The following is a 57,671-nucleotide window of genomic DNA, read 5'->3' on the forward strand; positions in this document are numbered from 1 at the left end:
AAGAATATAAACCCCGAAAGATATAAGGAATATATAGAAGGTATTGCATTTGAATATGACATTATTAAAAAGACACATATGGCAGATTATTTTCTTTTGAATGAAAGGATTATAGATAAAGCAGTAAATGAATATAATGGTATTCTCACTAGAACTGGTAGGGGGTCAGCAGTAAGTTTCTATATCAATAAATTATTAGGTTTTACTGAAATTGATAGATTTGAAGCAGAAGTACCATTATATCCAACCAGATTCATGAGTATTGCAAGAATCTTAGAGTCAAAATCCTTACCTGATATTGATTTCAATTGGGCTAATGTTGATGCACCTATTAAAGCATCAAAAGATATTCTTGGAGAAGATAATGTATATTATATGTATGCTATTGGATTTATGAAAGAATCATCTGCTTTTAGAAATCTATGTAGAGCATATGATTTGCCGATGGAACAATATAATGAAGTTGGTAAAGAACTAGATAAATATAAAAATGATTCACAGTGGAAAGATTTAATTGAAGAATCTAAAATGTTTCAAGGAGTCATAGAAAGTATATCTCCTAGTCCTTGTAGTTTTGTTATGTTAAATAAACCAATATCTAAAGAATTAGGATTAATCAAAGTAGGAGATGAAATTTGTGCATGTATAGATGGTTATACTTCAGATGTTTGGAAATATCTTAAAAATGACTTTCTTACTGTTAGAGTTTGGAAAATTATATCTGATACTTTTAAGTTGTTGAATAAACCAATCCCAACAATTAGAGAATTAAAACCTATGCTTGATAATAAGGTTTGGAAATTATATAAAAATGGGTTAACTGCAACCCTTAATCAAGTTGATACTGATTTAAGCACAGCATTAATGAAAAGATATTGTGCTAATAGTGTAGCAGAGACTAGTGCTTTTGTAGCAGCTATTCGACCAGGATTTGCAAGTCTTTTGAATACATTTTTAAATAGGCAAAAATATTCAACAGGTGTAGGAGAAATTGATAATATATTAGAACCTTCATATCATTTTATGCTTTATCAAGAATCTATTATGGCATTTCTTGTTTGGTGTGGATTAAAAGAAGATCATACTTATGATATTATTAAAAAGATTGCTAAAAAGAAATTTAAAGAAGAAGAATTAATTGAATTAAAAGAAGAATTGCGTAATGGATTTATTAATAATGTAGGCAATGATGAAAAATTTGAAGAAGTATGGCAAGTAGTAGAAGATGCTTCACGATACAGTTTTAATGCTAGTCATAGTTTAAGTGTGGCATGGGATAGTATTTATGGAGCATATTTAAAAGCAAATTATCCACTTGAATATTATACTGTAGTGCTTAATGAATATGAATCGGACTCTGAAAGAACGCGTAAAATACAATCAGAATTACCTTATTTTAATATTAAACTTTCAGATATTAAATTTGGTAAATCTACAGATACATATTCATTTGATAGAGAAACAAATACAATATATAAATCTATTACATCAATTAAATTTCTTAATGCTCAAATTGCACAAGAACTTTATCAACTGGCACAAAAACATACTTACACGAATTATATAGATTTGATTAAAGATATTAAAGAAAAAACTTCTACGGATGCAAGACAATGTAAAATACTTACAGGTTTAAATTTCTTTAGTCAATTTGGTAAGAATAAAAAACTATTAGGACTATTAGATTTATATGAATCAATTGGTGATGCTAAACAAATTAATAAGGATAAAGCGGATAAATTAGGATTAAATATAGATATTTTATTAAAACATACCCAAAAAATAACTGATAAATTGTATAAAGATATAGATATTATTTCGTATATAAAAGAAGTTTCAGAGTTAATAGAAGATAAGCCTTTATCAGTTAAAGAACAAGTAAAATTTGAATACACCTATCTTGAATATACGACAGTTAAATATGAAAAAGCCGATAAAAGTCTATATATCATTACTGAATATAAAACATACAAAGACAAAAGTAAGCCTTATTTGATTTTAAGAAATTTAAAAACAGGTAACGATTTAAAAACCAAAGTTAAAAACAGCAAAACTTTTACTGAAAATCCATTTAAATTATATGATGTTTTACAAGTTCTAAACTTTAAAACACAAAAGAAAATGAAGAATGTCGGTGGTAAATGGGAGAGAACAGACGAAAATGAAGATATACTTGATGAATGGGTGGTGTATTAATATACATACTTATGAATATGTAAAAAATTTCATAGAAGTAGAAAGTAATAGTGGATGTGAATTGTTAAGTAAAGAATATATTTCATCCATAAAACCACTTGATATAAAATGTAAATGTGGAAATATATTTTCAACTGTTTTTAATGAATTTAAAAGTCATAATAAAAGAAGATGTCATGAATGTAATGGTATGACAAAATGGAATTATAATTCAGTGAAAGAAAAATTAAATAATTTAGGATATATTTTATTAGATAAAGAATATATAAATGCAGTTTCAAAAATAACTTTAAAAGATTATGAAGGATATTATTATTTAACAGAATTCAGGATTGTCTTACAATCAAAACAAATACAAAAATTTCATCCATCTAATCCTTATACAATTCAAAACATAAAATTATGGTGCAAAATTAACAATAAACCTTTTGAATTATTAAGCGAAGAATATAAAGGAGTTTATGAAAAACTTCAATGGAAATGTTTAAAAGATGGTTGCGAAGAAATATTTGAGTCTGCTTGGACTGATATTAAAAGAGGTAATGGTTGTGGTTATTGCAAAGGTAGGCAAGTAGGATTATCTAATTGTTTAGCGATCCAAAATTCTGAACTTGCAAAAGAGTGGCATCCAACTAAAAATGGTGATTTGACTCCTTATGATATTCATTATGGATGCAAACAAAAAGTTTGGTGGATATGTGGAGAATGTGATTATGAATGGCCTGCAACTATATCAAATAGAAATAAAATAAACGGTAGCGGTTGCCCTATTTGTTCAAAATCTAAAGGAGAAAAGAGAATTAAAAAATGGCTGAAAGAAAATAAATATATAAATATAACGCAAGAAGAATATGAAAAATTGAATAATTTTGACAAAACAAAAAATAAATATTATATATTTCAAAAAGAGTTTAACGGACTTTTGGGATTAGGTAATGGTTTATTATCATATGATTTTTACTTGCCACAATATAATCTATTAATTGAATATCAAGGAGAATTTCATGATAATAGGGGAGGTAAAGGTAAAGGATATACAAAACAAAATTTAAAACAACAGCAAGAACATGACAGACGTAAAAAGGAGTATGCTAATAATCATAATATAAAATTATTAGAGATATGGTATTGGGATTTTGACAATATTGAAGAAATATTAAAGGAGAAGATAATTATTGGATAAAATAATTAAAGAATTTACTTGTACTCCTTTTATATGCTCTTATGATACAGATAAATTTAAAATATATGCGGTAGACGTTAATGAAGAAAAATTTCCTGATATCAAAAAGAATAAGTATGATAATTATACCATTATGGGCAATACACATAATCTTGCTTTGGGTAATATTCCTTATCACGTTAAGGCAGAAGAACAAAAATCTCAAAACGGATACGGATATCAATATAAGATTATCCATATCCAACGTGATAGACCAACAAATGAAATTACCACTCAAATGTTTTTATCTGAAATACTAACACCAGATCAAGTTAAAACTATCATGGAAAATTATCCAGATATAATTGATAGAGTAATTAATAATAGACTTGATGATATTGATTTAAACAAATTATATAATATTGGTCAATATAGACTTAATGTTATTAAACGAAAAATTGAAGAAAATTTTGTCTTTGCTGAATTGATTGAAATGTTCCAGGGTTTAATTGATATGAATACCATCAGAAAATTATATGATAAGTATCCTTCAACATTGAAAATCAAACAAGAAATACAGAATGAACCTTATAAATGCTTGTGTTCGTTATCTAAAATAGGTTTCAAAACGGCAGATAGTATTATTATTGAATTAGACAAAGAATCAAAAAAGCAAAAAGAAAAAGGTAAAAATCCTTCGGTATATTTTGATTTTGATATTAAAACTTCTGTTCAAAGAGCAATTGCTTCGGTTGAATATTTATTAGAACAAAATGAAAACGATGGTCATACTAGAATATTAATTACTGAGTTAAGAAAATTATTTGATAAACTTACACCAGAATGCAAAGATAAGTTTGTTAATGCTATTAAAAATTCAGAAGATTTTTATGTAGATAAAGATAGTAAAACAGTTTCATTTTTAGAAACATATAATACAGAATTATACATAGCAGAGAAACTTATTGAAGGATTAAAAGTAGAAAATAAATGGGAAGAAATAGATATTGAAGAATTTAGAAAGATTGATGATAATGAATTAACCGATGAGCAATTTGAAGCAGTTAAGATGTTTTATAATAATAACATTTCTATGTTAATAGGAGGAGGAGGCGTAGGAAAATCTTATACAACAAAAGTTAAAATACTTATAATGAAAACTTTAAAAAAATTATTTGATCTCTTTGCTCCTACAGGTAGAGCCAGTAAAGTATTATCTGGATACACTAAAGAAAACGCTTCAACAATTCATAGAGGTTTATATTATAATCCTTCTGCTGAAGTACAATGGGGATATAATGAAAATAATAAAATTCCATATGATGTTGTAATAGTAGATGAAATGTCTATGACAGATATTTTCTTAATGAAAAGACTAATTGAGGCAATAGATTTTACTAGAACTAAATTACTATTTATTGGAGATGATTTCCAGATACCATCAGTGGGAGCAGGAAATGTATTATATGATTTGATTAATAGTGAAGTAATACCAACTACTATTTTAACAAAAGTATTTAGATTTGGTATTGGTGGAATATCAACTATATCTACTAAGACAAGGTTTGGCGAACAATGGATAGAAGATAGAAATAATATTAATATCTTTGGTGAAGATAAAGGTTATATTTATATGCCGATGCAACAAAAACAAATTATGCCTACTATAAAAAGTTTGTATACTAAGTTAATGAATAATGGTGTTTCACCTGAAGATATTTTAATTTTATCATCTTATAATATCGGTGATTACGGTACTGAAAAAATCAATGAAATGATTCAACAAATAGCAAATAAGAATTATGATTCGGATTTAAAATTTAAATGTGGAAATACTACATATTATTTGGATGATATAGTAATTCAAACAAAAAATAATTATAAAGCAATTATTTATAATCCAGAAGATTTTAATCCGTTTGATGATGAAATGGCAATGCAAACTTTTATTAGTAATGGTGATATTGGAAAAGTAATTTTAATTGACAGTGAATATATGGTAGTACAATTTGATAATGAAAAAATTATCTATGATAGAGATATGGGGCTAAATTTAAAATTAGCATATAGTATTTCTATGCATAAGAGTCAAGGAGGTAGCTGTAAAAATATTATTATGATTACTCCTAAAGCACATACTTTTATGTTAAATGCGAACTTGATTTATGTTGGTCAAACCAGGGCAGAGCAAAGATGTTATCATTTGGGTGATCCAGATACTATTAATAGAGCATTAAAGAAAAAAGCAAATTTAAATAGAAAGACTCATCTAAAAGATATGTTAATTAAACTGCACAATAATTAACAAAACTATAAAATAAATATATTGACAAACAACACAAAGTAATCTATACTATTATTAAGGAGCGAGGGGCTGAAAAACAGTGACCACACCCGATAAAAACTGAACCCGTACAGAGGGAGAATGTGGCAGGTTGCTCCTTTAAAAATGTTATTTTTGTGAATAGATGACTTGTTTTGTCACAACTTTGAAAAGAGGTAATTAATGAACGATAAAATTAAAGATTTACTGACTGAAAACGGGTTTTATAGGCTTTCTAAAGAGGAAAGACAACAAAAACATAAAGAATTTATTGAAAATGTACCAAAAGTATTAAGTCAAGAAGAAAAGTTAGAATTAATAAAAATAATAAATGAAGAAACCCCATTAAAATGGGATTCTTAAAATCAAAAATCATGATAAAATGGATATTTCATTCAAATGATAGGAGGTAGTTATGCCAGCGAAAATAAGAGAAAGACCAATTCTTAAAGGTGAAGATGCAAAAAGATTTTTAGAAAGAGAAAAGCAAGTGGATGAAAAACATCAACAACTCATAGATAAAAAAATACAAGAATTTAATAAGTTATTTAATAAACCAAAACAATATAGAGTTGTACGCATATACAATACTTTGCAGAAAGAAAAAGATTTTAACGTAGATTATCATTTAAGATATATACATAAAATAGGGACGCAAGTTGAGCATCCTCATCAATCCAAAGTATTTAAAGATTTTATTTGTTTAAAGTTTGAAAATGATGAAGCTGATTGGTTTCATAAAGATGATTTAGAATTAACATAAATACGATTCATAAAATAATGGAGGGTGGTTTTATGACATTAGAATTAGTTAAGAAGCAATGTAGTAATTTTGGTAATCCAAGTGCTATGTTCAAAGATTGTGTTAATTGTTTTCATAATAATGGAGAGCTATGGGTTATGTGTATGAATTATAAAAATGGAAAAGTAAAGAAAGGAGGAATCTCGTAGTGAATGTGAATAAGAATGAATTTTTAAAACTATTATCTGAATGTATCAAAGATGGCAGTATTATATTTACGGTAAATAATGGTGTAGATTTGCTTAATGTTGTTATTAAAGATGAAAACAATGATGTTATTTTAGTTAAAAACTTTGAACAATAAGTATTAAGTATTTTTTGAAAGTTAATAAGAATAGTAAAATAAAAATACGATTTAAATGGTTGACATTTTGGTAATAAAATTATATAATAATATAGAAGCAGATAAAAAGGAGGGATAAAAATTAAATGAAACTAATCTCAATGCCGTACTCATGACTAAGAAAGGAGTAAATATGGCTGAATATATAAGATGCCCTAATTTAAATTGTTATAAAGATATCAATTTAGAAATTGATGTTTATAGAGATGAAAAGGGTAATTTATATTGCATTTATTGCCACACTTTATTAAGTATTAATTAAAATAATAAAATAAATAAGAGGAGAGAATATGGATAGTCTATTTGAAATACTGGAAGAACATTATAAATCAGATGAAATTATAGAAATGTTAAGAGATTTTGATAGGGATGACCTTGAAGAATATGCAATATCTCATAATACATGTATTCGCTGTGGTGGCGATCTTCTTATACATAGATGGTTAGAAGATAAAGGTGAATATTGTGGAGATAAAACATATAAAGAAATGAAAGTATTTGTTTGTGAAAATTGCCAAGCAGAATTTGTATAGAATAATAATATAAATAATGGAGGTATTTAGTGATATTAATAATTGGTACACAAAATTGTTCACGTTGTAATATGACAAAAACAATTTTGGATAAGAAAAATATTGAATATACATATAAACTTAGTAATGATATATCCAAAGAAGAACTTAATGAGTATATGAAAAAAGCAAGAATTAAAGGATTATTGAATTTCCCATTAATAATAAAAAATGATGAAATAATTGAAGTACAGGAGATAATATAATGTATTTAAAAATTACATATGATCAAGAATTTGATGATTTATATATGCATTTAAAAAGTAAATACCCTGTTAAACTATTTAATTTAGATGGTATTGGAGAACAAACTGATATGTCTAAATTTAGTAAAAAGTTTTTCTCCGCTAATATCACATCGGATGCTTCTATTGATGCTAATGCAAATGTTGATGATATAAGTGTTATTGCTTATAATACAGAATTACCCAAACCATATTTTAGATTAAATAGTTATTATATATTATGGAAAGAACTAAGAAGATTATATAATTTACAAGTTGCTAATGAAATAGTAGAAATGCAATTAGCAGGAGATATTTATATTCATGATTTTCATGGAGTGGCAGCAGGAATGCCGTATTGTTTTAATTATTCTACTTATGACATTATGACAAATGGTTTGCCAATGGTTAAAAAGATTAAATCTTTTAATCCTAAATATCTATACTCTTTTAAATCACAACTTGAACAGTTTACAGTTATTGCTTCAAATTCAACTTTAGGGGCAACTGGCTTAGCGGATTTATTAATAGTAATGTCTTATTATGTTAAAAATATTTTAGATTCAAAAACAGACGCACATTTTACATTTGCTACTGAAAAAGATTGTTGGAATTATATTAAAGAGAGCATAATTTCTTTTATTTATACAATAAATCAACCCATGAGGGCTAATCAAAGTCCTTTCACTAATATAAGTATATATGATAAATATTTTTTAGAAAAATTACGTGAAGATTATGTTTTCCCTGATGGTTCTTTGGCAGATATAAAAATAGTACAAAAACTTCAAATATTATTCATGGATATAATGAATAAAGAAATGAATAGGACTCCTATTACTTTCCCAATCACAACAGCTTGTTTTAGTATTGATGAAGAAAATAATATTCAAGATGAAGACTTTTTAAAATTAATATCTGAAAAGAATCAGAAATATGGATTCATAAATATCTATTGTGGGAAAACATCTACACTTTCTAGTTGTTGTAGACTTAGAAGTGAACAAAAATCAGAGTATTTTAATTCATTTGGTTCAGGTTCATCTAAAATTGGTAGCCTTGGAGTTTGTAGTATAAACTTTCCTCGATTAGCTTTAAAAAATAAATATAATGAATATGATTTCTTTGAATCCTTAAAACAAATGGTTGAAGTTTGTGCAAAAATCAATAATGCAAAACGTCATATCATCAAAAAAAGAATAGAGAATGGTAATGAACCTTTATATGCATTAGGGTATATGGACATATCAAAACAATATTCTACGGTAGGGGTAAACGGATTAAATGAATGTGTAGAAATAATGGGATATGACATTTTAAATAAACAGGGTCAAGATTTTGCTGTAAAAATAATGGACGTTATCAATATTATTAACAAAAGATTTGAAAAAAATTATAATGCTCCTCATAACTGTGAACAAGTACCTGGGGAAAATATGAGTATCAAAATGGCAGAAAAGGATAAATTACTAAATTATCACACCAAATATAATATTTATAGTAACCAGTTTATTCCTTTGATAGTCAATGCAGATATGCTAGATAGAATTAAACTACAAGGTTTATTTGATAAACATTTTAGTGGTGGAAGTATTCTTCATATTAATATTGATAGTCCAATAGAAGATATAAATTCTATTATAGAATTAATTAGATCGACAGCAAAAATGGGTGTAGTTTATTTTGCACTTAATTATAATTTGCAAGAATGTGAAGAAGGTCATATGAGTGTAGGCAGAAAAGATAATTGCGAAATATGCGGTAAACTAATCATTAATAATTATACTAGAGTAGTTGGATTTTTAACAAATACAAAAAACTGGCATAAAGTTAGAAGAGAAGAAGATTATCCTAGTAGAAAATGGTATGAAAGTATATGAATATAGTATCGACACAATATACTGCAAATACAAAAACTTTTGAAATATATTTAGCAGGATGTGCAAGAAATCCTCATTGTAAAAACTGTTTTAATGAAGAAACTTGGGATTTTAATATTGGTAAATTATATGAAGAAGAATTACCAAATATATCAATTAAAATAAATGATTTTTCAAATTTAATTAAATATATAGCAATTCTAGGAGGCGAACCACTCCACTCAAAAGGTTTGGTTCACCTTTTAGAAATCTTGTATAAATTAAAACCAATATGGTTATACACTTCTTATGAATTAAATGAAGTTCCAAATAATATTAAGCAGTATTGTTCTTATATAAAAACAGGAAGATATATCGAAGAACTTGCTATTGACAATAATATTCAATATGGTATTAAACTAGCAAGTTCAAACCAAAAAATATATAAAATAAATTAAAAAATAAAGGAGGAAACAATCTTGCCTGATATTGTAATGTGTAAAAAATATAATTGTCCTAAAGCAAATGAATGTTACCGTCTTCGCGCTATATCATTAGACAAATATCAAGCATATACTGATTTTATTTCAATTTGTAATGATTTAGACGATTATCATTTTTTCATGAAAATACGTCCAGAAGACGAAGTAATAGAATTAGAAGAGATATTAGAGAATCAGAATTCAAAAGAAGTTACAAAAACTGAAACGGAGGCATCTAATGGAGAAATCTGATCAATCTAACCAACCAAATTTTAAACCAAGTTGGGACACCTGTTATTTTCCTAGGTTATCTATTGATAATAAGTGTAATGAATGTAGTTTAAATGGTTTTGCTCTATGTAAAATGCATCCAAATTATAAACAAATGAAAGAAGAATTCGATAAGAAACATGAGAAAAGAAAGAAGGATTAATTAGTGAGTAAAGAATTGTTAATTCAATTATTAGATAATGACGGAAAGGTTTTAGAAGATATATGTATTACTTCAAATGTTACAAATAATTCTACTTTTGATAAACTATATAAATCAATTGTAGATAGAACAACTACTTATGAAAAGGCAATGAATGAAATAATAAATATAAAAATTAAGAATATAGAGGAATCAGAACCTCAAGATAAATTTATAAATTTTTTAGCATCATTAGATGATAAGATTATTGCTTTAGAAAATAAAAATAAAGAATGTTTATTAAAATTCGATAAGGAATTAATAAAAGAAAAATTAACACTATTAGAAACATGCTCTACTTCTAATAATTATACATTCAATATTAATATTGAGAATTCTTCCAATATTGATGTTGATAAATTATTAAAGCAAATAAGCAACGAATTAGAAAAACTAGGAAAATGGCAATAAAAATAACCCTAAAATCCCTAAATCCCGTTATATTGGGCTTATATAATACCCACAAAACCCAATATATAGGGATTCTTAGTAAAACATGATAAAAGAGACATTTGGTTAAAAGTTAAGGAGTAAATTTATGAAATATTTATTATATTTTGTAGTATTTATGGTTACAATGGTTTTTATTAAACTAATAGAATTAGCAATAGATAGATATAAAAATAAATTTTAGGAGGAAATATGTATATAGAAGAAACTCGTTATTTTGAAAAAGGAGATAGAGTGTTTGTTGAAAGTCATAATTACTTAGAAGATGATAAACTTGGAATTGTTATTGAAGATCAAGGATTTAACTCATATAGACCAGTTAAAGTAAAATTAGATACTGGTGAAGAAATTATGGTTGAACCTTGTGATTTATATTTAGATGAATAGAAAAAAATAATAAAGGAGAATTATTATGGATAAAATTTATTTTGCAAAAACAAATCCAAATGCAATAATACCATCAAAAATTGAAGAAAATGCAGGTATGGATATTTATCCCTGTTTTGAGGAAGATTTTATATGGATTAAACCACATAATACTGCAATGATACCTACTGGTATTGCTAGTGCATGTTCTTCAAATTATTATTTCCAATTGTTTGAACGTGGAAGTACGGGAACTAAGGGGATAGGTCAAAGATGTGGAGTAATAGATAGTGGGTATAGAAATGAATGGTTTGTGCCTATTACTAATCATAATTATAAACAATTAATTATTATCAAAGAAAACATATCTAAATCAGAAGTGTTAGAAGAATTATTTGGAACAACCCGTGGTAGTAATGACAATTTTATTTTCTATCCCTATGAAAAAGCTATATGTCAAGCAGTATTATTACCTGTTCCAAAAATTGAAGTAAATGAGATTAGTTATAATGATATATTAGAAATAACCTCAGAACGTGGTTTGGGTAATTTAGGTAGTTCGGGTAAATAAATTATAGCAGGAGTTATTTCCTGCTTATTTATTAACCGTTAACTAAAAATATAAAGGAGGTTAACCATATTGAAATGTACGTTACCCGTTTGTATTTACTATCATGAATCTATTGATAATCCTAATAATCCTAAGACATATTGTGACTTGCATGGTTTTGAAATTAACTACACAAACATAGATAAAATCGAAAATTGCGAAAACCATAAAACTTTTCAAAAATTAAAAGAAAATTGGAAGAATATGTCTTGATAATAGGTTATTAAAATAGTAAAATAAATATATAAAAAATAATTACATACGGAGGTACGATTTATTGGATTTTTCTTTAACAAATGACGTTTCTAAGGCTGATTTTTGGATTTCTTACCCAGATAAAGAAAGTAGTGTAAAAGACTTTATCATTCCTAATAAGATGTATAAGTTAATTAAACATGAAGATGGATTTGGTGAAGAAGATTATTTTATTGAGGCAGAGGACGGGAGTTTAAATATGTATTATTTATGCCATAGAGGATTCTTCCTTATAGTAAAGGAGAGTTAAATGTTTTATAATATTCTACAACTAACAGGTGGTATTATAACTTCTATTGGTGTATGTTTTCAAATTTATAAAACTATTAAAAGTAAATCTGTAAAAGATATTAGTTTTATCAATTACCTATCTTTGTTAATTGGAATTAGTATGATGGAGGCATATGGATTTCACTGGGTTTTAACTAACGGTTCAGGTTTAGCATTTTTAATTACTAATTCTGCATCTTTGTTATTAAGTTTTTGTATGGTAATTTTAATATTAATCTATAGAAACAAAAAATAAATATAAGGAGAAACTTACTACAATGGACAATAAACAAAGATTAAAAATCTTAACTTCATATCAAGATAATCCAATGGTTCATCCTCTTACCTGTGGGAAAAATTCAAATCATCAGAATTTAGTACCAGTAGAAGAGGATGATAAAGTTATATTAAAATGTTCAGATTGTGATTATATTCAGGAGTTAACTGATAATTTTATTAAGTTGTTAAGGGAATTAGATAAGAATTATAAGAAGGGATTAGAGATGTATAAAGAGATGACAGGAAATGAGGAAGGAGAGTTGAATGTCAAGAATCTATAAACATACTAAAAGTGGTAATTTATATTTATTACTTTCAGATCAAGCAAAAGAAACTGACAATGCTGAACCTGTTGTAGTTTATCAAGCATTGTACGAAGATAATCAAATTTGGGTTAGACCATATGATGAGTTTTATAGTTTTATAGAAATTGATGGTGAAAAGAAACCTAGATTTGAATTAATTGAAATAAAACGATTGCTTAATAAGTTTTAATAAAAGTTCTATTTGGAAGTAATGTTAAGGAGTTAAATTATGAAAAAATATACTTGTGATTTATGTGGTTCAGATACAAATGATGATCAAGAATATTCTTTGCCAATTTGGTTACATATATGTGGTGGGAGAGGTACAGTTATTTTAATGCCAAAATTTGAATTAGATATAGATCATTATAATTTATGTAAAAATTGCAAAAAGGAATTAGCTGATTTTGTATATGAGAAACAACAAAAATATTTATTAAACCAGAAAGGAGCAACCATATGAGAAGTGAAAAAATACTTATTGAACTTCAAAAAGAAAATCAAAAACTTAAAATACAAAATGATATTTTAGATACTGCGTTATTGAATGCTTGCCAAACTATTTGTAGAGAATTGAATTATTCTCAAGATGAAATAATACAAATGAAAAATAAATATATTGAACGAGTTAAAGATTTTTATGATTATGAATAATTAATTAAAAATAAAGAAAGGAGTATTTAATGACAAATATTATAAAACAAATACGTAAGATAATTGGTAATTTTGATTCTAGTGATATATCTATTCATATTGCCGGAAATGAAATATGGTTTTATATCTATGAATCTGAAGTACCTATTATAATTGATTTAAAAAACAATAATGTTTATGTGGATTGTGAAACTATGAGTCATCAATTAACTAGTAGTATGTTATATGAATTACATATGATAACTGAATTATTAAACGATAATTTAGATGTGTTTAGAAATTTATTAAAATAAACTTTGTCTTTCATCACAATATTAAAATAATAAAACCAAAATATTATAGGAGGTAATTTTTGATTAAATTTGAACATATAGAAGTGTTTAATTTTGAAGGTGCTTTAAAAGGTATGAGAAACCCCTTAGAATCATGGAATAAATCAGATAGTTATTATACTTATGATAATAATTTTGAAGAAGAAAGAAAATATGTTATTGGCGAAGAAGATATGAAACTTGCTTTAAAACTTGTTAAAGCAGGATCGGAACATGCTAAATTCATACGCCAGATATTTGTTTCAATAGATATTACCGCACCTTTATATTTTTATAAAGAATTTGATACTTATAAAATAAGTACAGTTGCAAATTCAACCAGTTCAATGCATAAAATGGGAACTAGATTATTAACTAATGAAGATTTTTCTTGGGATAAAATTACTCCACATAGAGATAATGAAATTTATCATTTAAATAAACTTATAAAACAATGGCAAGATTCTAATAAAACAAATAAGGAAATATGGAGAGAATTAATTCAAGATTTACCTTCTTCATTAAATCAAACAAGAACTTGGACAGCAAATTATCAAGTATTAAGAAATATATATTTCCAACGTAGGTATCATAAGTTAGTTGAATGGTTAGATTTTTGTAAAATGATTAAAGAATTGCCTTATAGTGAATTGATAACTATTGAATAAAAAGGAAAGGAACTAAATATGCAAATAATTAATATATCAGGAAAAGCCCAACATGGTAAAGATACAACATCTTTAATTCTAAAAGAAAAACTAGAGTCAAAAAATAAAAAAGTATTAATAGCACATTATGCAGACTTATTAAAATATGAAGCAAAACAATTTTTTAATTGGAATGGATTAAAAGATGAACAAGGTAGGCATATTCTTCAATACATAGGGACAGACGTAATTAGAGCAAAAAATCCTAATTATTGGGTTGATTTTGTTAAAGAATTTTTAACAATGTTTCAAAACGAATGGGATTATGTGATAATTCCAGATTGTAGATTTCCCAATGAATGTGAAGCATGGAAGATTGATGGTTGGTCTAATGTTACTGTGAGAGTGGTAAGGGGTAATTTCATAAGTAATTTAACTACCGAGCAATTAAATCATCCTTCTGAAACTGCTTTAGATGATTATAAGTTTGATTATTATATACATAATGATTCTGGGATAGATGAACTTAAATTAGAAATAGATAAATTTATTAATTATTTAGGAGGTTAAATGAAACAAAAACTATTCTTAGATTTCGATTCAGTTATTGTTGATTCTGTAACTGCTTACACTGATACATATAATGAATTATACATAAATAAAAAAGGGTTTATTCCTGCTGATCCAGAATTAAACAAACATTGGGATTTTAATGAAATTTGTCCATTAGAGAAAAACCCATTAAATATATTTAGTCATCCATTATTCTTTAAATTTGTTGAATTTATGCCTAATGCAGAAAATGTTATTCAAAAATTAAATAATAAATATCAAATAATTATATGTAGTCTTGGTTGTTATATTAATATCGCAAGAAAAGCTAAATGGATTAAAGATAATATGCCTTATATTAAAGATGCTATTTTACTAACTAATCAAGGGATAAAAATGGATAAAGGAATAGTAAATATGAATTATCCTGGTTCGATTTTCATTGACGATGTTAAAAGTAACTTAGATAGTTCAAATGCTGAGAGAAAAATTTTGTTTGGTAGTAGGTTTGATTGGAATAGTGAATGGACAGGAGAATGGGGTAGGGATTGGAGTGAGGTAGGAGAGAGGTTGTTATAGGAAGTTATTATAATAGAAAAATAAATATTAATAAAGAAAGGGAGAATCTTTATAGCATCTAAATATAAAAAAATAAGATTATCAAAAGATGAAACAATAGACGAGCATAGATACATAATGGAACAATATTTAGGTAGAAAATTAGATTTTAATGAGGTTGTACATCATATAAATGGTGATACACATGATAATAGATTAGAAAACTTAGAATTAAAATCAAGAAGTGAACATTCCAGAGAGCATATGGCGGGAATCATTATTTCTGAAGAAACAAGAGAAAAAATAAGAAATGCTCCTAAACTTAAAGGTAGTCAGAAAAAACAATCAAAATTAACCGAAGATGATGTAATAATTATAAAAGATTATTTAAATAAAGGTATGGGAGTAAGAGAAATAGCAAGATTATATAATGTTTGTCATTCTATTATATCTAATATAAAAACAGGGAAAGCATGGAAACATGTAACATAATAGAAAAATAAATATGGAGGATAAATGAATAAACACAAAGATGATGAAGTTATAATAAGAATACATAATAAACCTTCAATAGAATCATTAATAAATTTATTAAATGTAGCAGAAGAAATTTATGATAAATATTATTTAAAACAACAAAAAGAGAAAGAGTAGTTTAACTACTCTTTTTTAATGCGAAATATTATTTACAAATAATAGAAATATATGATATTATTGATATTAAAATAATCTCAAAGAGGTGACACGTAATGGCAATGCAAAATCCATATATGGATAAATCAAATCCATTGTATCTAGGTAAATATAAAATTAATATTGTAGCTCTTTATCTTCGCAAATCAAGGGGAGATGATATTGATTGTTTAAGCACTCATAAAAGAACCTTAATAGAAATGTGTATAAAAAATAGTTGGCAATATGTTATTTATGAAGAAATAGCAAATAGTGAATATATACAAACTAGACCTGAAATGATGAGATTACTTAGAGATGTTGAGCAAGGAATGTATGATGCAGTTTTAGTACATGAATTTTCTCGATTAGGTAGAGGAGATTTAGAAGATATCGGTATTATTAAACGTGTATTCCGTAATAGCGAAACATTAATTATTGATCCTCAAAGAGTAAGAAATTTAGAAGATGATGGTGATAATTTAATGGTCGATATTGAAGGTATTATGAATAACCAAGAATATCGCGCTATTAAAAGAAGATTACGTCAAGGTAAAATTGAAAAAGCAAGAGAAGGTAAATGGACAAATGGGATTCCACCATATCCATATGTTTATCAAGAATGGTTTGATGATAATGGTAAAAGATATTTTAAACCAAAAAGTCTAGTTATTAATTTAAATCAAAAACCTATATATAGATATATAATTGAACAAGGATTAAAAAATGTACCACCAGATGATATTGCTTGGGAATTAAATAAAAAAGAGTTTCCTTCTCCTAGAGGGGGAACTTGGTCAGGGGTAAGTGTTTATAGACTTTTGATAGACCAGACACACTTAGGAAGAATTGTTATTAATAAAAGTCGTGGAGATGGTCATAAAAAGAAAAAACCTAATGCAAAAAAAGCTATGAGATTACCTGAAGAACAATGGATTGTAATTAATAATTGTCATGAACCATTAAAAACAGAAGAAGAACATGAGCAATTACTTAGATTAATAAGTGCTAGAAAAAAACAACCTCACAGAGCAAGAGCAGGGCAACATGAATTATCTGGTATTTTAAAATGTGGGGTTTGTGGATATGGTTTATATTTTGAAAGAAAAGGTGGAGAGAAAACAGGTGTTAAACCATGTTGGCATAGAAATGAATTTGGAGAGAAATGTGTTAATCGAGGTAAACAAATAAATATTTTAGATTATATAAATCAAATAATTTTAGATTATAAAAATGAATTAATTGAAGCAGAAAAACAAAATAAAGAAAAAGATAATGTTAAAACAAACAACACAATAAATTCTATGTTAGAAATTAAATACAAAACACTTGAAAAATATAGAAAAGCATTTCAGAAAGCAAGACTATCTTATGATTTAGGAAAGTATTCAGATGAAGAATGGGAAGATAGTAAAAATTATTGGTGTAAAGAAATAGATATTTTAGAAAAGAATATTGAGGAGTTAGAAAAATCTAACCAAGCAAAAGAATATTTTGTAACAAATATTGAAAGATTGCAAAAACTTAATTTTGTTTTAGAACATATAAATGATCCTAATATTTCTCCTGTTGAAAAAAATTATTTATATAAAACAGTTTTAGGTAGTGTTATATGGACACGTATTGGAGATGAAAAACCCATCATAGACGTAAATTTTCTTTCGTGGGGTAACACAGGAACCTTACAAACTATATCTCAAATTGCAGATGTGCCATTGGTGTCATGTCGGCAATTTGAGATAGTTGTAATAGTGTTATCCCATAGGATTACAAATATTTATTATTCAAGTGAAGAAAAAGTTGCATAAGTAAACGAAAAAAATAAGGAGTGATTAATTTCACTCCTTATTTTACACCATTTATTACCAAATATCAAAATCACATTCCACAATCTCCGTTTTTCTTCCATTTACTCACTCATACTCATTCATACAAACCAAAAATCATAACCAAATACTTGTTTTATATAATCTGTATCACTTGTCCACACATAGGACAAATATTTTTAGTATTTGGTATTTCTATTGCTTCGCTGGCACTGCAATTAGAGCAGGTTGCCACGCCATCGGTGTAAATTATATAGCCCTGCGGGGCAGTAATCTCTGGGTTTAATTCTGCCCCGCAGTCACAAACGATTATATTGCCATCTCGTAGGTGCATTAATGCAACCCTCCTTTTCTGCCCATTATTCTTTCTGCTAGAGTACCATCAAACCAGTTGGCAAACCAAATATCGCACTGAGCTTGCATAGGTTCGTTACCTACTCCAAAAATATCAGTAAGATTAATTAAAAAAACATCATCAATATTTACATTTAACCCGTTTGTTATTTCACTTGCACCAAAAACTAAAGAACCACTTCCGGTACAATTCCATATTTTTGAGTAGGTTCTAAATTCTGTAGATAAATCAAATACATTTAAATCCCAGAATGATCTGCCAATAAGGAGTTGATTATTACTAACGCTATTATTTCTTTTAGCTTTTAATCTTATATAATATTTACCAGCAGAGGGTATAATATTTTGTGACACCCAGTTATCTTCTGTATAACCTATAAAACCTGGTAAAGTCCATGTCAATGCCCCATTAACAATAGTTTTATCAGTAACACTTGCACCAAATGTCCATCCTGTAGTTCCATTACGAAAATCACCATTCACAACCAAGTTAGTTATCTTTAAGCTCCGTCTCAGTCCCATACCATCACCGCCTACTGCCAAACAAGAATCTGCGCCGTTGCTCCTGTGGTGTCAGAAATCATATATAGGTATGTATCAATGTCTAATTCAAGAATATTACCGCCTGTAAAATTTATTTTAAAACCATTCGCGGTTGTTACAACTCCGGTAGTTTTTACCCAGGCATTACCGTTATGGACGTTAAGGGTTATATACTTGCCCGTGAGGTCAAATACTACCATGCCCTTACTAATAGCCCCTGCCGTAAGGGTTGTTATGGTCTGATCGTCGCTTGCTTCTCTTACGGTGATAGTGCCAACGGCAGGACTAATGTTCTTGCCGTAAATATCACCCAGAAAAACACCGTAAATATTACCCCAATCGGTCTTGGTGGTAGCCTTGGCGGTCGCTCCGGTAAGGGTAATGGTTTCATAGGCAAACGCCCCGGTACCGTTGGTTGTGCCAAATATTGTGCATTTGCCCACATCACTGGCGGAGTTGGACACAACTTCAACGCCATCATTGGCAGGTTGATTAGTAAAACCACTCCATGCCAATAAATCCATCATCGGGATTGTGTAGTCAGGTTTTCTGCCTGTTATTTGAACATTTTCAGAATAACCTCTCCATTGCCCATTACTCCAAATTTCACGGTATCCTTTATCCGTATAATAAACAACAACCTTACCATCATTACCATCTCGTTCAAGTGCTGATTTATCATCTGCAAATAAACAAGTATAATGTTGTAAATCATTTATATATTTAAGAGTCATATTTTTCTCACCCTTTCTATTAAATTGCAAAAATATAAAAAGAGGTGATATTAAAAAATACACCTCTTAAATGCTTCTTTTTCTTTAATTTTCTTTAATTTACTCTGTATTTCAAAGAGAAAATCGTGATAAAACCTTTCTTTGGAACACAGTTAAATATTTCCATTTAACTTTTCCTATCAAACCTAATAGGCTACCAGTCATAAACTAGGTTGTATTCCGCAACATCTACTACTTCAGCTTTTATGCTATCCGTAGATACTTTAAGTTACTATACTTAATAACTTTATATTTATATTGTGAATTATCATTAAGAATATTAATTGCACCATTTACATCTCTATGCATTATATACCCACATTTTTTACATTGATAATTCCTACCTTTTGGAGTATTACGTTTGCCACAACAAGGACACTTTTTAGAAGTCCAATATTCTTTTACCTTAATCAATTCAATTCCATGTCTATTTAATTTATTTTTTAATTGTAATATTATTAACCCATAATTCCATTGACTAAGTTTTTGTCGTGTTTTTCTACTACCCCTACCTTCTTCTTTAGTATTTCTAGTGCAATCATCTAAATCACCATAATAAACGATAGAAATATTATTTTGTAAACAATAATCCAAATATAATTTTGTAGTCTTATGTACTGCATCAAGTATCTTTTTATCAGTTTGATACTTTAAATTCCATATTGCTTTACTATATTTCCTATATTGCTTACTACCTTTAGTACATTTCCTTTGTCTGCTTTTTAATTTACCTAATTCTTTATTTCTTAACCGTTTAATATCTCTAATTTTTCTACCAGTAATTATAATTGCATTTTCATTATTATCAATCGCAGTAATACTATGTATCTCTCCTAAATCTATTGCCGATTCATTGTTGGATTGAATTAAAACATTATTGTTTTCTTCTTTGGTTTTTATGGCAAGTTTTAAACCATTACAATAAATCAATTCAATCTCTACTATATTGTTAGGTATAGATTTTAAATGACATTTAATAGGTTTTTGCCTCTTATAACTATAATTTGTTTCTATGTCTGGTGCTACAGGTTTTGCTAAAGTTAAATAACCTTTATCTTTATATACTCTTATATTCTGATAAGTCCAACCCGTATTAAAGAATTTCTTTTCTTTGTAAGGTAGTTTAACTTTATTACTATTTTCGTGTTTCGCCATTATTGATTTCCACATTGCATCTCTAGCAGTTATATATTTAATAATTACAAAATTAATACTGTTTGCTAGTATATGTGGAACTGATTTTTTCATCATAAATTGTAATTGTGATTGAGTAAGAGATTTATCAAAAATATCTCTATATTCCCAATCTGATTCTACACACTTATTCCATATTATTGCTGAGTATTTATTGCACTGCATAAGATATTGATAATCTGATTTATTGCAATTAACTGGTACTATTAATGTTTTATATAGTATGATTTTAACTCCTCTCTATGAAATTCTTTCAATAAAAAATAGGGAAATGTAATTTTACAAATCCCCATTTTGAGTGTTAAAATAATAAATTGTTTATTATTTACTATCTATAGTTGTAGTGGTACTTTTTATTCCCGTTAACACATCATAATATCCTGATGTAACAGCCCCAAGTACCATTCCAATAGCACCACCAGTAATATAACTATCCTCAGTAGTATATGCCCATAAAAGACCTATAGAAATTCCTATAAACTGTGAAACAATAGGCAAATAAGCAGAACTTACTTTACCTGTGCCTTTAATTAAATTAACAATTAATCCCACTAGAAAAATAGCCGAAACTCCACCAATTGTATAAATAGATAAATCCATATTATTTAAACCTCCTATCATATTTATATTTTATAATTAATATTTAATAATAAACAATAAAGGAATCATATCCTAAATTTTTTAATTGACTTTTTACAAATTCTGCTCCAACTTTATTAATATAAGCTCCAAATTGTAATTTATAATAAGGTTTGATATAAGTAACATATGATTTCCATCCTGTTTTATCAAACATCTTTTTTTGAGCATTTATTGCTCGTTCCTTAGTAGAATATGCTCCTAACTGTATTCTCCAATATTTTTGCTTCTCTGGTTCAGGTTCAGGATGCGGAACTATATTATCAGTTATTGACCAATATTCAACAAAAGGAAAATCAAAAGGAATATAGCATTTACCTATATCTCCCCAATTACTTGACCAACTATTTAATACTATCCATCTATTATCTTTTCTCCAACCGCTTAAAGAAATCTCATGGTATCCATGTAATTTTTCATTTGTATTAGGGTTTTTTACAATTCCATTAGAATTTGTTTGATAAAAGCTTTCATAAACTGGGATACAAGCAGTAACCATTCCTAATTGCATTAAAGCATTTTTAATCTCATCAACAGTATGTAATCCACAATATGCAGATATTTTATATGGTTCTGCTATTTTTAATAATCTGTCTTTATCTTTTTCAATTCGTGCTTTTACTGAGGGATAGTCTTCATTATATGGAAATACATTATAAGGGACAGAACCATATTTTAAACTACTATCTAATGCTTCTCTAGGACACATACCTTCTCCACAATAATCATCTGAATCTCTCATACCATATCTAAAACCAACAGAAAATAATTGATATTTTCCAGTTTGTTTTTCTTCAGTTGTACTTCTACAATAACCTTCTATAGAGTGACTAACACAACTTCCAATTTGTTTCTGGTCTAATATATTATGGTTATAAGGAATTATAAATTCATCTGGGAATACATTAACTTGTGCTACTAATTTAGAAATAGGGAAGTCTCTTTTATCTTCTGGAGAAGGAATTGTATTTAATGGTATAGATTTATAATCCATAATTTCACCTACTTTTATATTATTTCTTTAATATAAATTTCTCTAATAAATTAATACATATTGAAAGTACAAACCATTTAGTAACAGATTCATCAGCATTATGTTTGTCTTTTTCAATTAATCCATAATTTATTGCTTTATTCATTATTTCAGTTTTCCATCTTTCTACCATTGGTTCTTCCTCCTGTTCAACTAATCTTGCTTTAAAATTTTTCCATTGATTTTCATCTCGTACCCAAGGTTCAGGACAAATTTTGCCAGTTACGTCAAAATGTCTTAAAACTCTATCTATTCCTAAACCATATTGTTTCATTTTCATTTTTGTTAATCCAACTGTATTATCAATTGTTTTTGCCATAATAATAAATTTACCATTAACATCTTTATCACTACACATTTCTATCCCAATACTATTATCATTTCTACATTTAGGATGTTTATATGTTTTTGCTCCACAATGATAAGCACAAGCATTGTCATTAACACTTTGAGTTACACTATCTTCGTCTACAAAATAATTAGCTGATGTATCTCCAGTATCACGACCTGCAAAATAATTTGCATTGCCTTCATCTGTATCACCAACATTACCTGTATAATGTATAACTATATATTCAATCTTTCCATTTCGTTTTGCTCTATAATTACGTTGGTCACATGGGTTTTGTTTTATAAGCATCTATTCACCTTCTTTACTAATTCCACTTTTAGCTTCAACAAACCCTTTACCTACTGAAACACAACCATTCCCAATTACTCCAGCAGTTAAAAATCCCATAACTCCTTTTATACTATCTAATATAAATTGTAATTCAGGAATTTTATAACTAGTTAATATACTAAATAAACATATAAATAAATAAACAACTGCTGTAGTAATTAATAAAAAAGCTAAAGTAGAAATTCTTATTTCACTACCAGATAAAAGTTCTTTCCACATAATTTCACCTTCTATTTAAACAACTTCTCAACCAATATAGTTATTCCTGAACCCATTGCTAATATTAAAAAACCTTTAATTGTATTTGGAATATTTAAAGAATTATTATTATTCATAGTATCTATTTTTATATTAAGTTCCTTAATATCTTTTTTTCTATTTATATTATTCTCATTAATTTTCTCTGTTAAGTGAACTTCAACTTCATCTAAATCCTTTTTTTCTACATAATCTTTCACTAACATCAATTTTATATCACCGATAGATTCTGTTAGTTTACCCATAGATTCATTATGAATTTTAGTAAACTCCATCATATTATCTTCAATTTTTTCTAATCTTTTATTAGTATTTTCTTCTGATTTAATTGAACCGACTTCAAGTTTATCAATCTTTTTATCTAAATGTTTAATATCATCTTTTATTTCTTGAATATCTATTTTATCCAATCCACAACACTCCTTTTGCAAATTACCTCCCTTATGTTATAATATTTAAAACAACCTTACGTTCTTTCTCAAGGTTGTTTAGAATAGGTGTATGGAAGGGAAGATTCCTACACCTATTTGCTATTTTAAGAATTATTTTTTCCATTCATTAATTAATTCTTTTAAATCGTATAATGCTTTTTTGTATCCTCTACTCCATTCAAAGGTGAATTGATTATATTGATTTGTTGGTTGGGATATTTTATAAATTATCCATTTCTCAATTTTTTCAATAACCTTTTCCATTATCATCTCCCTCATTTCTTATTTCTTTATTTTTGCAAAAATAAAAACGCCCAAATCTAGGCGTTAAATAATAGTTACAAACCCCAATATATAGGCATTTGTTAAAAATCATGATAAAAAATAGATTTTATGTTGATTTTAATTAATGTATAGTTATACAAAGATATGTATAATTATTCAATTATTATTTTATTGTCTTATTGTAGATTCGCTATTCCGAGAGTTAAATAATGCCTTGCATTTTCCACTTATCAACATTTTCACTCCAAAAAACATCAATTTTTAAAATATTTAATTGTTCCTGAGTTAAAGGTACTTCCACATTTGCAATATTAGAATAGTTTGTTTCAAACCATCTGGTATCAACGGTGCATTGTATGGAAACCCCATCCATTATGCCTCCAGGATTCAGTATTATTTGACCATCTTCATTTTTCGGCAACGCTTCTATTAACGTCATATTAATTCACCATCCTATTTATATGCCCAACTGCAAAAGTAAGAGTATCTGATACAGTCTCATTTTTTAAATATAACCCTATCTTTTTACTTTTTACAGGTAATTTGGCACTAATTCCATATGGCGTTGATGTCGTAGATATGATGTTTTGTGACACTTCTAACCGAGTCTGACTTGAGCTTAAAAATGCCGCTGTGGCACTCCATGATAGATTTCCAGTTGTATTGACTCCCGTAATTGCAAAAGTGATAAAAGAAGAATTAGAAACATCACAAACAATTATTGACGATGTTGCTCCGGCTGCTAATTGCAAATTAGTGATTATCTGTTCTTCTTCTACCTTACTTCCCGTTAGTGAAACAACACCAGGATTAGTAGAAGTGAATAATTCTCCAGTAGCATTATATATTCTTGTGGCTAATTTTTTTGTGCCATCCATTAAATTTGAAAATGGAAATTGAGCCAAAAAATCATCTCCTTTTATATTAATAATTCAATATGTCAATTTCTAAAAGGTAAAATTGTAATAAATCATCCATTTGTGTTAGGATATTCCATCTTTTAATTTACTTATTATATTTTGATTACTAGGATCAATTCTTATTGTTTGAATATCATTCATAGTAACATCTAACCCAAGAACATATTGAAAAAATGTATCAAATTCAGCGGTATCATCGAACACATATGTGTCATCCAACATTAATGTAGTATCATCAATTATTGTAGAATCATCTAAATATGGTTCTATCTCATAAAACTCTTTTGCTGAAATATTACCTAATTCATCTATGTGAATATTTGATACATTAGTCATTATAAAATCATTTCCATCAAATAAAACCTTTAATAAATCTTCTGCTGGTAAAGACTCATCGAAAGACATTAATTCATCGATTGTGTGACTATCATCGCAAGTCAAAGTTTCATCCCATGCTTGAATCATCTCGTAAAATAAGTTTTTGGTTTCTATTATATTAGTTGTAGGATTTATACGAGAAATTACAGTCATTTAATTAATCACCAACTTTATATTAATTGGAAACTTGTTCCATTGTAACAAAGCATTACTATTTGTCCTGCTAATAAATCTCCACTAGCAAGTGCAGCATCAACTGATTTGACAATAGTTTTAGTTCCTAAACTATTCACATTGATAGTTGATGCTCCAGTATTTTGATTAGTTATTTTAACTAAAAAATTCATTCCTTCCACATAACTTGTTGGTATAGGATTTAAAGTCACAACATAAGCATCTGCTATTCCTGTATCTGGAGCATAATTTATATTTCTATCTCTAATATATTTAATAGGTTGTTCATTACTAGCTATTGATGTATCACCACTTAATTGCAAAATATCACCTTCTTTTAAAAAATTTACAAAATAAAAACGCCTATATATAGGCGTTTGTGAGGTACGAAATTATGATAAAATGAAGCTTTTATCATGTTTTATGTTTATTTTCATATTGTAGTAAAATATATTAATATTCGACTTAATAATACTGTAAGTAAATTGTAAATATGGGTGTTAGAATTTATTTCTTATTCAACATTCGCTATTCCGAGAGTTAAATAAGATATGGTATTAAATCATCATACGAGAACGAATTGTAATTAATATTATTGCTGTTGAAGTAATCTCTCACCTTATCAACTAAAGAATGAGTCGTATTTTTGGTAATCTCATTACCATCAACATCTTTTTGTGTTAAAGCCCAATTTATAGCATCTTGTGTTTGTTCTGGCATTATTTAATCCTCCCTACTAACGTAATAGTTAACGCACCTTCTGTGGGGGCTGTTTCATACTGAAACTGTAATGAAGTATTACGTACACTCTGAGTTTGTAAAAGCTGTTTATATAGTGATTCTATTGCTCCCGTTGCGTAAGCATCAGTTTGTTCACCTAGTCCCGAGTAAAAAACAGGATTCCCAAAACAGCGACTTAATGGCAAAAATGACCTTAAATACGTACTTGTAATCTTATTAATTACTGTCTGTGTTGTAGAGTATTTATACTCTAAACGGGCCATATAGTTTTTCCCGCTTGTTGCGGGCATATAAATTCCTGAAGATACTCCAAACTGTAAATTTATAAGAGCAGAATTAGCTTTGTGGGTATCAGTGATAAATATTTCAAAATCAATGTATTTACTTAAACTTCCTAAAGGGTAGGAATATACTGTTGTATCTGTTAAAGCTACTGCATTAGCTAAAGTCACTACTTCATACGAATTACTTCCCGCTAGTGTAATTTTAGGACTGGAAACTGTATCTGTCCCTTTCACCCAATCTGACACATTTTTCCAGTAACCCTTTAGTGTTAAAATGTCAACGAGACTCATTAAAGAATCATCTCCTTTTATATTAATAATTTAAAAAATAACAAAAAAATAAATACCTATAAATTGGGATTTCTAAGACCTCAAAACATGATAAAATGTTCGTTCTATTTAAATATTTATATAGTTACTATACTGTTGTTATATCAACAGTTCCTAATGCTTCATTAAAACTAAACTTAACTTTCCCTCCAAAAATAATTCCTGAATCATTATTCATAGTTAAATCACCAGTTTTAGTATCTGCTACATCTTTTCTTAATCCTTTTAATTCAATATCTTCTAATCTGGCATCTAAAGTACTATAAGTAGCATTTCTCTGTGCAGAACGTCTTGCATCAATTACTTCCGAATCTACCGTTACTCCAGTAACTAGATTATCTATTCTTTCATCTTGATTATGTAATTCAGTATCTATTACATCAAAATTATTATTATTATTTATATGCCAATTTAATGTCCCCTTATCTGGTTTATCTAAATTATAATAAGTGGTCTTTTGTATTGCCATTTATAAACCTCCTATCACCACCTTTTTATTTTTATATTGTTGTTATATCAAGTGTACCTAAAGAGGAATTTTTAGCAATTTTAATATTATCAAAAACAATTCCTTTTCCTGTACTAATATGTAAATCTCCTGTCATAGTATCTCCTGATTTAATTAATGCTCCTCCTGTAACCCTAACTGCTTCAGCATTTACCCTTGCGATTTCTTGAGATATTCTAGTATTTTCAGAAATAATTCTTGTATTTTCATTAGACACTCTTATTGCTTCATTAGCAATTCTTTCATCTTCTGTATGAAGATTATAATTATCAATCATTTCTTCAAGTGTCTGGGTCACATCTCCATTAGTTTCTTGAACCCATATACGTGAAATAGGTAGTAAAACAACACCTTTACCATAATATTTTGCAGTTATTGTTTTACCATCGTCTGCACTATTAAAAAATAACATTGAATTTGCATAATCACAATAAAATTGACTTGCTAAAGGAGTGGTAGTTAAAACTTCAGTAAAGTTATCAATTACAACTTTATTAAAATCATCAGGATATTCTTCAAGAACAACTTTTTGATTAACTATTTTATGAGGCTCCTGTAAATAGACATAAGGATCGTTTGCATCTCCAGACCTCATTTTGTCAATTCGTTTATCATTATCCCAAGTTGACAATTATTTACCTCCTTTCAATCAAAAAAATAGAAGAGTAATAATTTACCCTTCAAAAATTGTTTATATTAATTTGTTACTTCTATTAAATATATTTTACTCTAAATTTTCTTTTCCAAATTAACATCCCTAAGATAATTAATCCTATTATCATACTTTCCCAATATTCAATACAAAATATAATAGGAGTTAATACCATTCTAACAATAAATTTTAATCCTTCACTCTCTCTAATTGTACCAGCAATAGGAGGACTATACCTATAATATTCCTTCACAAACCATTGCCCAAAAGAAAATTTCATTAATACATTATCTCTAAAATGCCTTAAAACTTTTACATGTGGTTCTAATAAACTACCATAAGCAGCAGTAGCAATAAAACAATTATCATTCTCACCTAAAGTTAAATTCAATACATAATTTTGCACTACACTACCATCAGCAGATGAAACAGTAATTGAAATAGAACCTGGAATTACTGTTATAGGTGGAACATTTATTACTGCTGTTTTATCACCTGAAGTAACTGTAATAGTTGGAGCAATTGTTGTTCCTTCAGGTAGTGTTACATTATAAGTTGTAACATTAGGATTAAAATTAGCAATTGCAGTATCTCCAACTGCTATTCCTGTTACTAATGGATTCTCAATGTTTTGAATTGTTGTAAAATGATACATTAAATCTTCTGTATTTGATTGAGTTCCCATATTTTTAATAGAATTGGCAGGGATGTAGAGGATATAGTTTTCATTATAATTTAGGTTAATAATAGGTTTAATCATTAATGTATCACCAACAATTGTTTTTGTTACTGCACATGGATTGCCTTGTGAATTAATTATAGAAATATCACTAAAGTTATTACCTTGAGATATTAATTTATCAAATTGAAAAGTAAATTCATTATTAATTGGTATATTTGTTGCATTATCTGTAATAGATGAGTTTAAAAGGGAAGGGGAAGTGTCAATTATTTTAATTCCTATTGAGGATTTAAAATCTCTATATCCCATATAGCCAAAACCAATTGAAGTGTTACCAGTTTTTATTGCTTTAAATTCGTTTAATTGAACCTCATTAAAAAATTCATTACTTCCACCAATATTACAAATATCTGTAACATCTCTTAAACTATCGTCAGAATATTTTGCTTCAATCTTTTCAATTTTAACACTATCTTCGATATTCATAATAATACTATCTTTAGTAGTTATTTCTCCTTGATAATTAACATAAGGATAAAAGGCAATAGGACAAGATGGTAAATCTGGTATAGATAATTCAATATATGGCTCATCACTATTATGAGATTTACCATCTAATATAACTTCTGAATTAGAAATTGCATCAATTATAGTATCATTAAATATATATTTAAAAGTAAGATGTTTGTCTAAATCTTCTGAAGAATAATTTACTTCTAAATCATAATAATTTCCATATTCACCAGAATTATAAAATCCTACATAAGCATTACCACACTCTTCTCCATCCATATAAGCATATATAGCACCCCAAAATAATGATTGATCAAGTGAATCTTTAATAACTTTAATGCGATAATGACAATTATAATAAGTTATATCATCTATATATCCTGCATATAAAGGCAAAGGAATATAGAAAATAAAAAATAAGGATATAATTAAAATAATACTTAATTTAAAGTTGTTAAAATTATTAATTTTTATCATAAAATCACAACCTTTTTCTTCTAATTATATCCAATTATAAAACAAATTACAATATTATGTAACTACATTTATATTAATTACCTTTAATTTCATTCATTTGCTCTAATGTTATCCAACCTTTTTCTACTGCTATATAAAGTTCATTTTCACCTATTTTATGTTCTTGATATTTACGCTGTAAAAATTCAAATATAATTATCACCTTCTAAGAATTATTAAACATTAATGTTAATAAAACATCTTCTGTTTGTTGAAGTTGTAATTTAAGATTAGTATTTTCATTTTTTAAATTAGAAATAATCTGAGATTCTGGTTCTACGTCCTCCTGTAAATATTTTAATAATTCAGTACGAGAATTAAATTTAATATCTTTAGTTTTTTCTTTGTAATTTAAGTAATCTAATTCAGTATATGAAAAACTAATATTGTTATTATTTAAAATATTTAACACTAAATTATATTCATACTCTTCAAATATTGCAATATTATTATTAGCAATAGAAAATTTCAATAATTCTTTTATTGCATATAAATTATTATTTGTAGTAGTAAAAATACCAATAGCAAATATAGGTGAATCACCACATAATCTTACATACATAAAATAATCTCCTCCTATTATTAAGCAGTTCTATTATTTGACCAAATATTTGTGCTATCAATATCTTCTAACCTATATGCTAAATTCCAGCCATTTAATAAATCATTATTTGAAAATAAATTTTCTGTACCCCCTGATTTTATAGCATATCTTGCACCATTTCTAATCTCATAAACAGAAGTATTATCTGGAATAGTTGTCCAATAATGATTTTCATTCGTTGTGCTTATTGACGCTTGTCTCGTACTTCCTACATATCCTGTAATTTCAGCAAATTGTCCAAAACCAGTTTCGCTTGTAATAAAAATACATTTACCAGTATAATAATCATCATCACTAGAAGCTGTAGTTGCTAATTGAATAGTAGAATTAGTTCCAGTTTGTGCAATTCCAGAATGTATTATAGGTAAACTATCATTTCTAATAATATTATTTGAAATATTATTGTAATTCCCCGTTATTAAATAAATACAATCTATATAAGTAGTATCTGTACAAGGAATTTGTATACAATTGTTAGTTAATATATTTCCTGAAATAATACAATTATTACACCATAAATACATTGCTGATTGTCCTGAATTATAAATTATATTATTTAATATAGTATTTTTATTATTACTACTATAAAACATTATTCCTTGTGCTTCATTATTATAAATTGTATTATTATTAATCATTATATTGGAACAATTTACTATCCAAAGACCTCTTGTATTATTAAATATTTTATTATTAATAATACTTATATTAATACTATTACTAGTTCCAGTATGAATACCATGTATAGCACAATAACTAATATTAGAATTAATTATATTTAAATTATTAGATTTATTAAATTCAACACCATTCCCATTAATATTATATATTTTACAATTATTAATATTTCCTCTGTTAATATATAAATACATTCCTCCATTGCTTAATTTATTATTCCCATCTAATATAATATTTTCGATTGTAATATCACAATTAATACTATCTTTGTTTTTTATTAAAGTAACGCCATTAGTATTAGTTGTTATTATAGTATTGCCTTTTCCTTGAAATATAACTCCTGAACATAATTTAATACTATCACTAATAATATATTTACCTTCTAATAATGTTATTGTGCCACTAGGAGAAGTTATATTATAAGTATAAGAATTTGTTGGGGTACTAGTTAATGAACTACTTAATATTGCACGTCTTGTACTCCCCACATAATCAATGACCATCTTACTTTGTATATTATTATTAGTATCAATTATATTAATAGTATAACCGTTATAAAAATCATCTATTGTATTTGCGTTACTACCTAATTCTACGATTGAAATTGTATTATTACTACCCAAATTACCTGCTTCAATCATAATAATAGGCAAATCATTTATCGCTTGATTTATAACTATTTGTGCAGAAGTTGAACCTTCGGGAACAATATAATTTGCTTGTCTTACATTATTTGAACTCCCTTCTACACCAACTATAAAAGTAGTACTAGACTTAGTTATATTTGCTTCATAATTATCTAATGATATACCAACTACTATTTCACTATCATCTGAATAATTACCCCATGAATCAACAACTACCATTTTATATAACCAAGTAACTGAAGTATCAGAAGGTGGATCATAATCTACATAAGTATTTTGTGCCTTACTGTTATTTGTAGAACCAACTACAGTTGCAATTTTATAATACATTTCATCTGTTGGTTTTTTTCTATAAATAGAATATGTTTCTCCACATTCCCCTTCAACTTCATTCCATGTTAAAATAATTGCTCCAAAACCACTTGTAGCAGTAAGATTCAAATTACTAACATCTGGTGCTATTCCATCAGTTGCTTGACAAACATCACTATCTAAACTTCTTTCGCCGCTATTACCTTGATTATCAACTGAAGCAACTGAATATTTATAATATTTACCTCTACCTAATCCAGTATCTACATATTCTGTAGTGTCTTTATCTACTTCAGCAATTACTATTGCATAACTTGTAGCATATCCTGTAACACCATAACCGTTAAATATTTCAGCATGATATGAACCACCATATTCACTAACATCTTCTCCAAAATCAGAACTATTATCTTCGCGTCTATAAATTATATATTTTTCTAAATCATTAGGTGGATTATCATGTGTCCAAGTTATTTTAATACTTCCATCATATCTATTTTCATTAGTTGCAACTGGTTTGTTAGGAGGGGATGGGGGAGTATTATCACAAGGAGAATAATTACTTGTATCTGGTTTTCCACTTTCTAAATAATCAGAATATAATCCTATAATATCAACTGCTTTAACCCTATATCTCCAATAAACTATTTCATCTTTTATAGTAGACACATTATATTCAGTATAATTATTAGTATTTACTTCATATAATTCTGTCCAAGGGTTATTAATTAAATCATTAATATTTTTAGTTCTTTCAATTATATAACCATAAACATCATTGCTTAAACTAGTATCCCATTTTAAATCAATTGCACCTAAATTAGCAGTTACGCTAATATTTGTAGGAGGTAAAGGATTATCTGAATTAATAGCAGTAATTTGTTGCCAAGTACCACTTATTCCTACATCACCTGGGAAACTTGATTCATTTCCTGATTTATCAAATGCTGTTATCCAATAATAATAAATTGTTTCATGTTTTGTAGTAGTATCTATATATTTATAAATATTCCCACTTGCAACTGTTCCTATTAACAATTTATTATATAAAGGATTTTGATATTGTTCATATCTCCAAACATTATATCCTGCAACACCAGTTTGGTCATCTGTAAGGAATGATTGACCTAATAAACTCCAAGATATTTGTATTGTACCATCTGTCAAAGTTTCAACTATAGGATTAATATTAATTGCATCCCATTCGGGAGCAGTAGTGTCATTTACTTCCCAAGGCAATGAAGAACTTAAATATCCTGTAGTTGGATAAAAACTTATTCCACTTCTATCTGTTTCATTATCCCAATTATCAATTGCAGTAATTTTATATCTATGTTTTGATATTACATCTGTGTTGGGTGTATTATCTGTATAGAATAATTCAGAAGTTATTCCTAATACTACTTCATTAGTTCCATTTTCATCATATTGATAAACTTTATATGAAACAACCGAAGTATCAATTTGCCCATCTAATTTAGAGGGTTCCCAACCTATTGTGATTGAACCAATATTAGATTTATCAAAATTAACCACAGGTGCATTAGGTGGAGTAGTATCAATTGCTTGTACTGCCAATCCTCCTGATGGAATATCTAAAGCAGTAGAAATCATTCCTGAATTATCAATACAAAAAACTTGATAATAATAATATTTATTTTTTTCTAAATAAGAATCAATAAATTTATGTTGCTGTTGAACTCCACCAATAGCAAAAATATGATTTATTAATCCTACTTCTTTTCCTCCATCATCATCTACTCTTGTACTGGTAGTGCATCTATGCCTTACAATTCTATATTGTTTAGCATCTACTGAAGTAGAACCAAGAAATGTTATTGTTATTCTGCCATTATTATCCGAAACATATCCACTATCAAGAATTGAAGGTACAATTGGTGGATTATTGTCTGCTGGTTGAAATGCTGAGCCAGAACCAGATATATAAGCGCTAGATACATTTCCTACAACATCTATAGAATAAACTCTATAATATCTTGTGTTAGTATTTGTTCTACCAAAATCAGTATAAATAGAAGAAAATGAATAAACTGTTGTGGGACTAGCAAAATCAACAGTATCACTTATTAATATCTTATACTTTAAAATATCTTTATCTGTTGGTGTATCCCAACTTAAATCAATTCTACCCCAACCGCCTGTAATACTTAAATTAGTTGGTGGACTAGGCAACACATTGTCTACTGCCTGTAAATGAGAAGGAGTAGGTATAAATTTATCACATTCATTTCCTTGAAAATCAATTGCAGTAACCCAATAATAATAATCTGTCCCACATACTGTTGTATCATCAATATATTCTAATATACTAGGACATTTATCATAAGAAATAGTAATACTTTTTATTAATATTGATGTAGCAGAATCATTGGTAGTATTTCTCCAAATATTAAACCCTGTTAAATCTATATCTGTTGGTTTTGTAATGCTTATTTTAATATCACCATTAGTTTGACTATTAATTGTTACAGCAGATAATGTAACTGTAGTTAAAGTAGGAGCAATATCATCAATTTGTACGGCATTTATTGCTTTGCTTGCTACTTCACTTGCACTTTCCCCTCCAATATTAGCAGTATAATTTGGAGTGGCAGGAGTAATATTTATCCATTTTACTGTTTCTGTGTTTATAGTTTGAATTTGACCAATCTCTAATCCATTTTCAGTTCTTCTAGCAGAAGCAATACCAAAACTAAAAGTATCTGATGGACTAACACCTTCAAAAATATAATAACTTGATGCAGAAGTATTTACATTAACTGGTACACAAGTATCCGTATATACAGGAGTTTGATTTGCTTTACACCAGAAAACTAATAGCATATCTGCTTGTAACTCACCTTGAATATATTGGTTCCATTGAAGTTTTATATTACGTGTCCCATTTGAGTTTTCAGTTATTTGTATTCCTGAAGGAATAGGATTATTTGTTGGTACTCCTGTAGTACGATATTTTAATGTACCCCCTAAAGCAGTTTGTGCATTTCCTTCTGCTGTATCTGCTGTATCTTGTGCATTGTCTGCTAAATTTTTTGCTACTTCTGAAATTTTTGCTAATAGAGTAGTTTTTTTGTCATAATAATTTCTAAAATTAGTTCTAAAATCATCTCCGACTATAGTAATTGTTGTAGTTAAATCTAATAGAAGGGGAGTGATATAACTATTTAAAACATTATAAGAACTATCATAATTGATTTTTTCAGTGGTGATACTATAAATATCTGCTTGTGAATCTATAGTTGTTTTTTCATTTTGAATAATAATCCATTCTTTTAATGTATCTTGCTTTTCAGAAGGAGTTAATTTATTATCATTAGCAATATCCGCAAGTTTCTGAATGGCTTCATTAGCAGTAGTATCATCAGTATATTTAGTTGCTAATTCCCAATCAGTTTCGACATATGATTGTCCTTGTGTTTTAGAAACTATACATTTCTTTAAATCACCTTTAGAATCATCTGCGTTTGTAATCGTCCATAAATCACCTTTATCATAAGGTGGAGTAGGGGTACTTGGTAATTTATTATAAAATACTCTACGTTTACTATCTGCTGTATCTTGTGCTTTTTGAGCATTAGCAAGAGCCTTTACCACATCAGTATCTTCAATTCTTTTCCATTGATATACTGAATCTATTAGAGCAAATCTATACCCATATCCAGTCGTAGAATTATAAAATAAGTCTCCTAAATGATTATTTTTTAGAGTGTCTGTTGTCCAATCACTTGCAGGAAGATTTAATAACGTAGGTTCATAATCATAAAACCATGTAGTAATACTGCCATCAATTTGAGATTGTAAATTACTTATATCTTCGTTATAAACTATGGTTACAAAATTATTTAATTCAGCAATTGCGTCTTGTTTTGCTTTATCTGTTATTGCATTAAGCAATAATATCTTTGCATCATAGTAATCTTTAAATTTTGTTCTAAAAGTATCTGCAACAATATCACTTGTTACTGTTAAATCAGCAAGTAAAGGAGTGATATAATCGTTTAATGCAATATATTTATTATCATAATCAACTTTACTTACTCCATAAGTACCAGCTTGCGAATCCATTGTAGATTTTTCTGAGGTTATAATATCCCATTCTTTTTTAATTAATTGCTTTTCATTAGGTGTAAATCTGCTATCTGAAACAATATCATTCAATAGATTCTTTGAATTTTCTATATCTTGAATTACTGTACTTACTTGTGAATTACCAATAGTAGCTTCATCATCAATCTTTCCTAAAAATACTGGTTCATCTGCTGGATGATATGGATTTTCAGTAGATACAACGGATTTGACTATATCAGAATATAAAACACCTTCAGAATTAATATCTTTATCTACTTTCCTATATGCTTGAATACCAAAAGTATAATATTTATCAACAGAAACACCATAAATAACATAAGAACGTTTATCTAACTTTATATTATAAATTTGTTCTTTAGCAACACTAGAACCAAAAATATAAGGTTCATTGATAGATAAAGATCTAATATAAACTATGAATCCATCAATATTATATTCAAGATTAATATTTGTATCTAGTTTTTGTGGATTAAAACTCCATCTAAATCCAATATCACATGAACCATCTGTATTTAAAGTATGGTCAATTGCAGTTCCATCTACAGCAATTATAGGATTTGCTGGAAGTGTACTAATTCTGTCATTCCGTACATTAAAATTAGTAGCAACATCATTCCAATTTATTTTATTCTTATTTAGTTGTTCAGTAGTTTCCATTGATTGATATAATTTTAATCCTATTTTCTCTTCTTCGGTTAAAACCTTATAAATATTAGATATAACTAAATCAACATCACCAGTTTCATAATTAAATTCAACTTGTGTAATAATTGCTTTAGCATTTAGATTAAAATTATCATGTCGAATAGTAACTGTATCTGCTAAATTCAATTTATCCCAATCAAATTGACATTCAACACATTGAAGAAAATTCTCAATACTAATTTTTATTTCAGTTTTAATTTCATTTCTTAATTGAAATTCATCTATTCCTGCTTCATATAAATCTATTTCATTATCATAGTTATCATTAGACCAAGTTTCTTCAATAATAAAAGGAGTTAATTCAATTAGTTCATCCTGAGTAAAATTATTTTCCCTAGATACTACATTTTTTAAATTAGTAATAGCAGTATCAAGATTTGTAATTTCAGTTTCAATTGCTTCTAATTCAAGGTTTTTATTAGTAATCTGAGTTTCTTTATTATAAATATTATATTTTTCAATTAAATCACTTTCATTTCCAGAAGCAATAAATTCATCATGAGAAATAGCAACACAAACTAATTGAACATTTATATTTGTGCCAATACCTGTAAAATCAATATGAGTAGAAACAGAACTACTTATTTTACCTAAAACTGCCCATGTATCTGCTATTAATATTTTTTGTACGTCATCCAACGATACAGTTAAATTTGTTATAGATGATACCTTACACATTATCGTATAATATAAAATACTATTTAATTCTATAGTTTTTGTTATAGGAGAATTATTATAAATAATATCATAAGAAGTATAAGTATTATTTTCTTGTTGTCTTCCTATAATATCTAATATTAAAATTCTATCAGTTTCTAAATCAGTTAATTCATTACTTATTGTATCTTTTTCTAATTGTTTATCAGACTTTGAGAATAATAACTTTCTAAAAGTTTCATCTTTATATAAATAAATTGTATTGCCGCTTGCTTGCCCTGTTATTGATTCAACTGTAATATTATCAACATCAACTACAATTACTTTTCTATATTCATTATTACAAGTCTTATTTAATATATAATCACCATTTACTAACCCATGAGAGGGAATAGTGATATTAGTAGTAGTTGTACCTGTCTGAGTAATAACTTGTGTACCTTTTTTAGTATTTAAAAGATTTTGATAATCTAATATTTTACCAGCAAGATTATCACTCATATAATAACTTGATTTAACTACATTTCCAATCTCATCTTCTTCATATGGATATAAAAAATGAGAATAATCAAAAATAAAATCTTCCATTGTTGGATTGACTGAATTAATGGTCAATCCGTCTTTACCTTTTAGTTTAAAATGAGTACAAAATTCTTCAGGATTTTCCGTATAATCTAAAGATGTTAAATATTTATTTGTATTAAAATGTAACCCTCTGTCTGTACCTAAAGAATTACCTGTACCTAAATCATCTTTTTTATATAATGATATTGTTCTATTAATAGTATTAAAAACAGGAACACAATTAAATGTTTCGGCAACGTCATTCAAAACAAAATCTAAAACTGATTTATTTGAAACATCAAATTGTCTTTTTAGACTATTAATATAAGGGTCGATATAATCTATAGTCCAAAGAGTAGAAGTTAAATTTGCGTTTAAAACCTGAGTAGGAGTTTGAGAACCAATATCTTCTGTAGAATAGGTAATTTTTTTATTTCTAAGTTCATAAGCCAATGAAAAACATTCAATAGTTTTTTCTTCACCAGTTTCATCATTTAACTTATGATTAGGTGTTTCTATTAAAAACCATTCTTCATAACCATCTTCTACTAATTGCACTAAATATCTATATCTTATTAAATCAATATAAGGATTTTTAACTAATTCATGGTTTAAATCTATTTGATAGGGAAGTGAAAAAGTTAACTCAGATATATTTGCTACTGTTATTTTGTGGTTAGTTATAGAAGCAGTTTTTAAGGATGCAATCATTTCACGATTAGGTTTATAAAGATATAATTTTGGATTTTTTAAAGGTTTTCGTATATTAATATTGTAAAAAGACAACTATTTTTTCACCTCCATATTATTCTCTAAAATAATTTATACTGATACTTTAATTGAATTTGACATTTACCTAATATTTTCAATCTATTTATTCCTTTTACGCAAGAAAGATAATTTTTATTAAAATCATTGTATCTATAAGTATTAGGAAGATTAGTTATAATAATTTCTTCTTCATTGTTGATATACAAATCTTCATTTGTTTTCAATCCTGTAAATTTAAACTCTAATCCACCATTTGTTAAATTTATAATTGAAACATCTCCATCTTCAATAGTTTTAACTAATGATATTTCAGGATATAAAAGTAAATCTTTACTACCTTTATTAATTAATTCAATAATAGTACCATCAGCAGTATTATTATCTAAATTATAAAGAGGGGATTGATACACAGGACTAAACCCATGATAGGCATTCGTCTCAAACGTAAGTTTTAGATACCCTTGATTTAATCCATTATGTACAATATCAGATGATTCAGTTATCATAGCATAGTAAATCCTATCAAGGTTTTCACTAAATTGTAATGGTTTATAATATGACTGACATAGCCAATCTTTAACTTCATCTAAACTACTATTAGTAAATTCCTCTTTAAAAGCAAAACTAACTAGAATTATTATAGGTTCATAATTTATTTTTTTAAAATAGAATTTATTATTATATGATTTAATTTTTTCAATACTACGATTAGCAATAAATGTTTCTTCTAACATTCCACTATCTATATTTACATTCCATAATCCTTGATCTTCTGACTTAATTCCATCATATATAAAATATAAAGAATCTTTTATCACCTTCAATTCACTCCTCAAATAAATAAGAGGGGTATATCCCCTCATTATTTACCTAATTTTTTAATACTTTTATTTATCGCAGAACAAACATAATCTGCTCCTTTTTTATCACCTGTAAGTGATGCAATATTTAAATTTACAACATATGAATTACTTATTGAATTATCTCCAGCACCTTCAAAAGCAGGTATTAAATTATTAAAACTAAAACTAGGAATGCTTAATCTAAGATTTTCTAATAATATATCCTTCTTATTTTTTAACATTTCAACTACATCTGGAAGATAATCTTTAAGTTTTAACATTGCACTTGTTTGTTTATCATTTAAAACTAATTCTTTTTTATGAAGATATGCTAATCCTTCATTATTACCGGTTCCACCACCAGTATCAAATCCAACTGTAGTAGAGGTACTATTAGAAGTATTAGGAGTAGGAGTATAACCATATTGACTTAAAAATTCACTAAACGAAACAGGATTAATTTCCATATTACCTAATGATTCAAAAGTTGATTTAATTTTATTAACATAGGTCGTAGTATCAGAATCAAAATTAGTAAGATTAGTAATAGTATCTTGATACCAAGCATCAGTTAATTGGTCATAGGTTAAAGTTCCATCTTGTAAAGCAGTTATAATAGTATTCCATTTTTCGTTCTCAGCATCTTGTGCAATAGTTAATGCTTCTTTTGCTAAATTAATATCATTACTAAAACTATCTTTTTGTTCTTCAAGATTTTGCTTTCTTAATTCACGATTCCTTTGTAATTGAAAATCTGCAATTTCCTCATCTTTTCCTTTTAATTGTTCAGTTAATTCCGTTCTTTTTGTATTAGCAGAAGCAGAATTATCGCCAATTAACTTATTTAATTCATCTTGAATTTCATTACGTTCTTTTTGCTTAAAAAGTAAATCTTTATTATAATCTTCTAATTGTTCTTCTTTATCCAATAAATCAAGTTTTTGCTCAATAAGTTCATTATTCTTTTCTAATTCTTTGTCTAAATATTCTGATTGTTCATCATAATATTTTTCTGAAACATCTCTTAATTTTTCAATATTATCTATGATTTCGTTATATCCTAATTCTTTCATGGAATTATTTAAGTCATAGACACTTGAAACTGCATCTTCTAATGTTTCTTTTAATTCTACAACTTGTTCTGTTGTTAAACCTAAAGAATCAGCGTTAGCAATTTGAGATTTTAAAGAATAAATCTTAACCATAGTTGTTGATATTTGTTGTTGAATATTATTGATTTTACCTGCAACATCTTTTTCATCAATTAAAGAACCTACAAAATCTATATCGTCTAGTTTATCATCAAATACTTCTAATGATTGTAAAATAACATCAAATTTTGTATTTATGATTGTTTGATTTAATTGATTTAAATTTTCATCTACATCTTCAATTTGTTCATTGTAGTCATTTATTTTGTCATTTAGAATTGTCCATTCAGTAGAACCAACTTGATAAATATCTCTTTCAGCAATAGCAATGTTTTTTAAATTAGTTAATGCATCTTTTTGATCTTTGGTAGTGCCTAATAGTTGTTCTGTTAAATTGAATTTTTCTTGTAAATCTGTATCTGACAACATATTAAGTTGATGCTGAATATCATCTTCCAAAGCAACACTATCATTTAATCCATTATTTTGCTTTTCAAGAGCATCAAACTCATAATCAAACTTATCTTTCAAAACTGACTTTAACTTTTTCTCAGCAGACATTAATGAATTGGTTGCTTCTATAGCTTTTTTTGATGCTTCTGCTATCATATTTGCGGTAACTTTTACTGTATTGTTTTCTTCGTCAATATAATAACTACCTTCAGACATATTAGCAATAGCAGAATATTTATTGACCGCATTACGTTGAGTGGTTATATTTGAATTTACTTGCCCAAGTAATTTATCATAGAGTCCATTAACATCTTGTGAAACTTCTGGAATATTAGCAGGTGCAGATATATTTGCTTCATTATTAGAATTATTTGAATTAGAACTATTTGAACTAGTATAATGTTTATCAATTTCTTGCTGGTTTGGTTCACTACTACCAATATATTTACCTGTGTCTGCCCAATAATATTCAATTGGAGTAGGTTCATCATAATAACCGTATTCTTCTTGAATCCAAAACCATGCCCAATCTTCTGCTTGTGCCTGTTGATAATATTCTTCCCATAAAGGAGAACCTTTACGATAACTACGATTTTTTAATATATCTTCTGTTTCATCAGCAGGAATTACTTGAGTATCTTTAGGCAAATCAACTAACTTAGCACCTTTTTCTTTATGAATATATGGTTCTTTTCCTGGTTCAATAATTAATTCATTATCTTTACCATCATCAATTATAGCTAATCCACCAGGATGACCTTTAGTGCCTTTAGCATAGTATTTATTAAATTTATCTACAGAATCTATATATATTGTACCTTGACTACTTGTAGGGGTTAAACGTACTCTATAATATCCTGTTCCTTGCCAACCACCTGATTTATCCCAAGGAGATTCCCATGTACCTAAACTAGAAGAAGTATTATTATTTTGATTATTAGAAGTATTAGAAGTATTATTATTAACATTAGGAATACTAGGAGTTAAACCGTTTAAAGTAGATATTTTCCCTTGCACTACATTAATAATCTTATCCCAATTAGTTCCATAAGTATCAATTAAATCTGTAAAATAACTTTGAGTATTAGTTAAATTATCAGTAAATGAATCAATTGCTTTACCAGTAATATCATCATATCCATCATTATTAATATCAACTGTTTTTTGAGTATTTTTGTCTGTTTCTTTAATACGTCTTTCTTCTAATTGTTGAAGTTGTTTTTCTAACTCTTTAAGTTTTGCTATTGTTTCTTCTGAAGCATTTTTAGTTTTAGCAAAATCTGAAAGGGTAGTATCAAAAATATGGACTCCATTTATTTGTGCTACCATATTTAAGAAATTATTGAAAAAATCTGTCATTGATTTAGTTTGCTCATCAAACATTGCTCTGGTTTCATCAATCATTTCTTGTTGGTAATTCTTTTGTGCTTCTATTGAATCTTGATAGAATTGGTTTTGCACATCAATTCCTGCTTGTGATAGATTCTCAATATCTTCATTTTCAGTATTATCAACAACTTCTGTTGCATAATTAAAAGTCAAATCTACTCCAGTTGGAATACCATCTTGCATCATTTCAATTAGATGTTCAGTTACATCTATTTGATTTGAAAGGGAATCAGTAATTTTATCAAAATTACTTTTTATTTTTGCAAGTTGTAATTGTCCTAATTCTTTCGCATATGAAATAGTTTCTTTCTTAGCAGAGAATAAAGCACTTGTGGTACTTTTAATTGACTGTGCTAATGCTTGTTCTTGAGTTGAATTTTCAGGAACAGTAGATTGAAGTTTAGATAATTCAGATTGTAATTGAGAAACTAAGTCTTTATTTGCATTCATTGCTTGTGTTGTTAAATTTATTTTTCCTTCATAATCTGTATCTGAAAGTAAATCCATATTAGATTTAATATTAGATACCATATTACTATATGGTTCAATTGATTTATCAAGCATATCGAGATTATTTTGAAAAAGTTTATTTTCATATTCTTTTTGGGCTTGTTGATTTTGTTGAATTGCTTTAGTTAAATCCCAATACTTAGAGATTAAGGTTTGCATACGTTCAATTGTATTATTATATTCTGTTGTACCGACCTGTTGAGTAGATAGTTCTTGTTTCCGCAAATTTATTTCGTCAGTAATTGCAGATTGTTCTTGTTGTTGTAGAGAGATGATTGAAGATAATGTTGTTCCGTATTCTTTTGAAGTATCGTTGTATTTTGAGAGTGTGTTTTCTGATTGTGTTATTAGGGAGTTGATGGATTCGTATTGTTGATCGTAAGAACTGGTTTTACTGGTTTTAATTTCAGTTAAAAGTTCATCAATATTCTCTTGCCAACCCATCCATGACGAACCTAAATCATTTATTTTATCAGTGTATTTATCAAAATCTTCTGTGCCTTCAGCAAAAGCAGAACGTAAAGACCGCAACCTATCTGCTTCAGAATGTGCCAAATCTTGCTGATTTTTATGAATTTGGATTTGTTTTTCAAGTTCTGAACGATATTGTTCTGATGATTCAGTTAGTTTAGATTGTAAGTATTCTGATTGTTTTAGTTGCTGGTTTAGAATTTCTATGGAATTGGCATATTTATCTGTCTCGTAAGTGTTCTCTTTGGTTGATGATGATGATGGGGATGAACCACCCAAGGGATTGGTGTCACCAATATTATTATTACTATTACTATGAGAAAGCAAAGATTCATACGCTGAACCTATTTGTTCTAATGCACCTTTAGTATTTGGATGTGACTTTTTCCATCCTTCTGTAAATAATCTTTCATCTGCTGGATTGCCACCACCAGCTATCCAATCTGCCTTAGATTTTTCTCTAGCAACAGTATCAAATGCTTGTAGGGCAGTTGCCATATCTTTTATACCAAGTATTACTTTTCCAAATCCAACTAGAATACTAGCTACTTGCATATTAATACTAATTCCTAAATTAGCAAATGCTTGAATCATACTTGAAGCTGAATCCCAAGACTGACCCTTTAAATCTTTTAAAGCCCTTTGAAATTTAAATATAGCAAGTTTTGCAGATTCGGTAGGAGCTATCATTTGTAATAAACTATCTGCTACTTGCTCATTACCATCTACTGCTTTTAATAAATTAATTCTTAATTCATCATATGCCTTACTTAAATCTTCAATATTACCGTTTTCTTTAAAATCTTTTAAAGCTTCAGAATATTTATTAATTTTCTCTACATCAATTTTATCTAAAAAAGTTAAAAGATTGGCATTAGGATTTATCTTTTTTAATTCATTAAATACTACAATGAGATTACTTTTCAAACCATTACTTAATGAATTAAATTTTTCTTGTGTATTTAATAATGATAAATTAAGAGCATCATTTTTTTGTGTTAACTTTAGTAATTCTTCCCTTGCAGTTTTTATATTATCAATATATTCTTCAATTTCAGCATCAAAATTTGTATCTCCACCTTGAGATTTTTTGTATCCAATAGATTGATTAAGTTTCTTTTCTAAATCAATGATTTCTTGTTTTTTCTTTTTTATATCATCTGAATATTGATCACTTTTACCACTATACGTTTCTTTAATCTTTTGGTTATCTAATTCCAATTGCTGTTTTTTAAGATTAATATATTCCTGTATTTGTTGACTATTATTTATAATAGCATTACCTTCATTATCATAGGCAACACCTAATTCCTTACAAGAATTCCCAATTTGATTTTGAATATTAATAAGTTTTTGCTTTTCTTCTATTGTTTTACTATATTTAGAATTTAAAATATCGTATTGTTTTGCTAAATCTTCTAAATTTTTTACTTCATTTTTATTAGTATTAAATGTTGTAATAGATTTTTCAAAAGTTTCTTGTGCTTCTTTTGCTTTATCCTTTGCTTTAATAAATAATTCAACTAATAAACCCAATCCAATTATTACTGCTGTAGGTAAAAATGTTGCAAGAGATACTTTTAAAGCAGTAAAAGATGCTCTTAATGCCGTAGTTTCAAATGCTAACGTAGATTCTCCCAAAGCTAATAATTTGAATGAATTTAATAAACCACCAATAACCGATATAAGACTCCCTACCCCTGCTGTTCCAGCTAAAGATTTAAATCCAATTCTTAAAATTCCTAAAGTAGTTGAAATCAAACCAGCCTGGATTAAAAATGAACCCATTGAACTATTAACTAATTTATCTAATATTTCCATTAAAGTATTAAACGCATCTATTGCTGATTTTAGTGTATCTGAACTTAATGCATTTTGCCAAAATCCTTCAATAGAAGTTTTCGCACGATCCATTTTTGCAGCAGTAGATTCTTGATAAATGCCAAATTTTTGTTCTGCTGTACCTGCTGAATTTAGGGCATTCTCGTAATTTTTAAGAGAATCATTATAATTATTCAGTAAGGTAAGACCTCTGTTTCGCTGGTACGTACCGAACATGGTTGTAGCAATATATGCCTTCTCATTCTTACTAAGGGTCTGAAATTTATCTCTTCCAAGTTCATCTACCACATCGGCGAAATCACGCAACTGTCCTTTAGAATCTGTTGCCTTAATTCCAATATCTGATAATGCTTTAGTAACCTGATTTAGATTAGTGGAATCTTCATCATTAAATCCGGTCTTTTTTATAGATTCATATCGGCTAATTACACTGTTTCCATCTGTTACTTTTATGACCTATTTAAAATAGGCGGAGAAGGTTCTTCTTTAGAATGTCTGGTTACATTCGACCTTCTCTCTCTCCTTTATAAAAATGACAATATAGGAGATGAGCAGACTATCGCACCACCATAATAAAATGGTGTTTTCTCATTTAGTCGTTCAGCGTGAATTTTGAATAAATATTAATAGTGTGTGGTGAACACTATATTTGTACTATATTATAATTTAAATCCCTATGATCAGATTTAAATCCAAATTGTCTTTGATATTCATGTTGGCATTGTTGATTGCAAAAAAATCTTATATTTTTATTATATTTACTTTTTGGCACTTCTATTTCTTCATTACAGTTATTACATTTAACCTTAATTTTAGTAACTCTACCTTTTATGGCACACTCTTTGCTACAATAATGATGATTCTGTTTATTATAACGAGAAATTAACATTTCTTTTTCATTTCCACAATATTCACAATTATAAGTAATCCACTTATCTTGTTGTTTATGAGACATTTTTTCTTTAACTGAAATATCTATAATTTCTTTCAAATTATTAATATCCCAATCCATATAAGGAATTTCAATTTTATTACTTACTTTTAATTGTTTATTAAAAACATAATTAAATGAATGATAATTATCTAATATACCATTATTATTTATATAATTTAATATTAAGTTTTTACATAATTGTGGGTTATTTACTATATCTTTTTCCCATAAATATAATATTTCTATATTATAATTGTTTAATAAATATGTATGCTTAATTTTATCCATTTTTATTCTTTTAACTTGCATATCATAATTTATATTTTTATAAATCCTATGATCACAATGCCAATATGTCCCCATAACTTCAATTATTAAATTATAATCTTCTAAATAATTATCAACTGCAAAATAAGTAAAACCTTTTTCATTTATATATTTTATTTTTAATTCATCTAATAGATTATTTATTAAAACTTGTATATATGTATTAGTATCCCAAACTTTATTTTCTAAATTTTTTACAGCATTTTTTCTTGATCTTTCTTTCCATTCAGGTGATTGAGATAATACATTGCTATAATAATCTTGCCTACATTTATCAGAACAAAATTTAGCAGTATTAATTTTATGTGGACTAACTTCAAATAGAGTGCCACACCATTGACAAATTAATGTTCTATCTTCTTTTGAGATATTATGATTATATCCATTAGCATTCTCTCCTGATAGATACAATGATTGCCATATTCCTTGGCATTGAATAGAACACATTTTTTGAGTACTAGATTTTAGACATTCAAAATCTTTTCCACAAATTTCACATTGTCTGATTTCCCATTTTTCTTTATGCTTAAATTCTAACTCACATTCTAAAGAACAAAAAGTATTATTATATCTTGATTGTTTTCTTCGTGTATAACTTTTGCCACAATTTGAACAAATTACTTCTTCTTGTTTGGGGTTTTCTTTATAATGTTTATCTTTACATTCTAAACAACAATATTTTTGGTCTGGAACATTATCATAAACATCAAATTCATTACCACAATATATACAGTTCTTTTTCCCAATAATCTTATGATAATTTATACCTTTTTTATATGAATTAGAACATTGTTTACTACAACAATGAGCCTTTTGTGATAATAATTGATATGGATGCATTAAAAACTCTGTGTTACAATAATCGCAATTATATTTTAATTGAGTTTTGTTTTGTCCACGTAATTTTAAATAATTAACAACCACATCACATAAATCAAATAAATCTCTATTTAGATTATTTGCAATTTCATTTAATAATAATTTATCAATTAAAATATAATGAATTATTTGTTTATATTCTCCTATAAACCAACCATCTTTTATATTAATATTATTATGTCTTTTAAACCAATTACAAACATTACAAATACTATCATAATGCCCACTACCCTTAGAATTAAATTCAGTAATTTGCTTTTCTTCTCCGCATATTTTACAAACTTTAGTTTCTAAATTCCCCATTTTTAATTACCTCCTTAGTAATTTTCCACAAATAAAAATAGAAAGCAGATGAATAGGAATTTCACTCTTCGGGAGCTACCCTAGCTTTCTAAATCAAAATTAACTTGTATTCGGTTTTTATTTATTCAAAATTCTTCGCCCTTGTCATCCTTGCCATAGGACTTCCAAGTTATCTGTAATTATCACCACAATAATTACAACCATTAGAGAAAATTTTCTATAGTAGTTTATGTATTATGCCACTAAAGCCCCAAAATCTAGGGAACGTCCAATTGTACTAGCCGATTCTCTTGTAATACTGGAAATTGTAGCTATCCATGATGCACTTTTTTCTAAAGAAACATTTGAATTATCTGCTGCACTTGCTACACGTTGTAAAGCTTCACCAATTTCATCAGCACCAGAAGCTGTAGTATCTCCTAAGAGTGCAAAAATATCTATAATCTTTTGTGTACTTTCACCTGTCGCATTCGCCGTACTTGTGATAATTCGGTTACTATCCTCAAGACTAATTGAACTTATTTTGGCATATTCAACTATGCCCTTCATTCTTTCTTCTACTTGTGTATCATTTAAACCTTGCCGATATAGATCAGCCGCCGTTTGAGTCAATTCTTTAGTAGTCACATTCATTTCCTTACCCAATTTATTATAGGATAAGGCTAAATCATTTACTTCTTGTTGAGTTTTATTTGTAACAATACGCACTTCATTTAATGCGTTATCCATTTCAGAGATATAAGAAACCGCAGACTTTATGGCTCTAAGGGGTGAGTATACAGCAGACGCCGCTAAAGCCCAAATTCCTAATTTGAAAACATCTTTACCAAATGTTGTAAATAACCCATCTGCTTCTTTTGCAGTATATGTTGCTTCTCGTCTAAGTTGACGCATACCAGCAGTTGAACTAGCAATTTCTAAATCTAATTGTTTTGTTGCTCTTTTTAATTCATCTATAGTTTTATAATCATTAGAATTTAGACTATTGGCACTAGCAATTATAGAAGTCATGCCCTTAGAATCGTAAGACTTCCCATAAGTAGTCATTAGATTTTTATTTTTTATAGCAATTTCTTGCTGGTATAAAGCTATTTGCTCTCTAATGAGAGTGTTTTGCCTTCCTTCTTCTGCCGTTTCTCTTTCTAATTGAGCATAATACTGTTTCATTTGTTGAATTGCTGTATTAGTTGAAGTCATAGAATCTAAAGTTTCTTTTCTACGTTCCATCCAATACCTAGATTCTACTTGTTGTCTTTTCTCTTCAGTTTTAGCAAGATTTGCAGATTCTTTTTCTAAGTTTTTATAGTAATTTGACATCTGAACCAAAGTATCGGGTTTACCAACCATAGAATCTAAAGTTTCTTTTCTTCTTTGTGTCCAATACTTTGATTGCTCTGCATTTATTTTTGCTAATTGATCTCTTTGTTTTTTATAATTATTTGTTACATTTTCTGAATCAAGAACTAATTCTTTAGTTACTTTATTTACTTTCTCAATAATTTGAACTTGTTGTCCCATTGTATTACTTGTATTTGTAACAACTTTTTGAAGTTCTCTTGAACCATCTTCTAGTATTTTAAATTGAGATTTTACTTTATCTACATCTGTTTTTATTTCAAGTGGTTTTAATTTCTTTTCAATTTCTTTTATATCAGTTTCTATTTGTGTACGACTTGACTTTTCAAGTATCGCCTTAATGATAATATTAAGTGAGTCCATTTAATAACCTCTCCTTTCTCTCTAAATTGGCATGAAAAAAGAGAGGTTATTAAATTAAACCTCTCTTGATTGATTTATTTAATTGTTAATTATTAAATAATAAAATTTATTTCTTAAACTTTAATGACTGTTCAAAAACTTGAATAACTTCTTTAAATCCTTCCCATTTACTATCTTCAATACCTATTGTTGCTCTATAAAAAGTATCATTAATTTGATAGATATATCTTTTATTATGGGTTATTGGATTATTATTAATATAATACTCTGTATAATAACATTGTTGATTTAAATATCCTTGATTAATAATTTTAGTATCATACATACCTGATAATTTTATAGTTTTAACTACATTTTGTAATTTAGTTTCTGAAGTATTTAATTTACTTATATATATAAAATTTAATCCATCTTCTGGATTAACTAATCCAATAACTAAATTAGGTGAAGTTATTTCTTTATCTTCAATCCAATTTTTCGGATAGTCGAAAGTTAAAAATGGGGTATTATAAGTAGTTACAGGGAAGGAAGGAACTATTTTTTGTTTTGGTTGTGTTTGTTTTTGATTAGTTTGTTCTACCACTGGTGAAACCTGAGTATTGATTTTTGCTTTTTCATTACAACCCACAAACAAACTTAATATCCCACTCAATATAAAAGCAACCAAAATATAACTAAAATATCTTTTTTCTATTTTAGTTAATTTATCCATAAAATCAACTCCTTTATATAAATAATATATTAAATGTATATTATTTACAATAAGAATGATGATTATTTATAATAATAAATATAAAAAGATTTCTTACAGTAAAAGGTTTTTATAATCATTCGCATCTAAATATTTAAAACATGCATCTTCCAATTTTTTGAAATCAAAACTTCTTTGAGAAATAAAATTATCAGGATACTTATATTTCATATTGTAGATTTTAAATGCATTTTTTTGAAGAGGTAATTTATTAATAATATTTAACTCAATTCTCAACAAATCAATATATTTACTCTTTTCTTCTTCATATTTAAATAATCTATAATTTTCAATACTTTTATATCTCAAATCAGCCATTAAAGAGTTATGAATAGGAAACATGTAGTTAAGATTAATAACTGCTAATAATCTTCCATCATTAGGATGATAAATTTTATAAAAATCAATATTTTTCTTCAATTCATAATGTCTTTTTTGAGGATGTGAAATTTGAGTTATATAAATCAAATCATTAATCTCAAATAAAGGACTGAAAAAAGGTTTATATTTATCATCACCATAATTTGAATAAGGTATTCTTGACTCATAATTATCTCTTAAATAATTAAGATAAAACTCATTTACTATTTTCCATGTTATTTTCATTTAATTCTCCAAATAATAAAATGGACTAATATTTAACCAGTCCATTTTATTAATACGATTTTGATAGGATTCGTAACCTCTATTAATACAGTATTTGGTAGGAACTGCAACCTCTATTAATACGATTTTGATAGGATTCGTAACCTCTTATACATATTATGCCATTCAATGTAATTAAATGTCAAGAGATATAAACTGTTTGTATTTGGATTTGAAACTAATATTATAATATCAAACAAACATATAAATGTCAATAAAAAATAAAGAAATTATATTATTAATTTAACAACCAAAAACATAATAGAAGTTATTTCCAAATACCATACATAATGTTATAATTATAAATATAAACAATATAATTAACAATTATAAAAAAACAATTTTAAAGGAGGTATCCCATGAAATTAAGAAAACTCACAATAACCATTATTTTAACCCTTTTATTCTGTCTATCTCTAACTACTATTGTATCAGCTCAAGATATTGTAATAGATGGCAAAACCTTTTCTAATGCTCCAATACAAACATTAAACAATAGAACCTATCTTCCTGCCCAATATATATCACAAATGCTTGAGATTCAAAACAATTATGTATATGTAAATAATGATTATATTGGCATAAAACGAGGTGATAATTCTATTCTAATGAAAATAGGTAGCACCATATATTTAAGAAATGAAAAAGAAGCTACTATGGATGTCACTCCTATAAGGATTAATAATCAAATTTTGTTGCCTGTTAAATATGCATTTGATGCTTTTGGATATAATATTGGTTGGGATAGTAAAACTAATAGTATTGTTATAAATAGTGTGGGGAGTAATATATCAACGACTACTCCAACAAATATACCAAATACTTTAACTCAATTAATTAGCGCACCTACAAACCTTCCATCTGATAATAGAACAACTTTTTATTATAATACAAATTCAGCAGATGGAGTAAAATTAACTTGGGTAGCAGATAATTTATCTGGGAAAACTATTAATTATTATACATTAAAAGTTAGTACTTACAATGCAGTAGGAGACCCTTCATATGATGAATTAAATAGCAAATGCAAATTTAATATTAAATATGTAGGGCCAGTATCTCCTGGAGAACAATTATGTTGTAATAATTTATTTACTTATCAAGGAGTAGTTCGCAAAATTGTAATTGATGAAATATTTATAGAATTTATGGATGGTACAACTGCCACACAAAATTATGGATATTCAACAGATCAATATAGACCTTATTAAAAATGATTTAAAGTAAATATGTATTTAATAGGAAATAGAGAGTAATTATTGGTTACTCTCTATTTATTTATAAAAATGTTATATGGATAATAAGTGGGGAAGGGGGAATTATTTAATAAATTGAGGGATTTGTGTTGTTATTAAACTCCATATTTATCTTTATTCTCTTGAACTTTTTTCTTGTCTTCGCGAGTGTAAAATTTTTTTGTCACATCGAGACCACTGTGATTCAATAAGGTTGAAATTTCCTCCAATGGTGCGCCATTTATAAGCATCAACTGGCTCCCACTATGACGAAAATCATGGGCATGCATCGTAGGAACACCTATTAATTCGCCAACTCGTTTTGCCCATTGTTGCATAGTTCCCTTGGCAACCTTATTAAAAGCATTATCGTAACGTGTAATAAATACCCATCCACTATCATCAATTTGATTATCTTCTCTATACTGTTTTAGTTTCAGAAGTAAATCTTTTACCTCTTGACTAAAATATAAAGTTACAATTTTGCCTTCTTTTTCTAGGACTTCGTTAACTGTTCTTTCATCAAAATCAATTTGATCCCATCTAGTATTTGATACAGCATTTACTCTTGCCATAGTAGAAAGAGAAAAATTAGCATAAGTTTGTAATTGTAAATCACCATTTTCTATTAGTTTTTGTTTCATTAAATCCACTTGTTCTTTAGTTAAAAAAGTTTGAGTAATTATATCAGTATCTTTCTTTGGTCTTTCAAAAAATTCAAGTGGGTTCTCAGTGATTAATTTCTTGCGTCTTAAAAATTTATAAAATGCAGATATAGATGATATTCTACGTTTCATTCTTCTTGAATTATTGCCTTGCGTTTTACAAAAATAAAGAAATTCTACAATATCATCTTCTGTTAATTTTAAAATTGATTTGTTATCTTGATTATCATAGATAAAAATGAACCAATGGGAAAGATCATTGTCATACCCCTCAATGGTTTTTTGGCTAAGTTCCCGTATTGTCATATCAACTTTATATTTATCATATAATTTTAGAGTTTCTGGATTTATATTTTTAAGTTTTTCAGGGTCATGAAATTTAATTTTTTTACTTATTTCTGCTATTGTAATCACATCCTTAAAAATCTACATAATAAAGTAGGGCAGGGATATATAAAAACAAATCCCACTACCCTTAAACTTAACAAAACCACTATTTTGTTAAATCACATTACCTTTCCCAAAAATCTCTTCTAAACCATCACGCATACTGTTTACATGTGACTTGCTTACCCTCATACTTTCACGTGCCGTTTCTAAGAAATTCCTGGGGACACTATACCATTTGTCACCGTAACCCTTTATGAGATTTTCAGCCAAAGATTTAGAAATATCATAACCCCAACCTACCCATTCATATTCTTCATTCCTTGTAGCATTTGGTGAAATTTCAAGCACACCATTAGAAATTAAATTACTATCCATAGTTTCAGGATCAGCAATACTGCCTGTTCCTATTGGATTTTTCATTCCACCATATTCATTTCCTGCTCTGCGATCATATGAGAGGGGAGTGCCACTATTGTAAATGTCTTCTGATACTGCTGTAGTAATTTCATTTTTTATTGTGTCTGTAAAATGTTTAGATTGTAATGTTTCATTAACTTTTTGCTGGATATAATTATTTAATTCTGAAATTGACTTAAATGACTTATTCATTATTAATCATCAACTCTCTTTTTAATATCTCTTCTATATTATCAAAATCCCAATAAGGTATTTCAATTAATTTTATATTATTATTCTTACAGTAATCTCTTTTAATTTGATCACGTAGTTGAACAAGATTAAATTGTTTTAAAGCCCATTCTTTACCTTTATTGGCAAAATCAATTGGTTCATAATGCTGAATACCCTGATATTCAATAGCAATAATATGATTTGATAGATAAAAATCAAACTCTAATGGTTTTTTGTATTTACAATCAGGAAAAGTATGATGATATATGTTATCAATACGAAATATCATTAATATTTTACTAATTTCTTTTTCACCCTTAGATTTATTACAATGAGGGCATCCTTGTCCAGTATTATTTCTACCGCAAATTGTTGCTTTCCACTCATATCCACATTTTTTACATTTCCACCAAACTTTTTGATTACTTCCAGGAGTATATTCTTCTGGTTTTTTATTATTTTTTTCACAATTCCATTCTTCGCAAAGTTCTGGATTAATAACTAATAAGTTATATTCTTTTGAAGGTAGTTTACCTATACAATATGGACATCCGTTACCTATGCTTCTATTATAAATTGTCGATTGCCATTCATGCCCTTTCTCACAAATCCACCAAACCTTATCTCCACTATTAGGGCAATACTCTTCTGGTTTCTTTTTATTTCGTTTATAATTCCATTCTTCACATAGTTTTGGATTACAAGTTAATAAATTATAATCTTTTGTTGGGTATCTACCGTAACAATATGGGCAACCACATCCGTTATTTCTTGAACTAATTGTTGCTTGCCATTCATGTTCTGGATTTTTACTACATTGCCACCATACTTTTTGATAATTTGTATAAACAACATCATATGGTGTTAAATCTCCATTTTTAGTAGGATGCCATTCAGATGCTAATTTAGGATTTTTAGTTGCTAAACAGTTTGATAATCCTATATAATATCCTGTACAATATGAACAACTTTCATTATTATAAATATCATCCCAAGATTTAAAAAATATTTCCCCACAATCATCTTTTAAACATTTCCATTTAAGTTTTTCTTTATTTCCTTTATATTCTTGTTTATCTAATAATTCAAGAGATTTATTATTTAATTTACACCAAAGTTTTATATTTTGAATTGTATAAGTATTATATATACTAAATTTTCTAGGAGTTCTATTTGATTTCAAATTACTTAAACTAATATTGATAATATATCCCTCTTGTGTTTTTGCTAATAAAACTTCATTATTACCATTATATTCATCAAATAATGGAATTAAATCTCTATCGATAAATTCTTGTTGTACTTGTGCTAAAGTATATTTTCTACTCATTTTCCAACACTCCTTACTAGCGTCATCCTTACATTTACACAATAAAAAAGAGTGGGTGTAAGGTATCCCACTCTTGTCAGTTAAGATAGCGACTCTTAACCTATTTTTATTGAATTTTGTATCTATTTAATTAGTATTTTAATTACCTTGCTTATTAAACATACCTTTTAATTCAGCAATCTTATTTACGTCCAACTTATTCACATCTTTTACTAACGATTTAGATAAAGATTTTATTTGTTTATCAGTGGGTAATTTATCAATTAATTTGTCAAGTTTATTTGCCAAAATCCCTTCGATACTATTATTTAACTTTACAATCTGAGCAAGTTCAAAATCCACTAAATCTAATATGAATTCAACCTCACTAATAGGTATTTGATTTAAAATCCATTCTATTCCCACATTCTCTGCAAGATAATCATAATCTTCAATTAAATTTTCTGAAAATTCTAGGTTAGTGTAATTCACCAAAAAAGAAACATCACTGGTAAATTTTTTATAGAAGTAATCTATCTTATATAAATTGCTTTCATCATCTATTACAATACAACTATCTATTATTTTGTTCGCTATTAATTGTTTTTCGATTATAGATAAATATTGTTTTACTTCTATTAAATCTTGTATAGATTTACCTTCTTCGATTTTTGTTTTTAATTCATAAATTTGCATATTAATAATACCTCCAATATATTTATTTTAATAATTTAATTATAATCTAAATTTACAACACTTTAAATCTTGAATTTCTTCTTGGATTCTTCCTTCTTTTGCTTTGACCAGTAAACTACATTTCCCGTCTTTATATCTTTTACATTGGATGCAACTAGATTCAAATTGATCTAATTGAGATACATCTTTAAATATACCTATGTAATCCACTTTCTTGATTTCCATTTCCACTCTTGGGTTTTTACCATCATACCAAATACCCTGGACTCTTTCACATAATTGATTATCATCTATCCATATTTTTGCAGACTCAGTTATTGCATCTGCCATGCATTTAAAATAATTATTTGCATCCATATCTACTCTAGGAAAATAGAAATATGTATCCATATAATAGTGTTGAAATTTATTCTCTGACTTCATCCAGTTTTGTAGTTTTGCTTGTTCTGTAGCATATTTAGTAAAATCTTTTTGATACTTCGTTGCTTCTGAAGTTTTGTAGGACATTGCCATTGGTTTACCGTTTTTAATTATAGCTCGATAGGCGAGATAGTGGTTTACACTGGGACTTATGGGGGATACAAGTTTTAAAATTTGTTCTGAAATAAAAATCACTCCAATTTATAAATTCACACTAAAATCTAAAAATACACAAAAAAATAAATGCCCATTTCTAGGCATTCTTAGGGTCTAATATTTGAAGCAAATCGAGGTTTGGTGATGATTGATTAAAAAAATATATAAATATTTAGGGTAGACATTATATATAGATATATCTACCCGTAATATTTATATTGCTAATCTAAAAATTAATAGATTCAATTGGTGCATCTAATTTATCAATTACAATTTCAGTACCAATTAATTCAGGATTACCAATCCCTTTTATAATAGGGATTTGTACGGTTTTATTATCAACTTCTATAAATAAAGTATCATAATCATATTTACCAACTTTAAAGTCTATTACTTTATATTCCATAAATTAACCTCCTAAATATTAAAAGTAATAAAGGAGAGTAAAATAACTCTCCTAATAACTAATTAATATTTTATCATTGTAACCATTTTACTTGAAGCATCTTCTTTAAGAACTTCTATATCCATATCAAATACTGAAGGATCACCATCTGATTTAAATTCCATTGTAAATCCGGGCTTTAATTTTGCTTTATTGATAACGATTTGAAATGCTTCATCCTTACCAGTATTAGCATTTCTTACAACAGTATCACCAACAATTTTATAAGTTGAAGGGAATTTATCAGAAGTGATTATATAAGTTTCTGCGGAAGTACCTGATTCATAAGTATAGTATGCCACGACTTCCTTGTTCGCCCATGCTACATTAGTTAAAGTAGTGCCAGATAAAGTACCAGCAGCAAGAGGAGTCCCACCATCA

Annotated in this window: 65 protein-coding genes (1 of these 65 running past the window's edge); 32 read left to right on the forward strand and 33 right to left on the reverse strand. The window is 27.5% G+C overall.

Going from position 1 to position 57,671, the window contains the following annotated elements; all coding sequences use genetic code 11:
• The 31 genes from LLF98_RS01795 to LLF98_RS01945 all read left to right on the forward strand — a co-directional run.
• Positions 1 to 2,196: hypothetical protein (locus LLF98_RS01795; RefSeq protein ID WP_291700251.1), on the forward strand; the 2,196-nt coding region annotated here is incomplete at its 5' end.
• The gene (locus LLF98_RS01800; RefSeq protein WP_291700254.1) at positions 2,162 to 3,379 is read left to right on the forward strand and encodes a zinc-ribbon domain-containing protein; all 1,218 of its coding nucleotides are present in this window, start codon (positions 2,162 to 2,164) and stop codon (positions 3,377 to 3,379) included. The genes LLF98_RS01795 and LLF98_RS01800, both read left to right, overlap by 35 nt.
• Positions 3,372 to 5,663, forward strand: a complete 2,292-nt coding sequence (locus LLF98_RS01805) for an AAA family ATPase (RefSeq protein ID WP_291700256.1) — start codon at positions 3,372 to 3,374, stop codon at positions 5,661 to 5,663. Before LLF98_RS01800 ends, LLF98_RS01805 begins: the two co-directional genes overlap by 8 nt.
• A gap of 201 nt (positions 5,664 to 5,864) precedes the next feature.
• Positions 5,865 to 6,044: a hypothetical protein gene (locus LLF98_RS01810; RefSeq protein WP_291700258.1), complete on the forward strand. Its 180-nt coding sequence runs from the start codon at positions 5,865 to 5,867 to the stop codon at positions 6,042 to 6,044.
• Between the two features lie 52 nt (positions 6,045 to 6,096).
• Positions 6,097 to 6,444 (forward strand): hypothetical protein, encoded by a 348-nt coding sequence (locus LLF98_RS01815; protein ID WP_291700259.1) that lies wholly within the window; start codon positions 6,097 to 6,099, stop codon positions 6,442 to 6,444.
• Between the two features lie 32 nt (positions 6,445 to 6,476).
• Positions 6,477 to 6,632, forward strand: coding sequence for a hypothetical protein (locus LLF98_RS01820; RefSeq protein WP_291700261.1), 156 nt, complete (start codon positions 6,477 to 6,479; stop codon positions 6,630 to 6,632).
• Complete coding sequence (locus LLF98_RS01825) at positions 6,632 to 6,787, forward strand: hypothetical protein (RefSeq protein ID WP_291700262.1); 156 nt, start codon at positions 6,632 to 6,634, stop codon at positions 6,785 to 6,787. Before LLF98_RS01820 ends, LLF98_RS01825 begins: the two co-directional genes overlap by 1 nt.
• A 172-nt stretch (positions 6,788 to 6,959) precedes the next feature.
• Positions 6,960 to 7,088: a hypothetical protein gene (locus tag LLF98_RS01830; RefSeq protein WP_291700264.1), complete on the forward strand. Its 129-nt coding sequence runs from the start codon at positions 6,960 to 6,962 to the stop codon at positions 7,086 to 7,088.
• 28 nt (positions 7,089 to 7,116) lie between these two features.
• Positions 7,117 to 7,359 (forward strand): hypothetical protein, encoded by a 243-nt coding sequence (locus LLF98_RS01835; RefSeq protein WP_291700266.1) that lies wholly within the window; start codon positions 7,117 to 7,119, stop codon positions 7,357 to 7,359.
• Between the two features lie 29 nt (positions 7,360 to 7,388).
• Positions 7,389 to 7,604, forward strand: a complete 216-nt coding sequence (locus LLF98_RS01840; RefSeq protein ID WP_291700269.1) for a glutaredoxin domain-containing protein — start codon at positions 7,389 to 7,391, stop codon at positions 7,602 to 7,604.
• On the forward strand, positions 7,604 to 9,502 hold the full coding sequence (locus LLF98_RS01845) for an anaerobic ribonucleoside-triphosphate reductase (RefSeq protein WP_291700271.1): 1,899 nt from the start codon (positions 7,604 to 7,606) through the stop codon (positions 9,500 to 9,502). The genes LLF98_RS01840 and LLF98_RS01845 overlap by 1 nt, the downstream gene beginning before the upstream one ends.
• Positions 9,499 to 9,939 carry a 4Fe-4S cluster-binding domain-containing protein gene (locus LLF98_RS01850; protein ID WP_291700272.1) on the forward strand — a complete coding sequence of 147 codons (441 nt, stop codon included), beginning with the start codon at positions 9,499 to 9,501 and terminating at the stop codon, positions 9,937 to 9,939. Before LLF98_RS01845 ends, LLF98_RS01850 begins: the two co-directional genes overlap by 4 nt.
• A 21-nt stretch (positions 9,940 to 9,960) precedes the next feature.
• Positions 9,961 to 10,215 carry a hypothetical protein gene (locus LLF98_RS01855; protein ID WP_291700274.1) on the forward strand — a complete coding sequence of 85 codons (255 nt, stop codon included), beginning with the start codon at positions 9,961 to 9,963 and terminating at the stop codon, positions 10,213 to 10,215.
• On the forward strand, positions 10,202 to 10,396 hold the full coding sequence (locus LLF98_RS01860) for a hypothetical protein (protein ID WP_291700276.1): 195 nt from the start codon (positions 10,202 to 10,204) through the stop codon (positions 10,394 to 10,396). The genes LLF98_RS01855 and LLF98_RS01860 overlap by 14 nt, the downstream gene beginning before the upstream one ends.
• A gap of 3 nt (positions 10,397 to 10,399) precedes the next feature.
• Entirely contained in the window at positions 10,400 to 10,846 is a 447-nt protein-coding gene (locus LLF98_RS01865; RefSeq protein ID WP_291700278.1) for a hypothetical protein, read from the forward strand.
• A 231-nt stretch (positions 10,847 to 11,077) separates the two neighbouring features.
• Positions 11,078 to 11,272, forward strand: a complete 195-nt coding sequence (locus LLF98_RS01870) for a hypothetical protein (RefSeq protein WP_291700280.1) — start codon at positions 11,078 to 11,080, stop codon at positions 11,270 to 11,272.
• A gap of 25 nt (positions 11,273 to 11,297) precedes the next feature.
• On the forward strand, positions 11,298 to 11,822 hold the full coding sequence (locus LLF98_RS01875; RefSeq protein ID WP_291700283.1) for a dUTP pyrophosphatase: 525 nt from the start codon (positions 11,298 to 11,300) through the stop codon (positions 11,820 to 11,822).
• A gap of 69 nt (positions 11,823 to 11,891) precedes the next feature.
• On the forward strand, positions 11,892 to 12,074 hold the full coding sequence (locus LLF98_RS01880) for a hypothetical protein (protein WP_291700285.1): 183 nt from the start codon (positions 11,892 to 11,894) through the stop codon (positions 12,072 to 12,074).
• A gap of 64 nt (positions 12,075 to 12,138) precedes the next feature.
• Positions 12,139 to 12,366: a hypothetical protein gene (locus LLF98_RS01885; RefSeq protein ID WP_291700287.1), complete on the forward strand. Its 228-nt coding sequence runs from the start codon at positions 12,139 to 12,141 to the stop codon at positions 12,364 to 12,366.
• Positions 12,367 to 12,642 (forward strand): hypothetical protein, encoded by a 276-nt coding sequence (locus LLF98_RS01890; protein WP_291700289.1) that lies wholly within the window; start codon positions 12,367 to 12,369, stop codon positions 12,640 to 12,642.
• Between the two features lie 22 nt (positions 12,643 to 12,664).
• Positions 12,665 to 12,946, forward strand: a complete 282-nt coding sequence (locus LLF98_RS01895) for a hypothetical protein (protein WP_291700290.1) — start codon at positions 12,665 to 12,667, stop codon at positions 12,944 to 12,946.
• Complete coding sequence (locus LLF98_RS01900; protein ID WP_291700292.1) at positions 12,930 to 13,160, forward strand: DUF1653 domain-containing protein; 231 nt, start codon at positions 12,930 to 12,932, stop codon at positions 13,158 to 13,160. Before LLF98_RS01895 ends, LLF98_RS01900 begins: the two co-directional genes overlap by 17 nt.
• A gap of 39 nt (positions 13,161 to 13,199) precedes the next feature.
• The gene (locus tag LLF98_RS01905; RefSeq protein ID WP_291700294.1) at positions 13,200 to 13,433 is read left to right on the forward strand and encodes a hypothetical protein; all 234 of its coding nucleotides are present in this window, start codon (positions 13,200 to 13,202) and stop codon (positions 13,431 to 13,433) included.
• Positions 13,430 to 13,624 carry a hypothetical protein gene (locus LLF98_RS01910; protein ID WP_291700296.1) on the forward strand — a complete coding sequence of 65 codons (195 nt, stop codon included), beginning with the start codon at positions 13,430 to 13,432 and terminating at the stop codon, positions 13,622 to 13,624. Before LLF98_RS01905 ends, LLF98_RS01910 begins: the two co-directional genes overlap by 4 nt.
• A 29-nt stretch (positions 13,625 to 13,653) precedes the next feature.
• Positions 13,654 to 13,917 carry a hypothetical protein gene (locus LLF98_RS01915; protein ID WP_291700298.1) on the forward strand — a complete coding sequence of 88 codons (264 nt, stop codon included), beginning with the start codon at positions 13,654 to 13,656 and terminating at the stop codon, positions 13,915 to 13,917.
• Between the two features lie 59 nt (positions 13,918 to 13,976).
• Positions 13,977 to 14,603: a hypothetical protein gene (locus LLF98_RS01920; RefSeq protein WP_291700300.1), complete on the forward strand. Its 627-nt coding sequence runs from the start codon at positions 13,977 to 13,979 to the stop codon at positions 14,601 to 14,603.
• Between the two features lie 18 nt (positions 14,604 to 14,621).
• On the forward strand, positions 14,622 to 15,152 hold the full coding sequence (locus LLF98_RS01925) for a hypothetical protein (RefSeq protein WP_291700302.1): 531 nt from the start codon (positions 14,622 to 14,624) through the stop codon (positions 15,150 to 15,152).
• Complete coding sequence (locus tag LLF98_RS01930) at positions 15,153 to 15,713, forward strand: hypothetical protein (RefSeq protein WP_291700304.1); 561 nt, start codon at positions 15,153 to 15,155, stop codon at positions 15,711 to 15,713. It begins immediately after the preceding gene.
• A gap of 117 nt (positions 15,714 to 15,830) precedes the next feature.
• Complete coding sequence (locus LLF98_RS01935) at positions 15,831 to 16,184, forward strand: HNH endonuclease (RefSeq protein WP_366512064.1); 354 nt, start codon at positions 15,831 to 15,833, stop codon at positions 16,182 to 16,184.
• Between the two features lie 24 nt (positions 16,185 to 16,208).
• Positions 16,209 to 16,346 carry a hypothetical protein gene (locus LLF98_RS01940; protein WP_291700306.1) on the forward strand — a complete coding sequence of 46 codons (138 nt, stop codon included), beginning with the start codon at positions 16,209 to 16,211 and terminating at the stop codon, positions 16,344 to 16,346.
• Positions 16,347 to 16,441: 95 nt separating this feature from the next.
• Complete coding sequence (locus tag LLF98_RS01945; RefSeq protein ID WP_291700308.1) at positions 16,442 to 18,172, forward strand: recombinase family protein; 1,731 nt, start codon at positions 16,442 to 16,444, stop codon at positions 18,170 to 18,172.
• Positions 18,173 to 18,523: 351 nt separating this feature from the next.
• Here the strand turns inward: LLF98_RS01945 and LLF98_RS01950 are convergent, their stop codons facing one another.
• The 26 genes from LLF98_RS01950 to LLF98_RS02075 all read right to left on the reverse strand — a co-directional run bounded on the left by LLF98_RS01950 (position 18,524) and on the right by LLF98_RS02075 (position 51,305).
• Complete coding sequence (locus tag LLF98_RS01950; RefSeq protein ID WP_291700310.1) at positions 18,524 to 19,066, reverse strand: hypothetical protein; 543 nt, start codon at positions 19,064 to 19,066, stop codon at positions 18,524 to 18,526.
• Positions 19,067 to 19,077: 11 nt separating this feature from the next.
• Positions 19,078 to 19,884 (reverse strand): hypothetical protein, encoded by an 807-nt coding sequence (locus LLF98_RS01955; protein ID WP_291700312.1) that lies wholly within the window; start codon positions 19,882 to 19,884, stop codon positions 19,078 to 19,080.
• 180 nt (positions 19,885 to 20,064) lie between these two features.
• Positions 20,065 to 21,282, reverse strand: coding sequence for a transposase (locus tag LLF98_RS01960; RefSeq protein ID WP_366512066.1), 1,218 nt, complete (start codon positions 21,280 to 21,282; stop codon positions 20,065 to 20,067).
• 93 nt (positions 21,283 to 21,375) lie between these two features.
• Positions 21,376 to 21,654: a hypothetical protein gene (locus LLF98_RS01965; protein ID WP_291700314.1), complete on the reverse strand. Its 279-nt coding sequence runs from the start codon at positions 21,652 to 21,654 to the stop codon at positions 21,376 to 21,378.
• A gap of 43 nt (positions 21,655 to 21,697) precedes the next feature.
• The gene (locus tag LLF98_RS01970; RefSeq protein WP_291700316.1) at positions 21,698 to 22,687 is read right to left on the reverse strand and encodes a C1 family peptidase; all 990 of its coding nucleotides are present in this window, start codon (positions 22,685 to 22,687) and stop codon (positions 21,698 to 21,700) included.
• A gap of 19 nt (positions 22,688 to 22,706) precedes the next feature.
• A complete protein-coding gene (locus LLF98_RS01975) occupies positions 22,707 to 23,366 on the reverse strand; it encodes a peptidoglycan recognition family protein (protein WP_291700318.1) in 660 nt (219 codons plus the stop codon).
• On the reverse strand, positions 23,367 to 23,627 hold the full coding sequence (locus tag LLF98_RS01980) for a hypothetical protein (RefSeq protein ID WP_291700320.1): 261 nt from the start codon (positions 23,625 to 23,627) through the stop codon (positions 23,367 to 23,369).
• Between the two features lie 11 nt (positions 23,628 to 23,638).
• Positions 23,639 to 24,076: a hypothetical protein gene (locus LLF98_RS01985; RefSeq protein ID WP_291700322.1), complete on the reverse strand. Its 438-nt coding sequence runs from the start codon at positions 24,074 to 24,076 to the stop codon at positions 23,639 to 23,641.
• 132 nt (positions 24,077 to 24,208) lie between these two features.
• A complete protein-coding gene (locus LLF98_RS01990) occupies positions 24,209 to 24,361 on the reverse strand; it encodes a hypothetical protein (RefSeq protein WP_291700324.1) in 153 nt (50 codons plus the stop codon).
• 223 nt (positions 24,362 to 24,584) lie between these two features.
• Positions 24,585 to 24,821 carry a hypothetical protein gene (locus LLF98_RS01995; protein WP_291700326.1) on the reverse strand — a complete coding sequence of 79 codons (237 nt, stop codon included), beginning with the start codon at positions 24,819 to 24,821 and terminating at the stop codon, positions 24,585 to 24,587.
• A 1-nt stretch (position 24,822) separates the two neighbouring features.
• A complete protein-coding gene (locus LLF98_RS02000) occupies positions 24,823 to 25,287 on the reverse strand; it encodes a hypothetical protein (protein WP_291700327.1) in 465 nt (154 codons plus the stop codon).
• A gap of 78 nt (positions 25,288 to 25,365) precedes the next feature.
• The gene (locus LLF98_RS02005) at positions 25,366 to 25,833 is read right to left on the reverse strand and encodes a hypothetical protein (RefSeq protein WP_291700329.1); all 468 of its coding nucleotides are present in this window, start codon (positions 25,831 to 25,833) and stop codon (positions 25,366 to 25,368) included.
• A gap of 17 nt (positions 25,834 to 25,850) precedes the next feature.
• Positions 25,851 to 26,177: a hypothetical protein gene (locus LLF98_RS02010; protein WP_291700331.1), complete on the reverse strand. Its 327-nt coding sequence runs from the start codon at positions 26,175 to 26,177 to the stop codon at positions 25,851 to 25,853.
• A 217-nt stretch (positions 26,178 to 26,394) separates the two neighbouring features.
• Positions 26,395 to 26,574 (reverse strand): hypothetical protein, encoded by a 180-nt coding sequence (locus LLF98_RS02015; protein WP_291700333.1) that lies wholly within the window; start codon positions 26,572 to 26,574, stop codon positions 26,395 to 26,397.
• Positions 26,574 to 27,170 (reverse strand): hypothetical protein, encoded by a 597-nt coding sequence (locus LLF98_RS02020; protein ID WP_291700335.1) that lies wholly within the window; start codon positions 27,168 to 27,170, stop codon positions 26,574 to 26,576. Before LLF98_RS02020 ends, LLF98_RS02015 begins: the two co-directional genes overlap by 1 nt.
• 127 nt (positions 27,171 to 27,297) lie before the next feature.
• A complete protein-coding gene (locus LLF98_RS02025) occupies positions 27,298 to 27,678 on the reverse strand; it encodes a hypothetical protein (protein WP_291700336.1) in 381 nt (126 codons plus the stop codon).
• Positions 27,679 to 27,709: 31 nt separating this feature from the next.
• Positions 27,710 to 28,348 (reverse strand): hypothetical protein, encoded by a 639-nt coding sequence (locus LLF98_RS02030; RefSeq protein WP_291700338.1) that lies wholly within the window; start codon positions 28,346 to 28,348, stop codon positions 27,710 to 27,712.
• 82 nt (positions 28,349 to 28,430) lie between these two features.
• Entirely contained in the window at positions 28,431 to 30,041 is a 1,611-nt protein-coding gene (locus tag LLF98_RS02035; RefSeq protein WP_291700340.1) for a CFI-box-CTERM domain-containing protein, read from the reverse strand.
• Positions 30,042 to 30,246: 205 nt separating this feature from the next.
• Entirely contained in the window at positions 30,247 to 30,642 is a 396-nt protein-coding gene (locus tag LLF98_RS02040) for a hypothetical protein (protein ID WP_291700342.1), read from the reverse strand.
• A gap of 20 nt (positions 30,643 to 30,662) precedes the next feature.
• A complete protein-coding gene (locus LLF98_RS02045; protein WP_291700344.1) occupies positions 30,663 to 39,143 on the reverse strand; it encodes a right-handed parallel beta-helix repeat-containing protein in 8,481 nt (2,826 codons plus the stop codon).
• 26 nt (positions 39,144 to 39,169) lie between these two features.
• Entirely contained in the window at positions 39,170 to 39,946 is a 777-nt protein-coding gene (locus LLF98_RS02050; protein ID WP_291700346.1) for a distal tail protein Dit, read from the reverse strand.
• A 44-nt stretch (positions 39,947 to 39,990) separates the two neighbouring features.
• Positions 39,991 to 46,092, reverse strand: a complete 6,102-nt coding sequence (locus LLF98_RS02055) for a hypothetical protein (protein ID WP_291700349.1) — start codon at positions 46,090 to 46,092, stop codon at positions 39,991 to 39,993.
• Positions 46,093 to 46,429: 337 nt separating this feature from the next.
• Positions 46,430 to 48,229, reverse strand: a complete 1,800-nt coding sequence (locus tag LLF98_RS02060; protein ID WP_291700351.1) for a hypothetical protein — start codon at positions 48,227 to 48,229, stop codon at positions 46,430 to 46,432.
• A 234-nt stretch (positions 48,230 to 48,463) separates the two neighbouring features.
• Positions 48,464 to 49,948 (reverse strand): phage tail tape measure protein, encoded by a 1,485-nt coding sequence (locus LLF98_RS02065; RefSeq protein ID WP_291700353.1) that lies wholly within the window; start codon positions 49,946 to 49,948, stop codon positions 48,464 to 48,466.
• 106 nt (positions 49,949 to 50,054) lie between these two features.
• Positions 50,055 to 50,660, reverse strand: a complete 606-nt coding sequence (locus LLF98_RS02070; RefSeq protein ID WP_291700355.1) for a hypothetical protein — start codon at positions 50,658 to 50,660, stop codon at positions 50,055 to 50,057.
• Between the two features lie 93 nt (positions 50,661 to 50,753).
• Positions 50,754 to 51,305, reverse strand: a complete 552-nt coding sequence (locus LLF98_RS02075) for a type III toxin-antitoxin system ToxN/AbiQ family toxin (RefSeq protein WP_291700357.1) — start codon at positions 51,303 to 51,305, stop codon at positions 50,754 to 50,756.
• A 398-nt stretch (positions 51,306 to 51,703) separates the two neighbouring features.
• Here LLF98_RS02075 and LLF98_RS02080 point away from each other — a divergent pair, with 398 nt between their 5' ends.
• Positions 51,704 to 52,555, forward strand: coding sequence for a copper amine oxidase N-terminal domain-containing protein (locus LLF98_RS02080; protein WP_291700359.1), 852 nt, complete (start codon positions 51,704 to 51,706; stop codon positions 52,553 to 52,555).
• Positions 52,556 to 52,695: 140 nt separating this feature from the next.
• Here the strand turns inward: LLF98_RS02080 and LLF98_RS02085 are convergent, their stop codons facing one another.
• From LLF98_RS02085 to LLF98_RS02115, 7 genes are all read right to left on the reverse strand, one after another.
• The gene (locus tag LLF98_RS02085; RefSeq protein WP_291700362.1) at positions 52,696 to 53,658 is read right to left on the reverse strand and encodes a tyrosine-type recombinase/integrase; all 963 of its coding nucleotides are present in this window, start codon (positions 53,656 to 53,658) and stop codon (positions 52,696 to 52,698) included.
• Positions 53,659 to 53,745: 87 nt separating this feature from the next.
• Positions 53,746 to 54,243, reverse strand: a complete 498-nt coding sequence (locus LLF98_RS02090) for a hypothetical protein (protein ID WP_291700364.1) — start codon at positions 54,241 to 54,243, stop codon at positions 53,746 to 53,748.
• Positions 54,236 to 55,594: a zinc-ribbon domain-containing protein gene (locus tag LLF98_RS02095; RefSeq protein ID WP_291700365.1), complete on the reverse strand. Its 1,359-nt coding sequence runs from the start codon at positions 55,592 to 55,594 to the stop codon at positions 54,236 to 54,238. Before LLF98_RS02095 ends, LLF98_RS02090 begins: the two co-directional genes overlap by 8 nt.
• A 138-nt stretch (positions 55,595 to 55,732) precedes the next feature.
• Positions 55,733 to 56,269, reverse strand: coding sequence for a hypothetical protein (locus LLF98_RS02100; RefSeq protein WP_291700368.1), 537 nt, complete (start codon positions 56,267 to 56,269; stop codon positions 55,733 to 55,735).
• Between the two features lie 39 nt (positions 56,270 to 56,308).
• Positions 56,309 to 56,782: a RusA family crossover junction endodeoxyribonuclease gene (locus LLF98_RS02105; protein WP_366512065.1), complete on the reverse strand. Its 474-nt coding sequence runs from the start codon at positions 56,780 to 56,782 to the stop codon at positions 56,309 to 56,311.
• A 289-nt stretch (positions 56,783 to 57,071) separates the two neighbouring features.
• The gene (locus tag LLF98_RS02110) at positions 57,072 to 57,251 is read right to left on the reverse strand and encodes a hypothetical protein (RefSeq protein ID WP_291700372.1); all 180 of its coding nucleotides are present in this window, start codon (positions 57,249 to 57,251) and stop codon (positions 57,072 to 57,074) included.
• Between the two features lie 62 nt (positions 57,252 to 57,313).
• Positions 57,314 to 57,671: the final stretch of a hypothetical protein gene (locus LLF98_RS02115; RefSeq protein ID WP_291700373.1), read on the reverse strand. It continues 425 nt past the right edge of the window; only the last 358 of its 783 coding nucleotides appear in the window; its start codon lies off the right edge, out of view — the gene reads right to left on this strand; the stop codon is at positions 57,314 to 57,316.

Origin of the sequence: Clostridium sp. (assembly GCF_021372645.1) — a bacterium.
Lineage (GTDB): Bacteria > Bacillota > Clostridia > Clostridiales > Clostridiaceae > Clostridium.

Bases quoted from the DNA above. Each gene is read 5' to 3' on its own strand.
- LLF98_RS01800 (WP_291700254.1), top strand. From the start codon at position 2,162: ATGAAGATATACTTGATGAATGGGTGGTGTATTAATATACATACTTAT.
- LLF98_RS01810 (WP_291700258.1), top strand. From the start codon at position 5,865: ATGAACGATAAAATTAAAGATTTACTGACTGAAAACGGGTTTTATAGG.
- LLF98_RS01815 (WP_291700259.1), top strand. From the start codon at position 6,097: ATGCCAGCGAAAATAAGAGAAAGACCAATTCTTAAAGGTGAAGATGCA.
- LLF98_RS01820 (WP_291700261.1), top strand. From the start codon at position 6,477: ATGACATTAGAATTAGTTAAGAAGCAATGTAGTAATTTTGGTAATCCA.
- LLF98_RS01830 (WP_291700264.1), top strand. From the start codon at position 6,960: ATGGCTGAATATATAAGATGCCCTAATTTAAATTGTTATAAAGATATC.
- LLF98_RS01835 (WP_291700266.1), top strand. From the start codon at position 7,117: ATGGATAGTCTATTTGAAATACTGGAAGAACATTATAAATCAGATGAA.
- LLF98_RS01845 (WP_291700271.1), top strand. From the start codon at position 7,604: ATGTATTTAAAAATTACATATGATCAAGAATTTGATGATTTATATATG.
- LLF98_RS01850 (WP_291700272.1), top strand. From the start codon at position 9,499: ATGAATATAGTATCGACACAATATACTGCAAATACAAAAACTTTTGAA.
- LLF98_RS01860 (WP_291700276.1), top strand. From the start codon at position 10,202: ATGGAGAAATCTGATCAATCTAACCAACCAAATTTTAAACCAAGTTGG.
- LLF98_RS01870 (WP_291700280.1), top strand. From the start codon at position 11,078: ATGTATATAGAAGAAACTCGTTATTTTGAAAAAGGAGATAGAGTGTTT.
- LLF98_RS01875 (WP_291700283.1), top strand. From the start codon at position 11,298: ATGGATAAAATTTATTTTGCAAAAACAAATCCAAATGCAATAATACCA.
- LLF98_RS01890 (WP_291700289.1), top strand. From the start codon at position 12,367: ATGTTTTATAATATTCTACAACTAACAGGTGGTATTATAACTTCTATT.
- LLF98_RS01895 (WP_291700290.1), top strand. From the start codon at position 12,665: ATGGACAATAAACAAAGATTAAAAATCTTAACTTCATATCAAGATAAT.
- LLF98_RS01900 (WP_291700292.1), top strand. From the start codon at position 12,930: ATGTCAAGAATCTATAAACATACTAAAAGTGGTAATTTATATTTATTA.
- LLF98_RS01905 (WP_291700294.1), top strand. From the start codon at position 13,200: ATGAAAAAATATACTTGTGATTTATGTGGTTCAGATACAAATGATGAT.
- LLF98_RS01910 (WP_291700296.1), top strand. From the start codon at position 13,430: ATGAGAAGTGAAAAAATACTTATTGAACTTCAAAAAGAAAATCAAAAA.
- LLF98_RS01915 (WP_291700298.1), top strand. From the start codon at position 13,654: ATGACAAATATTATAAAACAAATACGTAAGATAATTGGTAATTTTGAT.
- LLF98_RS01925 (WP_291700302.1), top strand. From the start codon at position 14,622: ATGCAAATAATTAATATATCAGGAAAAGCCCAACATGGTAAAGATACA.
- LLF98_RS01930 (WP_291700304.1), top strand. From the start codon at position 15,153: ATGAAACAAAAACTATTCTTAGATTTCGATTCAGTTATTGTTGATTCT.
- LLF98_RS01935 (WP_366512064.1), top strand. From the start codon at position 15,831: ATGGAACAATATTTAGGTAGAAAATTAGATTTTAATGAGGTTGTACAT.
- LLF98_RS01940 (WP_291700306.1), top strand. From the start codon at position 16,209: ATGAATAAACACAAAGATGATGAAGTTATAATAAGAATACATAATAAA.
- LLF98_RS01945 (WP_291700308.1), top strand. From the start codon at position 16,442: ATGGCAATGCAAAATCCATATATGGATAAATCAAATCCATTGTATCTA.
- LLF98_RS01950 (WP_291700310.1), bottom strand. From the start codon at position 19,066: ATGGGACTGAGACGGAGCTTAAAGATAACTAACTTGGTTGTGAATGGT.
- LLF98_RS01965 (WP_291700314.1), bottom strand. From the start codon at position 21,654: ATGGATTTATCTATTTATACAATTGGTGGAGTTTCGGCTATTTTTCTA.
- LLF98_RS01970 (WP_291700316.1), bottom strand. From the start codon at position 22,687: ATGGATTATAAATCTATACCATTAAATACAATTCCTTCTCCAGAAGAT.
- LLF98_RS01975 (WP_291700318.1), bottom strand. From the start codon at position 23,366: ATGCTTATAAAACAAAACCCATGTGACCAACGTAATTATAGAGCAAAA.
- LLF98_RS01980 (WP_291700320.1), bottom strand. From the start codon at position 23,627: ATGTGGAAAGAACTTTTATCTGGTAGTGAAATAAGAATTTCTACTTTA.
- LLF98_RS01990 (WP_291700324.1), bottom strand. From the start codon at position 24,361: ATGGAAAAGGTTATTGAAAAAATTGAGAAATGGATAATTTATAAAATA.
- LLF98_RS01995 (WP_291700326.1), bottom strand. From the start codon at position 24,821: ATGACGTTAATAGAAGCGTTGCCGAAAAATGAAGATGGTCAAATAATA.
- LLF98_RS02005 (WP_291700329.1), bottom strand. From the start codon at position 25,833: ATGACTGTAATTTCTCGTATAAATCCTACAACTAATATAATAGAAACC.
- LLF98_RS02015 (WP_291700333.1), bottom strand. From the start codon at position 26,574: ATGCCAGAACAAACACAAGATGCTATAAATTGGGCTTTAACACAAAAA.
- LLF98_RS02020 (WP_291700335.1), bottom strand. From the start codon at position 27,170: ATGAGTCTCGTTGACATTTTAACACTAAAGGGTTACTGGAAAAATGTG.
- LLF98_RS02025 (WP_291700336.1), bottom strand. From the start codon at position 27,678: ATGGCAATACAAAAGACCACTTATTATAATTTAGATAAACCAGATAAG.
- LLF98_RS02035 (WP_291700340.1), bottom strand. From the start codon at position 30,041: ATGATAAAAATTAATAATTTTAACAACTTTAAATTAAGTATTATTTTA.
- LLF98_RS02040 (WP_291700342.1), bottom strand. From the start codon at position 30,642: ATGTATGTAAGATTATGTGGTGATTCACCTATATTTGCTATTGGTATT.
- LLF98_RS02060 (WP_291700351.1), bottom strand. From the start codon at position 48,229: ATGGGGAATTTAGAAACTAAAGTTTGTAAAATATGCGGAGAAGAAAAG.
- LLF98_RS02065 (WP_291700353.1), bottom strand. From the start codon at position 49,948: ATGGACTCACTTAATATTATCATTAAGGCGATACTTGAAAAGTCAAGT.
- LLF98_RS02070 (WP_291700355.1), bottom strand. From the start codon at position 50,660: ATGGATAAATTAACTAAAATAGAAAAAAGATATTTTAGTTATATTTTG.
- LLF98_RS02075 (WP_291700357.1), bottom strand. From the start codon at position 51,305: ATGAAAATAACATGGAAAATAGTAAATGAGTTTTATCTTAATTATTTA.
- LLF98_RS02080 (WP_291700359.1), top strand. From the start codon at position 51,704: ATGAAATTAAGAAAACTCACAATAACCATTATTTTAACCCTTTTATTC.
- LLF98_RS02090 (WP_291700364.1), bottom strand. From the start codon at position 54,243: ATGAATAAGTCATTTAAGTCAATTTCAGAATTAAATAATTATATCCAG.
- LLF98_RS02095 (WP_291700365.1), bottom strand. From the start codon at position 55,594: ATGAGTAGAAAATATACTTTAGCACAAGTACAACAAGAATTTATCGAT.
- LLF98_RS02100 (WP_291700368.1), bottom strand. From the start codon at position 56,269: ATGCAAATTTATGAATTAAAAACAAAAATCGAAGAAGGTAAATCTATA.
- LLF98_RS02105 (WP_366512065.1), bottom strand. From the start codon at position 56,782: ATGGCAATGTCCTACAAAACTTCAGAAGCAACGAAGTATCAAAAAGAT.
- LLF98_RS02110 (WP_291700372.1), bottom strand. From the start codon at position 57,251: ATGGAATATAAAGTAATAGACTTTAAAGTTGGTAAATATGATTATGAT.